The sequence below is a fragment of the Agrobacterium leguminum genome, from assembly GCF_005144435.2.
Classification (GTDB): Bacteria; Pseudomonadota; Alphaproteobacteria; order Rhizobiales; family Rhizobiaceae; genus Agrobacterium; species Agrobacterium leguminum.
This window is the reverse complement of sequence record NZ_CP120216.1, coordinates 170,442-228,112: the sequence shown is the minus strand read 5'-3', so window position 1 is coordinate 228,112 and position 57,671 is coordinate 170,442. Positions and strand designations below refer to the sequence as shown.

Here is a 57,671-nt window from a genome sequence, read left to right as displayed (position 1 = left end):
GTTGCGCATAGAGTTGTCGAAGAGTTTTTTTGTTCCGCCTCTAATGTACTGTGACAGATGAACGTGAATTCGAGGTGCGCCCCACATGTGGCTCGGTGAAATGTGAGGTTTTTGGCCCGCATAGCACCAGGTAGCGCTAGTTGAGGCGATGACCTTCAAGCTGAAGAACATGAATTTGGAGGAACACATGAAAATCCTTGTCCCCGTCAAACGAGTCGTCGACTACAACGTGAAAATCCGCGTAAAATCGGATGGTTCGGGCGTTGAGCTTGCCAATGTGAAGATGTCGATGAACCCGTTCGACGAAATCTCGGTGGAAGAGGCACTTCGCCTGAAGGAAGCCGGCAAGGCTGAAGAAGTCGTCGTCGTCTCCATTGGACCTGCCAAGGCGGAAGAAACGCTGCGCACCGCGCTTGCGATGGGTGCCGATCGCGCCATCCTGATCGAGACCGATGAAACGGTCGAGCCGCTCGCCGTCGCCAAGCTCCTGAAGGGCGTGGCCGAGGCTGAGCAGCCCGGTCTCGTCATTGTCGGCAAGCAGGCGATCGATGACGATTCGAACCAGACCGGCCAGATGCTGGCAGCCCTTCTCGGCTGGGGTCAGGGCACCTTTGCCTCCAAGGTCGTACCGTCCGACGGCAAGGTCGCAGTCACCCGTGAAGTCGATGGCGGTTTGCAGACCGTTGAGCTGAAGCTTCCCGCCGTCGTCACCACCGATCTGCGTCTCAATGAGCCGCGTTATGCGTCGCTGCCGAACATCATGAAGGCGAAGAAGAAGCCGCTCGACAAAAAGGCGCCGGCCGATTTCGGCGTCGATGTTTCACCGCGCCTGAAGGTGCTGAAGACCGAAGAGCCGGCAGGCCGCAAGGCCGGCATCAAGGTCGGCTCGGTTGCCGAGCTGGTCGAAAAGCTCAAAGCTGACGGCGTCCTCTAAGGTTTCGGAAAAGGAAGATATTCTCATGGCCATTCTTCTTCTGGCAGAACACGACAACGCAACCCTTTCCGACCTGACGGGCAAGACGCTGACGGCGGCAACGCAAATCGGCGGCGACATCCATGTTCTGGTCGCTGGCACCAATGCAAAGGGCGCAGCTGATGCGGCAGCGAAACTCTCCGGCGTATCCAAGGTGCTGCTCGCCGACGACGCCTCCTATGCCAATGCGCTGGCAGAACCGCTGGCGGCGCTGATCGTTTCGCTCGCGCCTTCCTATGACGTCATCATCGCCCCGGCCACCGCCTCGGCCAAGAACGTGACGCCGCGCGTTGCGGCGCTTCTCGATGTGGCCCAGGTCTCGGAAATCATCGAGGTCGTCAGCCCTGACACCTTCAAGCGGCCGATCTATGCCGGCAACGCCGTCCAGACGGTGCAGGCGACCGATGCGAAGAAGGTCATCACCGTGCGTCCGACCGCCTTTGCGGCAGCAGCCGAAGGCGGTTCGGCAGCAGTCGAAACCATCGGCGCTGCTGAAAACCCCGGCCTCTCCAGCTTCGTCTCCGATGCTCTGGCGTCGTCCGACCGTCCGGAACTGACATCGGCCAAGATCATCATCTCGGGTGGCCGTGCGCTCGGTTCGTCGGAAAAGTTCAGGCAAGTCATCCTTCCCGTCGCCGACAAGCTGGGTGCCGCGGTTGGCGCCAGCCGTGCGGCTGTCGATGCCGGTTATGCGCCGAACGACTGGCAGGTTGGCCAGACCGGCAAGGTGGTTGCACCGCAGCTTTATATCGCTGCGGGCATCTCGGGCGCCATCCAGCACCTGGCCGGCATGAAGGATTCGAAGGTCATCGTCGCCATCAACAAGGACGAGGAAGCGCCGATCTTCCAGGTGGCCGACTACGGCCTCGTCGCAGACCTCTTCGAGGCGTTGCCGGAACTCAAAAAAGCACTTTAAGCGTTTGGCGTAGGACACCCTGAAATGACTGAAGTTTTCATCTGCGATTACATTCGCACCCCGATCGGCCGCTTCGGCGGCGCACTCTCTTCCGTGCGCGCGGACGACCTCGGCGCCATCCCGCTCAGGGCGGTCGTCGAACGCAACAACGCGGTCGACTGGGAAGCCGTCGATGACGTGATCTTCGGCTGCGCCAACCAGGCCGGAGAAGACAATCGTAACGTGGCGCGCATGTCGCTGCTGCTCGCTGGCTTACCCGTCTCGGTAGCGGGCACCACCATCAACCGCCTGTGTGGCTCCGGCATGGATGCCGTCATCACGGCCGCCCGCGCCATTAAGGCCGGGGAAGCCGAGCTGATGATCGCCGGTGGCGTCGAAAGCATGAGCCGCGCGCCCTTCGTCATGCCGAAGGCCGACAGCGCCTTCTCCCGCAAAGCGGAAATCTACGACACCACTATCGGCTGGCGCTTCGTCAACCCGGCGATGAAGGCGCTTTACGGCGTCGATTCGATGCCGGAAACCGGCGACAACGTCGCGATCGACCACAAGGTCGCCCGCGACGATCAGGATGCCTTTGCCGTGCGCAGCCAGGAAAAGGCCTCGGCGGCCCAGGCCAACGGCCGTCTTGAACGGGAAATCGTGCCCGTCACCATTCCCCAGAAGAAGGGCGATCCGCTGGTCGTGGCAAAAGACGAACATCCGCGTGCCACCAGCTTGGAAGCGCTTGCCAAGCTGAAGCCAGTCAATCGCATGGATGGCGCTACGGTAACCGCCGGCAACGCATCGGGCGTCAATGACGGTGCAGCCGCCCTCATCATCGCCTCGGCTGCGGCGGTGAAGAAATACGGTCTCACCCCGATTGCCCGTATCGTTGGCGGTGCCACGACTGGCGTTCCCCCGCGCGTCATGGGCATCGGCCCGGCGCCGGCGTCGCAGAAGCTGCTTGCACGCATCGGCTGGACCGCCGCAGATCTCGATGTCATTGAACTCAACGAAGCCTTTGCCTCCCAAGGCCTTGCGACGCTCCGCCTGCTCGGGATCGCCGATGACGATCCGCGCGCGAACCCGAACGGCGGGGCGATCGCACTTGGACACCCGCTTGGAATGTCCGGTGCCCGCATTGCCGGCACGGCGGCCCTCGAACTGTCGCTGACAGGCAAGAAGAAGGCGCTGGCCACCATGTGCATCGGCGTCGGCCAGGGCATCGCCATCGCGCTTGAGAGCGTCTGAAATGGATGTGAAAAATACCCCGCAACTCCCCGAACGCGAAGCGATGGAATTCGACGTTGTGATCGTTGGCGCGGGTCCTGCGGGCCTTGCCGCCGCGATCCGTCTGAAGCAGGTGGAGCCGGAGCTTTCGGTCGTCGTTCTCGAAAAGGGTGCGGAAGTCGGCGCGCATATTCTCTCCGGTGCCGTGGTTGATCCGATCGGCATCGATCGGCTGCTGCCGGGCTGGCGCGAGGAGGAGGGGCATCCCTTCAAGACCGAGGTCAAGGACGACCAGTTTATGTTCTTAGGCCCGGCCGGCTCCATTCGCCTGCCGAATTTCATGATGCCGCCGCTGATGAACAATCATGGCAATTACATCGTCTCGCTTGGGCTGGTCTGTCGCTGGCTGGCGGAAAAGGCGGAAGGGCTCGGCGTCGAGATCTATCCGGGCTTTGCTGCAACCGAAGTGCTCTATAATGACGAGGGCGCTGTCATCGGTGTCGCCACCGGCGATATGGGCATCGAGAAGAATGGCGAGCCGGGCCCGAACTTCACCCGCGGTATGGAGCTGCACGGCAAATATGTGCTGATCGGCGAGGGCGTGCGCGGCTCGCTCGCCAAGCAGCTGATTTCCAAATTCGATCTGTCCCGGGATCGCGAGCCGCAGAAATTCGGCATCGGCATCAAGGAGCTGTGGCAGGTCAAGCCGGAACATCACAAACAGGGCCTCGTGCAGCATTCCTTCGGCTGGCCGCTCGGTTTCAAGACCGGCGGCGGGTCGTTCCTCTATCATCTGGAAGATAACCTCGTCGCGGTCGGCTTCGTGGTGCATCTCAACTACAAGAACCCCTATCTTTACCCCTTCGAGGAATTCCAGCGCTTCAAGACGCATCCGGCCATCCGCGAGACCTTCGAGGGCGGCAAGCGCATCTCCTATGGTGCACGCGCCATCACCGAAGGCGGCTACCAGTCGGTGCCGAAGCTCACTTTCCCCGGCGGCGCGCTGATCGGCTGTTCCGCCGGTTTCGTCAACGTGCCGCGCATCAAGGGCAGCCATAATGCGGTGCTGTCGGGCATGCTGGCGGCGGAGAAGATCGCCGCGGCGATTTCCGCCGGCCGCGCCCATGACGAGGTGGCGGAGATCGAGGCCGAATGGCGCGACGGCGATATCGGCAAGGATCTGAAGCGGGTCAGGAACGTCAAGCCGCTGTGGTCGAAGTTCGGCACGCTCATCGGCGTCGGTCTCGGCGGTCTCGACATGTGGACGAACCAGCTCTTCGGCTTCTCCTTCTTCGGCACGCTGAAGCATGGCAAGACGGATGCCGAGAGCCTTGAGCCGGCCGCAAAGCACAAGCCGATCGCCTATCCGAAACCGGATGGTGTGTTGACCTTCGACCGGCTGTCGTCGGTGTTTTTGTCCTCCACCAACCATGAGGAAGACCAGCCGGTGCATCTTCAGGTCAACGACATGGCGCTGCAAAAACTGTCCGAGCACGACGTCTTTGCCGGCCCTTCGACGCGTTATTGTCCGGCCGGCGTTTACGAATGGGTGGAGAAGGACGGCGAAGAAGTCTACGTCATCAACGCCCAGAACTGCGTGCACTGCAAGACCTGCGACATCAAGGACCCCAACCAGAACATCAACTGGGTGCCGCCGCAGGGTGGCGAGGGGCCGGTTTACGCAAATATGTAGGATATGCCACCATAAGTGTGCTGCAGACCGGGTTTTCTCCCTGAAACTCGCGGCCGGCGATGACCATGGAAAAGATGGCTTCAAATACTCTGTTCGGCTGCCGTCACGTAAAATCCATCCCAGGAACCCGTCAATGCTGACGGGTTGCATCAAAACCTTTGCCTAACGGCTCGTGAGCGAAAAAATCAGGAGCCGCGTCGGATGGTTGATCTGCAACCTGCGACAGCAGGTCCGCTACCACAACGCCGGCCAGAAAAATGGCAATCCCGTCCATCAGGTGATCCATGCTCTTAGGAACAGGGTCATCGGGGGCGAAAGGATCGGAAGAAGAATGTGCAGAAGACACGCTCGCCAAACTTTCTCAGTAGCTTATCTCGTTCGATGAGTTCATCGAATTCGCCGCTGCTGTCGGGCATGACCACGTCCCCACCCCTTTACTAGCGGGACGTCATGTAAGGGTACGCAAAAAATTAGACAACGGCAAAAGCAGCGGTGGCCAAAATCTCTTCACTATTTCCAAGGCCCAACGGATCGGGTCGACTGCATCGGCTGACAATGTCAACATGGCTTCGGTTCTTATAGGAGCTTTCCAGTGCCTCCAAAACCTCAAGGACGTGGTAAGCAAGTGCCGAATTCGCCCGATGGGGGCGATTTTCACGCATTGCGATCGCCATATCGATTAAACCCACGGCCCGATAATCTGCCACCTCCTGGCCCAGGATTGTCGTGCGGTTCGGCTGACCGAATGCGAAGTCTGATATTGGGATCGGCTCCCAGTCTCCACCGCGAAGCGCAACTTCCGGTGTACCACCAAAATGGTTTGGATCAGGGTTCTGTAGGCTACCTTCCGTACCGTAGATCTCAAAACGCGGACGTTTGCTGGCCCATATATCCCAGGACATCGTCAGGGATACATTGGCACCTGACGCAAACAAAAGGTTCCCGTTAAGCGTCGTGGGCACCCTGACATCAAAGACCACACCATTGAGCTTTTCACTTGTGATTGTCCGCTGCTCGAACGCACGGCTGGTAATTGCCGAAACTGTGGCGACAGGACCGAGCAGATTGACAAGTTGTGTAATGTAATAAGGGCCGACGTCGGCGTGAGGGCCGCCTCCCGGTTGATAGAAGAAGCGCGGATCGGGATGCCAATGCTCCATGCCGCGTGATGCGATCACCACGCTACCCCCTACGATCCGGCCAATTCGACCTTCATCAACAATCTGGCGGCATACCTGATGAGAAGCGCCAAAAAAAGTGTCGGGCGCGCACCCTACGCGCAAGTTTCTTCTGTCCGCCTCTCTGAGAACTGTGTCGGATTCGTATAGGGAAGCTGACAAGGGCTTTTCCGAGTAGACATGTTTCCCGGCGGCAAGAATATCGAGATCGACCGGTGCATGAGCTGTTGGGATGGTAAGGTTGACAACAATCTCGATCTCCGTGTCAGCAAGCAGTTCGGCGATTGTGACGGCCTGGCATCCGAACTCGGCCGCACGTTGCTGTGCCGCTTCGGGGAGAAGGTCCGCTATGGATTTAACTTTTGCAAATCGAGAATGAGCGACACCTTTCAGGTATGCGCCGCTGATGACGCCTGCCCCAATAATGCCAACGACAACAGGTTTCATTGTTGTACCTCCATTAAGCTGAAATATTGTATCTTCACGCAGATATTGCATGCTCGCTGGCCTCTGTTGAACACGGAAAGCCGGCGGCCGACGTCAATGGCGTGCATCATGCAGGGAAGGAATATCTGGCCGGTGCCGCCGATAGATAGAATTTTCAGCTCCACTGCTTTCCTTGATGATTTTCGCAGCATCTCATTTCAGTAACTTCCGCAGATCTGAGGAATCGCCGGCAAAGATCGTGGTCTTCCCTCAATTGGGGGAGTCCATAGGGCAGCGGCCCTATGCCTTCCATCTGGGACAATATGGCGCGCCACATCAGTCGACTGCTGCGCTCGAAGCGTGGCACACACTCACGAGTTTCATGCTGGGTAGCAACCCGAATGATAGCCGGCCGTGCGGATGGCCCGCTGGGGATCGTCACTTCCAGGCGCATATCCGCACCAATGACATGGGCTTCGAAGTGAGTGACATCGCTGCCTAGATCTGCCGACAGAATATTGCTGCCGTTTTGTAACGTGTATCCGCCCGAGGTGTATGTAATGCTGCTGTGGCCGTGAAATACTGCGCCCATTGCCCGCAACATCGCCACCTGCTCAAGGAGAGCTTGCAACACCTCCGGGCTCTCCATACGCACATGGCTTTCGCATATAAACGGTGCTTGGATAGGTCCCTGACCAGCATTCATCAACTTCGGCAGAAAAGAAAAAATAGGGCAAATAGGCAATCCGAGAGCGCCAAGATCGTCAAGCTCTTCAGGCGTCGCCTTCCAGGGTGTCGCCAGCACAATCAAACGAACATCCGACCTCGCCACCGTCGGGAAATCAACCTGACCGCCTGCAGTCAGTGCAATGTCGCCGTGAAGATCATCCGACCAGGCAAGGCTCAACGGGAGACTTGCCACCACAGAGCTTTGGACAATTCGAGCACTACCGCCTGTCATATCAACGATCTTTGCCTGCGTCATGATCGCTTTTCCATGAGGGTCTGAGAGATTTCAACGAGATCAAGTGCAAACGAAAGATCATCAAGCACAGTGTCGTTGGTAATGGGTTGCGGCATACCACCATCCACCACATCATGGATCTTACGCCAGAGAACCTCATAACCATTTTCTTCGAAATGGTATGCCCTTTCAAAATTCCTGCCGATCAGGCGAACACGAGAGGAACCACCGAGCACGTAAGACGGCGTAAATGACACCTTGAACTCATGATTTCTTCCAATTGCTGCCAAGCGCCAATGTGCGGGCCACTGGCCCGGCATGAACGCCGTCATAGTCATGCGCGTGCCTTTATGCGAAGCATGCAAGGCATAACCGTAAGGAAGAACGCCGTGGACATCATGCAAAGCACCTACCTGTGAATAGAAGTCGCGAATGAGTGGGATGTCGTGGACGGCAAGGCCAAGTAGCGCGGATTTGAGCATGCGCCGCCTGTATTCCGGCGTGTCCGTCGCTGGCTCCCGCCCGAGGGATGGCATGAATACCTCGGTAGATTGATCGATGAAGAGTGAATTGGCCGGAAGGCAGATGGAGGAACTGACAAGGCTAGCGGTTTCGCCCAGTTCGAACCATTCCTTAAGGCCCGCTCGACAGGCGGGATCGTAGGCGTGCATCGTCCCTACGAACAAAGCCACGCCATACTTCCGCAGAGCTTCTTCAATAGCTCTTTTTTCCTCGCGGTTCCAAGCGAGAGGCTTTTCACACAAGATCGCTTTCTTGCCTGCAGCACAGGTAGCTAAGATCTGCTCCGCGTGCAGTGTGCTTGGACTACATATCACAACTATGGCGACATCGGGATCGTCCAGGACCGGCGCGATATCGGTGGCGGCTTTGGCATCCACAAGGCCCGCAACCACTCCGGCCACGGCAGAGTCCACATCCATGACCCACCGGATCTCGAACCGGTCTCGAATCGAGGCAAGTACCGGCAAATGAATGGCTTGGGTAGCCTGCCCGGCACCCAAGAACCCGATCCCCAGGCGACAGGTCATGAGTGACGCCGTTCGTTCAGCTTGCGACGCATCCATTGGCCAGCGACCCGTGCGCTTTCCTCTACTGTTGGTTGATCAGCAATGTCGACTTCGACGACGAACCAGCCGTCAAACCCTGAAAATGCTGCCATCGCCCCGTCTAGATCGATTGACCCACGGCCCGGCTCTGTCCATATTCCTGCGGCACTGGCATCGAAGTAACTTTTTCCCGTTGCCCTGATTTCCTCTGCAACCGGCCAGCGGTAGTCTTTGATATGAACGGCGCCGATACGACCGGCATGACGCCTGAGGAAGGGCAAAAGATCAAAGCCGGCCCAACTCATATGGCCCGTGTCAGGCCCGATCAAAAGAATATCGCGACCAACATGATTCAAGATGAATTCAGTCTCCACCTCGGTTTCTATTCGCGTTCCCACATGGGGATGAAGACACGGAATCACCCCTTCTTCCACCATCGCCGCCGCAACCTTGCTTATGCCCTCGGCGATGTCGGCCAAAACCTTTTCGTCGCTTTTGACACCTTGAGCTGGGGTCTCGTTTCGTGCTGGCAATATACCTCTGGATTCGGCCAGGAATATCCGGCTAAGGCCGATATGGGCGTGATCGGCACTCAGTCTGCGTGCCGCCTCAGTCGTCTTTGAAAGTGTGTCTCTGTCAGTAAAATTCGCCGCGAAGTACCCCGGTGCCGGCACAAGTCCATATTCGGAAAGGAGATTCGAGTAAGCGGTTGGACTAAAGTTCGCAGGAATATCCGCATGGATGCCATCATATCCTGACCGCTGCACAACCTCCAGTATGTCACGAAGAGACGGAGCGAGTTCCGGCCTGAACCCTTCGCGGGTAAGAATATAGGGAAGTGGGTTGTAAGCCATTTGGCTGCGCATTGTTTTTCCTGTCCGTGGTGCCTTTGTCTGATTAACCCATACGGTTTCCCGTTTCGGCGTCGAACAGATGTGCTCGATTTAGGAAGGGTTTGAGATGAAGAGTCTCACCCGGCGCCACCAGAAGTCGTTCATGAAAAATGCCGACTAGTTCGCGACCCTTGATGCGGAACGTGACCTGGGTTTCTGAACCAGTAGGCTCGGTGACGGCGACCTCCGCGGAAAAGGAGCCGGGCGTTTCAGGCGCTACGATTTCAAGATGTTCTGGCCGAATACCGAGAACAATCTTGCGATCGTGTGTGTGGGATAGGTGAGGAACCTCGATCCTGGCACCTTCTTCGGTGGAAAATGTGCCCTCTTCGGTCATCGCTCCCTTGATGAGGTTCATGCCCGGTGATCCAATGAAGCTTGCGACAAAAAGGTTCCGGGGTTGGTCATAGAGTTCCAGCGGTGGACCCACCTGTTCAACATTCCCGCGATTCATCACCACAATTCTGTCGGCCATTGTCATCGCTTCCACCTGGTCGTGGGTCACATAGATGATGGTTGTGCCGAGCCTTTGGTGCAGTTCCTTGATCTCGCTGCGCATCTGCACGCGCAGTTTGGCGTCCAGGTTTGACAATGGCTCATCGAACAGGAATACGGCGGGATTTCGGACGATAGCCCGGCCCATGGCAACGCGCTGGCGTTGGCCTCCTGACAACTCTTTCGGGGTTCGGTCTAAAAGTTCTGTCAGGGCAAGGATATCGGCGGCCTTGGATACCGCCGCATCGATTTCGGATTTCGGTCTGCGCTTCAACTTAAGAGAAAATGCCATGTTCTCGGCAACCGTCATGTGCGGGTAAAGCGCGTAGGACTGGAAGACCATGGCGATGTCCCGACTCTTCGGGGGAAGATTGTTGACCAGTTTCGATCCGATTTTCATGGTTCCGGCCGTGATGGATTCCAGTCCGGCAATCATCCTAAGAAGTGTGGATTTACCGCATCCCGATGGTCCGACGAGGATAACGAATTCACCGTCCCTGACGTCAATGTCGACGCCATGCAGAACTTGTAGCGCACCGTAGCTTTTTTTGACTGAGTGCATGGAAAGAGATGCCATGTGACTAACCTTTCACGCCGCCGGCGACAGCGCCGTGCGCGATGAATTTCTGGACGAACATGAAGAGAACCAGGGTGGGCAGCATCATCAGGGTTGCCGCCGCCATAAGGCTTCCCCAGTCGGTGGAAAACTGATCCATGAACATTCTTATGCCGACCGGCAGGGTCATCGCATTAGATGTTCTTAGGAAAACATTGGCAACGAAGAACTCGTTATAGGAGAACAGAAAAGCAAAGATTGATGTTGCAGCGATCCCTGGCCCAGAGAGGGGAAGAACGATCCGTACGAAAGCCTCGATTGGCCCGCAACCATCAATCAATGCTGCCTCTTCCAACTCGCGAGGTATGGTGTCGAAGTAACTCCGTGCCATCCAGGTGATAAAAGGTAGATTCACCATGGCATAGACGATCATGACAGACAGCGGTCTGTTGATAAGGCCAAGTGGTTGGAAAATAAGGAAAAGCGGAATGAGCGCCAGAATGATCGGGAACATCTGGACCGCAAACAGTGCGGTGGAGTATCCCTGCAACAGTCCGTTGCGATAACGCGACAGGGCATAGCCACCCAGTACCGCCGCTGTCACGCTCACAACGGTTGATCCAAGGGAGACAATCATCGAATTCCGGAAATATTGGAAAAATGGAGTCTGCGTCAGTCCTCGGTAGTTGTCGAGCGAGAATACTGCGGGGATTACCTTGCGCGATAATAACATCTGCTCAGTCGTTTGAAATGAATTGAGCACCATCAGAATGATTGGCATATTCAAAAAAATGACGATGACGAGCATAACGGCAGATAGAGACCAGCGTTGCAGGGTCGTGGTTTCGTTCATAACTAACTCAACTCCTGCGCTGGAGACGGAGCAGGAAGAAAACCAGCACCATCAGGATGAACAAGGTGATAAAGGACGTAGCTGAACCCATGCCAACGTCGTTTCGTGCGAATGTGTAACGGTAAGCCAGCACGATGAGATTCTCAGTCGCGTTCGCAGGGCCGCCCTGAGTCAGTAGCCAAGGAGTGTCGAAATCGTTTACCGACCAGATGGTCATCAAGAGGCATAAAACGATGGATATATTTTTGATCTGTGGCAGGGTCACGTTCCAGAAAGATTGCCATGCCGTCGCGCCGTCGATAGCCGCCGCCTCATAGAGGCTGCGATCGATACTTTGCAGCGCGGCAAGCAATGACAGCATCATGAAGGGAAAACTTCGCCAGATCTTGATGACGATGACCAGCGTGATCGCCCAATTGCTGTCCGACAGGAAATAGATCGGACTTCCCCCGAATAGTGTCATGATTTGGTTGAACAAAGCCTTATCGTCGGCGACCATCCATCGCCACGCGACGATTGAGACCAGTGAGGGGACGATCCAAGGTAGCAGCAGCAAAACGCGAAACAGGGCTCTTCCCGGCATGTCTTTCTGCATGAGCAAGGCGAGTCCAAGGCCCAACACATAACATCCGAGAATATTGAAGAACGCGAAGATCAGGCTAAACTGCAAAGAGTGATAAAACGCAGGAGATGATAAAAGTTTGATATAATTGTCGATACCGACGAAGTGCCCTGCCTTCATCAATGATCCATTGGTGAAGCTGAAATACAGGCCTTGAGCCATCGGATAGGCGATGACCAGTACCAGGAGCAGCACGGATGGTGTCAACAGAATGGCGGGAGTCACGAATTCGGGTGCGACCATCTGCCTGGCGCGCATGCGCCAGGCTCCGGTTTCAACTTGATCAATAGCCACATTATTTCCCCAAGACTTCTTCGAGGTGTGATTGCGCTGTGCCAAGAGGGCCGTCCAATGGTTGTCCCTGCCAGATCGCCTGCACAAGGCTCCATAGAAAACCGTCACCATCAATCGTATTGAGTAATGGGAATGTGCCGCCCTTTGCCTGCGATAAGGTCTTCGCACCCTGAAGGTAATTGTCCTGCACGAACTTGATATCGGCATCGCCGGTAAAATGTGAATTGCTGGCGATCGATTGCCGGGCGGGCAGGTTGTTCACGTGACCGTCAGACCACAAAATCAAAGCGTTGTCCGACCACCACTTCATAAACGCCATTGTTTCGTCTGGATGCTGCGTCTGCTTGTACGCCATGATGTTGTTGACGAAATACAAACCTTGCACATCGCCATGAGGACCTTTGAGCGGCGGCAGGATGCCAATCTTCGATCTAGCGTCACCCGCTTGGCTTGCGGCCGTAGCACCAGCCAAAACAAACGTTGCTTCGCCGCGAAAGAATGCGCCCAGTGCGTCGTTGTTGGTGTACCCTGCGCTTGCGGGGTTGACCGAGCCGTCTTTGACCAGATCGGTAAGAAATTGAAGAGCTTCCTTACTGCGTTCACTGGTCAGACCGGCGGAACCATCTTTGTTGAAAAGACCTCCGCCATTTGCAATTGCAATATGAGATATCCAATGTGCACCGGAAGCGTCACCTGCAGCTACAATCCCAAATTTCCCGTTGCCGGTTGTTTTCTTGGCAGCGTCCCGAAACTCTTCGAAGGTGGCTGGCGGCTTGATATTCGCTGCCTCAAGTATGTCCTTTCGGTAAAGGATGACCTTCACGTTCAGGGCCCAGGGTAAGCCGACATAGTGATTGTCGTATTTCATTGCATCGAGAGCCGATGCCTTAAACTCGGAACTGCCGATTTTCTTCACAAGGTCATCGACTGGCAGAATGGCGCCTTGATCATAAAACTGAACCGCCTGGAAGCCTCCTCCCGTCGATATGTCGGGGGCACTGCCGGAGGCAATGGCAGTCACATATGTCTCGTACCAGTTAGACCACGGTACAGACCGATACACGACTTTGACGTTCGGATTTTCCTTGTTGTAGCGCTCCACCAAGGCCTGTGCGACAGCCGGGTAGGCCTTGTCGCCCCATATCATGTCCCAAAAATTCAGAGTAATCTGCTGCGCCGCGACCGGTGCGATGCTTGTTACAAACAATCCTGTGGCAAGAACGAGCGTCAACGCAGCCCGCCTCGACAGGCGGGCAGAGAATGTAGTCAACTCCATTTAGTAATCCTCCCAGAAACACGAAACAGAACACGACGGAGCCTTGCGGCTGTCGCAAGGTTGCGAAAACCCCCGTCCATGGAGTTGCCGGCACAAGTTCTGAATAGCTTGCTCCCCAAGCTGTTTTAGAGCGCCCTTTCTCCTCGCCATGTTCTTATGGTTACGTCACCACATTATGCTGTTCTTGGCAAGCCATTTCCGCTATAGGAATTCTGCTCAGCAGAAGATCGAGATACGGAAGCCTTTCGCAGAACGATATCCGTTGGAGAGGAGGGCGTGACCTCGATGGCATTTCAGTTGCAGGTCCTGACTAGCTTAGACAGGAAAAACAGACAAAAGATTTGGGATCATGACAAAAGCTAGGATTTCAGATGTCGCCAAGTTGGCAGGAGTATCGGCGAGTACTGCGACACGTGTCATACACGATAACGGGTACGTATCGACTGAAAACAGACGGAAAGTCCTCACGGCAATAGAGACTCTTGGATATCTGCCCAATCTCCAGGCCAGATCCTTGCGTAATCGGAGAAGCTACACGATTGGTCTTCTACTTTCCTCCGAACTGGCGAATCCCTATTTTACCAACGTTGCTGATGCAGTTCGTACCGCGGCACAAAAAAAGGGTTACTCTGTTCTGTCCATGAACCACGGTTATTCCGCAGAAGTGGAAGAAAGCACAATTCGCCAGTTTTTGGAGTACGACGTAGAGGCGGTGATTGTTTGTCACCCACTTGATGTCACCAATTTTGCGCCACTCAAACGAGCAAACATTCCTATCGTTCAGATAGAACGAAATCGTATCGAGAATACACATCAAATCGATATTGATCTTAGACCGGGCTTCAGTGAATGTATCGAGGACTTGGTGGCGCAAGGTCACAAGAAAATTGCCTTTATCGGCTGGAGACCGCTGCAGGACTATCGGGATCCGGATGTTGCTGTGACAGAACTAAAGCGGTCTAAGGGGTTTCAAACTGCGATTTCTCAGCACGGCCTTCGCTTAGAGGACTGCCCGGTCCTTCTTGGAAATTTTGATATAAAAAAAAGTCCTTCCGAGGTAGGAAAAGATCTTGCCGAAACGCTGCTCGGGGACAGATCTTCAGCCGTTACGGCGATCATGACCGGCTCAGACGTCTTGGCGGCGGGGGTATTGCAGGCCCTTTATGCACATCGGATACGTGTACCCAATGATATCTCCGTGATTGGCTACGACGACAGTATCGCATCTTGTTTATCTCCGTCGCTTACAACCATTGCTCAGCCATATATGGAAATTGCAAACGCGGCTTTCGATATCCTGGATCGGGATGACTCGGCGTCGGTCCAGAACGAACCGGTGAAAGTGACCATTGCGAATAAATTGATCAAAAGGAAATCCACGGGTCCAGTAAGACGACCCATCGCCAAACGCCTGTAGGACATTCAACCCTAAACTCGGATCAAGGAGAATAAGCACATCAAAAATAGGTCGATGGTAGATAAACCGTCCACGGCTAGCAATCTGCGACATTGGCTGTTTCTCAGTGCAAGCTTGTCGGACTGCGCGAAACATATCTCATTACTTCAAACCCGACATGACACCGTCTGCCGGCTTGTACCACCCCCTCGTTAAAATGGAGATCAGCTTGAATAGTGACGTTCCGTCCATATCCGAATTGCTGGAGCAACAAGAACGCTTGCAGATATCAAAATTCGACTATGCGTTTGCATGGGAACTCGGCAGTCGAATCTATCATTTGGGCCGAGCGGAAAAGCTTCCGATTGCAATTCAGATTAGGCATGGAACCGATATTGTTTTCTCCGCACTTGCTCCAGGAGCAACGATTGACAATTTTGACTGGGTCCGACGCAAGTGCGCTGTCGTGCATCGGTTCCATCAGAGTTCGCTTTATGTGCGATTACAGGCTGAGGAAAAAGGCTACGACTTCAACACGAGGTTCCGGCTTGCTGCCGCCGACTACGGCGCGAGCGGCGGTGCAGTTCCGATCCTCCTGAAGGGAGGCACGTTTATTGGTTCGGCCGGCGTGAGCGGATTGCCTGACGTACAAGATCATCTGCTCGTAACGGATTGCCTGTCGGAATTGATCAAAGCACAGTAAATTCTATAAATATCCCTCTATATTCTTGGAATTATCGCTCCTTTATCCTTGATAAAAAAGCCTACTAACCAACTCATTAAATATTGATGGAAGATGGAATGGTAAACTCTTCGGAACGTGGGATAGCTGAATTTCGCATTTCTCCCTATGGCAGGCAGCTATCGCCCACACAACGCTCAGTACTTTGTACTTTCGATATCATTACGGGAGAAAGACACGAACTCTTTGTGACGAATAGTCTTTTGGAGGCACCCAATTGGACACCTGACGGGAAGTTTTTGATCTTCAATGCAGGGGGACAGCTATGGCGGTTTCCGATTGCTGGATCTATTCCACAACTGATTGATACTGGCACGCTCTCAAACCTTAACAACGATCACCTTATATCTCCTGACGGAGAATGGTTTTACGTCAGCGCGAATGATGGGCATCTCTACAAACTGGATAGTGCTGGAGGCAATCCCGTCCGAGTGTCAAATACACATTCTGAGCCCTTTCGCTATTTTCTTCACGGTGTTTCACCTGACGGCACGGAACTCGCTTTCGTTGCAATTGAAGGCTCTGAACCTGCGGCCCGCAGAAATATATTCACAATTCCAGCCGATGGCGGAGAGGACAAACGACTTTCCGATACTGAAAAAGCCAATGACGGGCCTGAATATTCGCCAGACGGGAAATGGATTTATTTTAATTCCGAGTTAACGTCGAAAACACTTGGACATGCTCAGATTTTTCGCATGAAACGTGATGGATCAGGGATACAACAAATGACATATGATAATCGTGTCAACTGGTTCCCCCATATTTCCCCGGATGGAGAACACGTCGTGTTTCTTAGCTATCCGCCGGGAACGCGGGGCCATCCGGCAGACAAAGACGTTATTATACGCCTCATGAAGGCAGAGGGTGGTGAAATTCGGGACCTAGTGAGTTTTTTTGGCGGACAGGGAACCATAAATGTAAACAGTTGGGCTCCAGACAGCCGCACCTTTGCCTATGTGGAATACCCTGAGGCATCCGCGATCTAACTCAACTAGACTCGAGATTCTCGGGAAAGAACATCGTCCGATGGCGCGACGAGCAGAAGCTCAAGATTTCGCCTCTCTGGTCTAGCCCTGGGGTTCGCTCCATATCACCAAGGAATATTTCAACTTATGACATCTACTGAAAGCCGAAGAGCTGTATTCTGTGAGCAGGAAATCATGCGCACCGGACGACCTCACAAGTGGCGGAGCCAAACGTCACTACCCTGCGGTGGCCGGATCGATATAACGCAAGCCCCAGCATCCTAACGATCAGCTAGCGCTTGCCGGCAGGGGTTGGGGTTTTCGGCGGTTGATATCCTGCGGCGTCAGATCGGCGGTGATCTTCTTTAGAGGTTATTCTTATCGTGAGCACCTCATCGCTACGGGTCCTATTTTCAGTTGAGAATCTGGCGGGAAAAACAACAAACAAAACGACCCAGTTCTTAGAGCTCAGAGCGCGTGTCCGTGGGTGTAGCCTAATTCCGGCCCTGTGAAAGGCCAGCGAATGGGTCGACAGGCGACTGTCCACGAAAATCGATTTCTCGTGTCAACGCGCGGACTACCGCATTTTGTACATCATCAACGGCGGAATAGGCGTTGACCAATGTGGGGCATTCGGGAGCGTCGTAGAGATGATATGGACTTCCAAAGGATACCATCACAGCAGGAATGTCCTGCCACAACCGATAAAGGCTACTTGGGAAGGGCCCATGTAAGGCACCCCAATCTGGTTGCAGTCGGTGTAATTTACCTGAAAGTCCTTCTTCAGCGACCAGATAAAGAGCTATGTCGTATTGTTTGAAATCGATATCTGCACCAGACTTGTGAATGGTCACCTCGTAACCCCGCTTGCGAAATAGTTCTGCGACCTGCAATGGAGGCAAAACGCCGGAGGGGCTTAAGCGGTTTTCCACTTCCAGGATGAGTATGCGCGGATATTTCTCCAACGTCATGGGCAATAACTGCTGTTCGTCGCGCACCAACGTCACTGACTGATCGGCGATCTCTTTAGCCCACGACTGGTGCTCCAATAAGCTAACAGTGCTGAAATCCGTCAATTGTGTAGAAGAGTGAAGTCCGAGTGATGCTTTGAGAGCAAGAATACGCAAGACGGCCTCGTCCAACCGACTAATTGTAAGGATTCCCCGATCCAGGCCCTTCATCACAGAGTGAAAATCGTCTTCCAATCGGTCGGGAAAAAGCAGGATGTCGCAGCCGGCTTGTATGCACGCCGGCATCAAATCAGCGCGTTTGCCTTGTGAAAGAAAACCGACCATAGGTGCGGCATCTGACACAATGAGGCCTCGAAAGCCAATTTCCTGCCGAAGCAGCTTCAAAAGATCTGGATCCAGGCTCGCGGCCCTTCCGGGGGAGCTCTGAAAAGCAGGAAGAGCAATGTGACCGGCCATAATTGTTTTGACGCCGGCATCAACGACCTGACGGTAAACTTTCCCAAACGTGGCGCGCCATTCATCCGCATGAAGACTATTCACCGTCGTGACGTAATGCTGGTCGCGCTCGTCTAAACCATCTCCGGGCCAATGCTTGGCGCAGGCTGCCATGCCATGTCGTTGAATCGAATGGATATAACGCTCGGCGGCACTGGCAACAGCAGGAGGTGTCGAACCGAACGAACGCGTATTGACGACGGAACTGCGAAAGTTGAAGTCGATATCGACGACTGGCGTGAAGGTCCAATTGAATCCGCACCATCGTCCTTCTATCGCAGCAATTTCTGCCATGCGCTCGATCGCTTTCATATCTCCCGTCGCAGCTACGCCCATCTGATTGGTTAACCGCGTACCATCGACAAAGCTTCCCTTTTCGGAAAACTCAAGGTCTGCTGAAAAAAGCAATGGCACGCTGCTTTTTCCATTGAGATACTCTGCGTTCGCGCGAAGAATATCGCGCGGTCGAGACGGCATTCGATGAATACCCCCCACTTGCATGCGAAGCAATTGTTCCATAGCTTCGGTAGACAAATCGCGAACGAGCGGCAAAAACGTTTGCCCGACCTTTTCCTCGGTTGTCATCTGGGAAATTGTCTTAAAGACCCAGTTTATCCCTTCGCTGTCAAGATCGAAAGGCTTTCCAGCTAGTATCGTACGCCAGTTTTCAAAGTTCATGGACATGATGATCCGGTTTTTCATAAGAAAATGGTAAAGGTGGAAGAAAATCAAGGCCTTTTAGCCGGAATATCGAGAACTAGTATCTCGTAATATTGTCGCTCCAAATGGAACTGGTCTATATTTTTTGTTGGCCTGTTGTTGCTAATTGTCGTTCGGCTGTGGACCATCGTAGCCCTCGACTACGACGACATCCGCCTGCGAGATGTTTTCCCGCAGCGCCTTAGCCTTTGCATATTCCGGGGAGTTGCGCGCAACCAGCGCTGTCTCGTAGTCGGCGAACTCGACAACGACGATCCGGGATCTTGCTTTCCCCTCGACCGTGGTCGCGGTTCCGCCCCGCACGACGAACCGGGCACCGTATTTCTTGTATGTGTTCGCGGTCTCCGCGACATAGGCCTTGTAGGCTTCAGGGTCGTCGACGTCGACCATTCCGATCCAATATCCCTTTGCCATTGATATTCCTCCTTCGATTTTGAAGGTGAAGCTTCGCCGCTATGGCCGTTCTCCACCTGATTTTCATGGGACGAGGACGAAGCAACCCGCCGCGCGACCCTCGAGTTCACGGTGCGCCTGGGCGGCGTCCTGTAGGGCAAACTCCTTGATCGGCGGGTTCCGGATCGCTCCGTCCTTCAAGAGCGCATAGAACTCTTTGATCATCGCGTCCCGCTTTGCCGGCGTCGAAGCATAGTGAGGCATCATAGGGCGCGTTGCAAACAGCGAGCCGCGCTTGGCCAGTTCGAGCATACTGAAACTCTCGACCGGGCCTGAAGCGTTACCGTAGCTGACGAACATGCCGAGCGGCTTCAGGCTGTCGAGGGAGCCGGTCGCCGTCGTCTTGCCGACACCGTCATAAACGACGTCGCAAAGCTCGCCCCGGGTAATTTCCCTGACACGATCCGCGAAGTTCTCGCGCGAATAGTCGATCACTTCGGCGCAGCCGTTGTCACGGGCGACCTGCATCTTCTCCTCGGATCCTACTGTCCCGATAACGGTCGCGCCGATATATGCGCCCCATTGCGACAGGATAGTACCGACGCCGCCAGCGGCAGCATGGACCAACATGACCGTGCCGGGTCCGGCCTTGTAGGTCTGGCGAAGGAGCATCTGGGCGGTGAGTCCCTTCATCGTCAGCGCAGCAGCCGCCTGATCGCTCACCCATTCCGGCACCCTGATGGCCATGTCCCTCGAGATGAGACGTTCGGATGCGTAACCTCCGCCTTCCATCGTCGAATAAGTGATCCTGTCGCCGACGGCGAAGCCGGACACGTTTGAACCGAGCTCCACGATTTCTCCGACCGCCTCCTGTCCGATGATGAAGGGCAGGGGCCTTGGATAAAGACCCGACCGAAAGTAGGTATCGATGAAATTCACGCCGCACTGCGACTGCCTAATCCGTAGTTCGTCCGGACCCGGCGCTCCCACCTCAACATCTTCGTAAGATAGAGCCTCCGGACCGCCAACGCGGTGAATGGTAACGACTTTGGCCACGAATGTTTCCTCCCTGGGATTTGCGCGCAGTGATAGCGCGGAGTGATTAACTTGTTGTGGGGTCGTTCGACCGTGAGCAGCAGCGTTACGGCTGTTCTCCCATACTCCGAACGGCGCCGGCGAGACGCCGAACGCCTTCCACGAGCTTCTCGGGCGAGTTCAGTGTGAAGTTCAGGCGGATGGCGTGACGATTCTTGCCCCAAGGATCGAAGACGCTGCTTGGACCGACGAGGACACCCGCCTCCATACCTTTCGCAACAAGATGGTCGGTGTCGATTGAGGTGTCGCGTGCTGTCGCCCAGACGAACATGCCACCGACCGGCACCTCCCATTCGAACCACTCGGCCAAGTGTTCGGTCATGGCCGCGCAGAGAGCGTCACGACGCTCTCGGTAGAGCTGGACGATACCCGGTCGCATCCGCTCCACCAGACCGTCCTGCATCGCCGCAAGTCCAACGCGCTGATTGAGGCCGCTCGAGCAGAGGTCCGTCCCCTGTTTGGCAGTGGCGAGCGCACGGATCACCTCCGGCGCGGCAATGATCCAGGCGATACGCAGGCCGGGAGCCAGCTCCTTCGAAAAGCTTCCCATGTAGATGACGCGGCCGTCGTAAACTTCGCCTCGCGACGACCGCGCCGAAAGCTCGATCAGGGTCGGCAGTGGCTTTCCGTCATAAAGCAGGACTCCATAGGGATCGTCCTCGACTAGCCACACGCCCGTCCGATGTGCTGCGTCGACGATGGCCTCGCGCGCGGAAAGATCGACCAGCTTGCCGGTCGGGTTCGAGAAATTGGGCACGGTATAGGCGAACTGCGCGCCCGCAAAGGACGCGCCAAGATCGGCTTCGCTATTTCCGAACACCACATCGCGGTAGTGCGGCTCCCGGGGCCGCCAGGCATCCATTGCGCCGACATAACTTGGGAACTGAGCGGCAATGATTCCGCCAGGTTCGATCAGCGTCTTGCCGATGATGTCGAGGCTCTGGGTCCCGCTCGCGGTAATCAGGACATTCTCGCGGCGCAGATGCAAATCCTCTGAGTTGAACCGGGCAGCGATCGCGTCTCGCAGTTCGGGCAGACCATCGGTCGGGCCGTAGCCGAGACATTCGTGAGGATGGTCGAGGATCACCCTGCGAGAGAGATCCGCGAGTTCAGCGCTCGGGAAGGTCTCCAGCGCTGGCAGGCCGCCGGCGATATTGATCAATCCGGGGATGCGCCCCGCTGCAACGAAACGGCTAGTTAGGTCGTTCGTCTTCATCAGCCAAGGGCAAAAGGACGGCGGTGAAATGATGCCGTGGGTGGATTTCAGGGCCAATCTGGTCATGGCAATACTCTCCCGGAGCCGCTTGGTCAGGCCGATATTACTTCGATGTTTTGGTTGCCGTTGTTCGACCTGATTGGCGGTTCGTGGAACTTCGCCAGAAGATCCGGCCAATCCTTGTTGAACTTCTCGAAACCCTGCTCCTTCACCGGGCCGAAGCCGCGCACGGCGCTCGGCGCAGTCGCAAGCGCCACCGCCTGTGCATGGTTCTCCTTCTTGAGGCCAACTGCGATCAGGTCGAGCGCTGCCTCGTAGCAGGCAATGAGCTCGCGCTCATGCTTCCGTTCGGCAGAGTAGCCAAACACGTCGAGCGGGGTCCCCCTGAGCGACTTGGCTTTCGCCAGCACTCGGAACAGGGATAGCGCCCAGGGCCCGAACGCGATCTTTCGCGGCCGTCCCGTGTTCCTATCCTTGCGGGCGAGCAGCGGCGGCGAGAGGTGGAATTTGAGCGTCGGCTTGCCGTCGAATGTCTGTTCAAGCTCGCGGCGGAATTCAGGGGCCGTGTAAAGCCGCGCAACCTCATACTCGTCCTTGTAGGCAAGGACGTTGGCGTAGTGGATCGCCACTGCCTTCGTGAGGCGGTCGGAGTCGGAGACAGCGCGCTCCGCGGCACGGATCCGCTCGACCCGCTCGCGATATTTCGCGGCGAGCTTCGCATCCTGGTAGCCTGTCAGGTGCCACGTGCGATGATCCAGGATCTCGTCGAGGCTCAATTCGGCGGCAGGCTTCTTGCGACCCTCGGCGAGCATTTCCGCGACGCGGTCAGGATAGGCGGCTGCAAAGCGGCCCCATTCGAAGGCGGCAAGATTGAAGTCGACCTGCACACCGTTCAGCGTGATCGCGTCGCGGATCGAAATCTCGGTGATCGGCAATGCTCCTTTCTGCCAGGCATAGCCGACCATCATCATGTTCACCGCGATCGCATTCCCCAGCGTCTTCATGGCGAGTTGCTGGAAATCCACGAAATCGGGTGCGTGCAGCCGCTCGCTCAGGCGCTTCACCATCAGGTGCTGCCGGAAATCGAAATCCCGGTTGGCGATGAAGCCAGCAACCGGCGTGACATGGGAATTCACCACGCCATAGGCCCGTTTCTCGTCGAAAAGCTCAACCGATGTCGGGGCGGTCGCCACGACAATGTCGGGGGCGAGCAGAAGATCCGCCTCACCGGTCACGACACGTGGTGAGCGGACTGCCTCGACCTCCGATGAGATTCGCACGTGGTTGGTGACGGCGCCGCCCTTTTGCGCCAGACCAGCCATGTCGAGAACCATGGACGCAGAACCGTCCATGTGCGCGGCCATGCCGAGAATGTGGCCGACGGTCAGAACACCGGTGCCCCCAACGCCCGTCACCACGATGTTGAACGGCTCGGGCGTTACGGCTCGCACCATCGGCTCCGGTAGAGCTGTATCAGGCCCTTTCGTGCTGCCCGGCGTCTTCGGACGCGCTCCGGCGACCGTCACAAAGGAGGGGCAGAATCCCTTGAGGCAGGACAGATCGACATTGCAGACCGACTGATTGATCTCGCGCTTGCGGCCCATCTCCGTCTCGAGCGGCTCGATGGCGACGCAATTGCTCTGTACCGAACAGTCACCGCATCCCTCACAGACGGCGGAATTGATGAAGGCGAACTCGGTCGGTTTCGGCAGCGTGCCGCGAGCCCGCTTGCGGCGCACTTCCGTCGCGCAGCCTTGGTCATAGATGATGACGGTGCATCCCGGCACGTCACGAAGGTGCTTTTGCACGGCATCCAACTCGTCGCGGTGCTTGACGACGGTTCCGGACGCAAGGGTGTTCTTGTCGAACGCCTCCGGGGTGGCGGATACGAGGTAGATCTCTTTTACACCTTCAGCAGCCACTTGGTGGGAGAGCGTCGGCACGTTCAAGGTCCCATCGAAGGCCTGCCCGCCGGTCATGGCGACGGCATCGTTGAACAGGATCTTGTAGGTGATGTTCGCATTCGCCGAGACCGCCTGTCGGATCGCCAGAATGCCGCTATGGAAATATGTCCCGTCGCCGAGATTGACGAAGATGTGCTTCTCGTCGGTGAAGGGAGAGGCGCCCACCCAAGTCACGCCTTCCGAACCCATATGGGTGAAGGTTTCGGTACTCCGGCCCATCCACTGGACCATCCAGTGACAGCCAATGCCCGCGAGGCCGCGGCTTCCTTCTGGCACCTTCGTCGAGGTATTGTGCGGACAGCCGGCGCAGAAATATGGCAGGCGTGACACCGGCGCCTCATATTGCTCGATATCCTTGCGGCGGCCGGAAAGAGCGTCGGCGCGAGAGCGGATGCGGCTGATGATATCATCGGGCATTCCCATCAATTCCAGCCGCGCGGCCACCGTTCTGGCGATCAGTTCGACCGAGAGATCGCCGTATCGGGGCAGGAGCAGTTCACCCTTCTCGTCAGTCTTGCCGACGACGCGCGGCCAGGTGTCGCGCCGCTGGTTGAAGAGTTGTTGCTTGATCTGGTGTTCGATAATCTCGCGGCGCTCCTCAACAACGAGGATTTCTTCGGCCTCCGGCACAAAGCGCTCGACCGTCACCGGATCGAGCGGCCACGCCATACCGATCTTCAGAACGGAAATGCCGATCAGGGCGGCGATCTCCCGATCGATGCCAAGCAAAGTCAGCGCCTCAAGCGCCTCCTCATGCGCCTTGCCCGACGCGACGATACCGAGCCGTGTGCGGGGTGATTGAAGCGTCACCCGGTCCACCCCATTGGCCCGGCCGAAGGCCGTTGCGGCGTCCAGCTTGTAGAGATGCAGCCTGCGGTCCTGGCTGACACGATCGTCGGGCCAGCGAAGGTTCAGGCCGTCGGCCGGCATCTCGAAATCGGTCGGCAGGATGAGTTCTCGGCGTTCCCCAGCAAGGTCGACAACGGCATTCGCCTCGACTGTGTCGGCGATCACCTTCATACCCACCCAAGCGCCCGAATAGCGCGACATTCCGATGCCGAGCAGGCCCATGGTGACGATTTCGTCAGGGCCTGAGGGAATGAGTACCGGCATCATGGCCGCCATGAGGGCCTGGTCGCTCTGATGCGGCAGAGGCGAGGACTTGCCGCCATGGTCGTCACCGGCCAGACAGAGAATGCCCCCATGCTTTGACGTACCGGCCGCATTACCGTGTTTGAAGACGTCGGCGCAGCGGTCGACACCTGGACCCTTCCCGTACCAGATGCCGAACACACCATCCTTCTTGGCACCAGGCGACAGGTGCAGTTGTTGGGAACCCCAGATGGCGGTCGCCCCTAGCTCCTCGTTGACTGCGGGTCGGACGACGATCTCATAAGGGTCGAGATATTTCTTCGCCTTCATCAGCGTGGCGTCGTAGGACCCGAGTGGCGAACCGCGATAGCCGGAGATGAACCCGGCGGTGTTGAGGCCGCGCGCGCGATCGTTCTGGATCTGGACGATGGGCAATCGGACTAGGGCTTGGACTCCGCCGAGAAAAATACGCCCGTCCGTGCGGGTGTAAGCATCGTCGAGCGCTGCCTTGGTCTTCGTCTGCGTAGCATTCTCCCGGAGAGCAACAGGCCCTTGTGTCATGACTTCCCTCTTTTTGTTGTATTCGGTACTGTCGAAATGTCAAAGTGCAGGCCGTTCGCCGCTCTCCCCAGATGCGTGCTTGCCGGACGGATTTCAGGCCGGCGGAATGCTCACGGTGTATCGAAGGGATGCAGCCAAACCTGATCAGAACAGCCGGTCAAGCCAGCTATATGGGTCGGGGGCTCGCCCGAACTGGATATCGGTCAGGGCCGCTTTGAGGCGTTGGGTGATCGGGCCAGGATTGCCGTCTGCGATTGTGAAGTCGTGGTTGCGACCCTTCACCTTGCCGATCGGCGTCACCACAGCGGCCGTCCCGCAAGCGAAGGCCTCCGCCACCCGACCGCTTCGAGCATCATGCTGCCACTGGTCAATCGTATAGGCCTCTTCCCGCACCGTCAGACCCATGCCGCGGGCGAGGGTAATAAGGGAGTCGCGGGTGATGCCCGGAAGGATCGTGCCGCTGAGCGGTGGTGTCTGCAGCGAGCCGTCGTCAAATACGAAAAAGATGTTCATGCCACCAAGCTCTTCCACCCAGCGCCGCTCGACGGCGTCGAGGAAGACGACCTGTGCGCAACCCTCCCGCTGCCCTTCGGCTTGAGCGGCAAGGCTTGCTGCGTAGTTGCCGCCACACTTGGCCGCACCCGTCCCGCCGGGAGCCGCGCGCGTGTAGTTCTCCGAAACCCAAAGCGTGACCGCCGGCGCGCCGCCCTTGAAATACGATGCGACAGGTGAGGCGATGACGCAAAACAGATACTCGGCGGCTGGCTTTGTCTCCAAGGCAACTTCCGTTCCGAGCATGAACGGCCGGAGATAAAGCGAAGCTCCCTCCGAGGACGGTATCCAGTCGCGGTCGAACCGCACCAGCGCGCGACAAGACTCCACGAATAATTCTTCAGGCAATACCGTCATCGCGAGGCGGTCGGCGGAATTGCGGAAACGGCGCGCATTGGCGTCCGGGCGAAACAGTGTCGCCCCGCCATCTGGCAGGCGGTAGGCCTTTAGGCCTTCAAAGATCTCGGGAGCATACTGAAGTGCAATGGTTGCAGGATCAAGCGCGAGCGCCTTGCGTGGCTCGATCTTCCAATTGTGCCATCCCTTGCGCGATGAGTATTTGATCGTCACCATATGATCGGTGAAGACCTTGCCGAAGCCCGGATTCTGCAACAAAGTATCACGTTCCGCAGGTGATACTGCATAAGGATGTTTTTCTACATCGAAAGTCAGTACCCCGTTTTTTTTCATTAATGTTCCCTCATCAGCGGCTTGTGAATGCGCTCAAGAGATTCATACAGGAGAACGCTTGGCATTTGGTGGCTATTATGCTCGAAATAATTTCATTATTGGCATTGGACGACGAGAATTCAGAAATCCTGGCAATTCAATGCCTCATTGAGAGAGGGGTAATCCATTGAGTAAGTTGGACGATGTCGATCGGCGGATACTGCGAGAGCTGCAGAAAGATGGCCGCATCCAAAACACGGAGCTCGCCGAACTGATCGGGCTCTCGCCGTCTCCCTGCCTGCGGCGCGTGAAGCAGCTCGAGGAAGCGGGCATCATCGAGCGTTATGTCGCTCTTCTCAACGCTTCGAAGATCGGCATGGGCCTCACTGTCTTTGCACGGATCTGGCTGACCAGCCAAGACGTGGACACGGTCGATCATTTCACCGAAGAGGTGAAGCGCTTACCACAGATCGTGGAATGCCATCTGATGGCCGGGGATTGCGACTTTATCCTGCGCGTCGTTGCATCCGATCTTGAAGACTATCGTCGATTCCAGATCAATCACCTCACGCGCATCAAGGGTGTGCAAAGCGTCAAGACGGAAATTCCGATGCAGAGGATCAAGCTGACATCAGAGTTACCGATATGAACTGTCGGGCGGGAGACAGCGTAGTTTGTACCGCTCAAATGTCGGAGCCCGTCGCCAATCTCGCCCGAGTCGATCGCAACATCCTCGCTCTGCTGCAATTGAACGGCCACATTCACTATATGGAGGCAGTCATACTATCACCCCGGTAGCAGGTGGCGCAGGACGCCGGCGCTGGCGACGCCAATCAGCACCGTGGGCAGCAACGGCAAGCGACTAGCGGCAAAAGACGTGAGTGCCAGCGAGGCAAGGTCCGCCGAATGGCCGGTTGCGAAGTGCGGCGCAATTACCGAAATCAGGACGCAACCTGGCGCAATATCCATCACGCGACGAAGACGCGGAGAGAGCGTCCGGTTTCCAAGAACGAGATAACCGCCGACACGAGTGAGCCAGGTCGCGATGGCCATCATCAAGATTGCTGCGAGTGTTAGGGGCGCGATGGTCATGAACGAGCTCCGAACCATGCGACCGCGACGCCGGAAATTACACCCGCCGGAACGTACCATGCGCCCGCGAAGGCGAGATCGACCGCAACGGCGACGATAAGGCTGACTAGCCAGGGGAGGGCAGCGCGGGTTCCTTTCCACATCCCTGCCAGAAGGACAAAGAAGACTGCAGGAAAGGCCATGTCGAATCCATAGGCGGTGATATCGCCGAGGACGGGACCAAGCTGCGCGCCCGCGGCCGTAAACACAACCCAAGTGCCGTATAGGCCAACAGACACGCCCATGAAGTAACCGAGGCTGAAAGCGGCCCTCTTCTCGCACTGACGCTCGCGCTTCTTTACATCCGCAAGGCTCATGGCCCAGCTTTCGTCGCACATGAAGAACAGGACAGTCAGCGCTTTGCGACGGGAGAGATGGCGAAGATAGGGAGCGAGTGCTGCCCCCATCAGCAGGTGTCGGCTGTTGACCAGAAGCGTTACGCCAACGATCAGCAACAGATGCGGCGGCGAGGTCCAGAGTGCGATGGCAGCGAACTCCGAGCCGCCACCAAAATTGAGACCTGTCAACAGCGGTACTTCAAGGCCGCTAAGGCCCCTTGCTGTCGCTTGCGCGCCAAGAACGAGGGCGAAGGGCACAAAGCCGATCATAACCGGCAGCGAATCCCGCAGTCCCCGATGAAATTGTGAAGGAAGAGAGCCCGCGATGGCTTCCATCTCGGTCGAGATACTCATTTTTAAGTCCAGACATGACAGAGTTGTTTTGTGGGGTTTTTACGCCACGTTCTGCGGCATTTGGTTGCGAAGTTAACCAAATATTGAGGTCCAGGCGGCATTGAAAGTGCCAAACAACGCCAGTGTTGGAATCTTATGCCCCTTTTGTACTGGTAAGGGCGATACGGCCAAGCGAAGCAACAATCCGCTTGTTGCTTGGGAGGCCTCGAATATTTCGAATCTTTGTCAGCCCTTCGGCTTTGGCTCGGGTTGACCGCAGACGTTAGGGGCGGACCGCCCTCGAACTGGAAACTCTCTGCATTGGCGGTGGGCGAGCGCGCCATCACATTGTTTTTCATCATTGCTGGCGGCTCTACGCATTTCTCAACATGGGACGCACTGACCACTGTCACAACTGCGTGAGGCCGGCGATAAAAATGGACATTGTGAAGCCAATGCCAGCAAGCATGCTCGCGCGGACGAGCTGACGCCAAGAGCATTCCGCTGGCTTGACCGCGATGACGACGCTGGCATTAGCGAGAGCGACAGCACGAGATCGTTCGACCAGGCCCCGGCATGGCACAGCAGACGGTCTATCGGCGGCTCCAAGCGATCGTGGGTTATGTCGGAGCGCGCAAGGCTGGCGTCGAGGATCCGTGTCGTAACACGTCGCCGCCATGGGCGTCAGACAGCACGATCAAATTGACCCGAGCTGGAGCGCGGTGAGGTCAGCAGGCGGGGGGCGGGATGAACAGGGGCACCAAGACATCGGGGAGCGGGTCATCAGCTTGACATGCGCGTCCCAAAATTCCTCAGTGGTCCTGGTGCGTTCCACTAGCTCGGCGGCGCGCAGTGCCAAGTCACTACCTGTCAGCGGTCGGTGGCGAAAGACGTAGCGCAACCGCTCGCTGAGCTCATCGCGGGCCTCGGCGATGTGCTTATTGGCTGCCCGGCAATAGGGACAGGCATAGCTCCCCTACTCGGCAAGCGTGATCTGTGCACTGTCGAGATCAAAATATGATCGACCACATCAGCAATCAAGCGATCCAGTCGATTGGCACTCCGCCTGCGACATTTCAGCGATCCTTTTCTCGTTCGACCGATACCGTTGCGGGCCCGCAATCGGCGCCAAGGAAGGAAGCCGATGTGAAACTGTCCTCATTACGACCATCGATTCCCTCGGGACTCCTCAGGTATTGCGTTGTCCCGAGAGAAACAGACGATAAGCGGGATTCTCTGTTTCCTCCCAGTATGGATAGCGAAGCGCATCGAGCGCACTGACGAAGCGGGCCCGCTCGCCGGGGTCCACTTCCACGCCTGCCAAGATACGCCCATAGTCGGCGCCGTGGTTGCGATAGTGGAACAAGGAGATATTCCACTCCGGGGCAAGGCTTTCGAGAAACTTCATCAGCGCACCCGGACGCTCCGGAAACTCAAACCGGTACAGCAACTCATTCTGGAGATTTGGCGCACGACCGCCGACCATGTAGCGGACGTGTGTCTTGGCCATTTCGTTATCGCTTAGGTCAAGGATCGGATAGCCTTCATCTTCGAGAAAGGCGATGACCTCCTTTTTCTCGGTCTCTCCGCGCGAGAGTGCAATTCCGACAAAAAGCTGCGCCGGCATAGAACCGTTTGCATAGCGATAGTTGAACTCGGTCACGGCCCGAGACCCAAGAATCCTAATAAAACGCCGGTAGCTGCCGGGCTTTTCTGGAACCGTCACTGCGAGAAGAGCCTCGCGGTGCTCACCGACCTCTGCCCGATCGGCGATCGTACGAAGCCGATCGAAATTCAGGTTTGCGCCGCTGTTCACAGCAATGAGACCACCGCTCCCAATCCCTCCCCGTTCGACATAGGCTTTGAGGCCGGCAAGAGCCAACGCACCGGACGGTTCTGCTATCGACCGCGTGTCATCGAAGATATCCTTAATCGCCGCGCACATCGCATCGATGTCGACCGTAATGATCTCGTCGAGCAGGTCATTACAGAGACGGAAGGTCTCGGTGCCGACCCTTCGAACCGCCACGCCGTCCGCGAAGAGGCCTACCTGGTCTAGGAGCACCGTTTCGCCAGCCGAGACAGCCGCAGCCATCGACGCCGCGTCGGATGGCTCCACGCCGATGACTTTGATCGACGGACGCAGGAACTTGATAAAAGCAGTGACGCCGGCAGCAAGCCCGCCGCCACCGATCGGAACGAATACCGCCTCGATCGCATCCGGATGCTGCCGCAGGATTTCCAGCCCGATCGTTCCCTGGCCGGCTATAACGTCGGGGTCGTCGAAAGGATGAACGAAGGTTTGGCCTCGTTCAACTTCCAACTCTCGCGCCCGAGCCTGCGCATCATCGAACGTATCGCCATGCAACACTACGTCGCCGCCGAGGCGCTTGACGGCCTCGACCTTAATGGTAGGTGTTGTGCGAGGCATCACGATCGTCGCCGGAATTCCGAGCTTGCCAGCAGCGAGGGCAACGCCTTGCGCATGATTGCCAGCCGATGCGCAGATCACGCCGCGTTCTCTCGCGCGCGGATCGAGCTTGACGATCTTGTTGTATGCGCCGCGAAGCTTGAACGAGAAGACGGGCTGTAGGTCCTCACGCTTCAGAAGGACAGGCCTCCCAAGACGTTCCGAAAGGCGCGTCATCGGCTCAAGTGGGGATTCGATCGCGACGTCGTACACGCGGGCGGTGAGGATGCTCTGCGCGTAATCGTTCAATGTTGGTCCACTGTTACTCATCTGTTCTCGCTTTCTACTTGTCATAACGCCGAACGGCGCTGCGTGATCGGAGACTGGGCCAATCCCTATCTGACCATGACTTTCACGGTCGAAGCGCAGATCGTCCGCGAGCTCCATCGGTTCCTGGTGAATGGGCCTTCCACATCGGCTCCAAGCCAGTCCTCTGGTCGAGCGCACAGCGCCGGCCGAAGCAGAGGTCGAGTACCACGAGCACACATCGTATGCGGTGTTCGTGACGTTCCCCGTCGTCAAACCGTCGACGGGATCTGGTCGGGTTGCGGACCGTCATAGCCTTCGGCAACCACGATATCAGCCTTTGAAACGTGGACGCGGAGTGCCTTGGCATCCGCATACTCGGGCGAGTGGTAGCAGTCGAGCGCGCTTTGATAGTCAGGGAATTCGATAACCACCGTCCGGGATCGAACCGTTCCTTCAACATTGGTCGCAGCGCCGCCTCGCACCATGAAGCGAGCGCCGTATTTCCTGAGCGGGACCGCATTCGCCGTCACATAAGCCTTATATGCCTCGATATCGTCGATATCGACCAATGCGATCCAATAGCCTTTTGCCATTCGAATTCCTCCCTTAGATTGGCGCTAATTGCAGGGCTCCCGTCAGACTGAGGCCATGGCTGGCCGAGGCGTACCGCAGTTATCTCATCGATAGAATCGGGACCTGCACGACTGAGAGGTAGCTCAACTGCCGTTCCGCTTGGGGACCCCTTCCGGCGGCAGATCGACACTGCCGAGATCCCTCTGAAGCTGGTTGATATAGTGGACAAACGCCACGCGATCGTCGAACGAGAAGTGGGACGTCGCCTGGTCGTAAAATTGATAGATTCGTTGAAGCGTCTCTTTCCAGTAGTCCTGGCCACGCGGAGTGAGCTGGACGAGACGCGCGCGCTTGTCCCCGTTGCCGGTGACTCGCTGCACAAGGCCATCCCGCTCGAGGCGCTTGATAACGCCATCGAGATTCTGCCGCGTCACGACGAGGTAGTCACCGAGCTGCCCGAAGGGGATGCCGTCCGCAAACCTCTCCTGAGAGAGGGCGCCGAGGACGGCCCACTGCACCGTGGTGATACCGAGCTGCTGGACGGACTTCCGTTGCAATTCGTTGGCAAGCTGAAAGAGCCGGAAGAACATGCGGTTATTGAGTTGGTCATTGCCGGCGTTGCGTGTCGGCGTCCGCTGCGGAGCGACATGATCATCGGGTTCAAAGGCATCATCCGACTGTCGCCGACGATGAGCCGGAGAAGATGTGTGGTGCGGTCCAGCCATTTCGTTTTCCGATACTCCGTCGAAATCATACCGTTGGAGCGCTGGCGCCCTTCTGGTCTTCAAATTTCTATTAGTCACAATGTCCGCCTTCCACTATATCCGTCGTCTGAAGCTGCAGAAACCTGCCCGTATATTCTTACAAATCTTACCGAGCGCCGTATCCTGTATCATCCTCCACACCGTGCAGGAACTCAGCCACTGCATCGAGTGTGACCTGTTCGGCGTCAATATGAGGATTGTGGCCGCTCTCCGGGAGCTCCAGAATCGACGGTAGCCGTCCGGCACATCTGGCGATCAGGCGCGCATGCTCCATCGTGCCAAACGGATCACTTGAGCCTTGAATCACAAGCAATGGTAAGCTCAGTTTGTCAAGTTCACCGACAATCGTCCAGTCGCGGAATTGCGGAAGTGACCATGGTTGTGACCATCCTTGGAATGCGCCGACGGCGTCGCGGTGATAACGAGCGAGTTTCCGGAGTAGGAAGGGATCTGTTTCGAACCGCTCAGTCAGGGCCCTTACTCCATCAAGGGTGATCTGTTCGGCGAAGACGTGCGGCGCCTCGACGACGGCCGAGCGCACCCGATCAGGAAATGCTGATGCGAAGAGGAGCGCAATCGTTGCACCATCGCTATGGCCATAGAGATGGCATTGCTCGACACTAAGCGCGTCGAGTAGGCGCGGCAGGAATTGTCGTGCCTCCTCGTGAAGGTAGTTCTCGTCGTGGACCTTCGGAGGTGGGGACGAGCCGCCGCATCCCTGGCGGGAATAAGCCAATGCAGGATGGCCCGTGATGTGCGCCACCTTCTGCGGAAAGCCCTTCCAGTCCGCAACGCAACCAAAACCGTGATGTAGGAAAACGATCGGCGCCTTTCGCGACCGATCGCTCTCCTCGGTTTCAGAGCTGAACCAGGCATGCTCGATCGACGATCCTTCAATCTCGATTGTTCGCATGGTGGGTATCCGTTCTGTGTCGTGCTGGTTGGGCTGGATAGCTGGCCCCCGTCAGCGGAACTTGGGTGCGCGCTTCTCAAGAAAGGCCCTAACGCCTTCCTTCGATTCCTCGGTCTGGTAGAATAGGCTGAGCGCCTGCATGCCGATCCCGGAAATTCCACGGATCGACTCGGAGTCCAGATTGAAGGACTTCTTGGCGATGGCGATCGCCGTCGGGCTCAGCGCGGCGATTTCCGCGCACCAGCGATCCACCTCGGCGTCCAATTCCTCGGGCGCCACAACGGCATTGATGAGGCCCATCTGAAGGGCCTGTTCGGCAGGATACCGCCGGCACAGCATCCAGATTTCGCGCGCCTTCTTTTCACCGACGACGCGCGCGAGCAACGCGGTTCCAAAGCCCGGGTCGACCGAGCCGACTTTTGGCCCGACCTGGCCGAAGACGGCGGTGGACGAGGCGATGGCGAGATCGCAGCAGGTCACAAGCACGTTCCCACCGCCAATGGCGAAACCGTTGACTCGAGCGATCACTGGCTTCGGAACATCCCGGATCAGGCTCTGCAATTCCTCGACCGGAAGGCCGATGATGCCACGACCGTCATAGGCACCGTCATGGGCGGATTGGTCACCTCCTGTGCAGAATGCTTTCGGCCCAGCGCCGGTGAGGACGATCGCCGCGATCGCCTTGTCCCATCCAGCCTTGTTGATGGCATGGATCAACTCCTCGCAGGTCTGGCCGCGGAAGGCATTGTACTTCTCCGGCCGGTTGATAGTGATCCAGGCGGCTGCTTCGCGAACCTCGTAGATGATGTCCTGATAGTCCATATCTTGCTCCTTAGCCGTGCATCGTTAGTCCGCCGGACACGCTGATCACCTGGCCTGTGATGAAATCCGCGTCGCTGCTCGCGAAGAACGCGATCATGCCGGGAATGTCGTCCGGCTGGCCGAGACGCTTCAGCGGGATGGCCTTCTGCAGTTTGTCATAAATCTTCTGGCCGTATTCTCCTTCGCCGACGAAGGAGCGGAGCAGAGCGGTATCAGTGGGGCCGGGGCACACCACATTGACGCGGATATTGTCGCGGGCGCATTCGCGCGCCACAGTCTTCGAAAAGGCGATCAGGCCACCCTTGCACGCCGAATAGACGGACTCGCCAGATGAGCCGACCCGGCCGGCATCCGACGCGATGTTGATGACCTTGCCCCCGCCGGCCGCAATCAGGTGAGGAAGCACCGCCTTGTGCAGATTGAGCGGCCCGCGCAGGTTAATCGCGATGATCTTGTCCCACAGTTCCGGCTCGGTGTCGAGAAAGGGCTTGGCGATGTCCCAGCCGGCATTGTTGACGAGAACATCGATCTTTCCGAAATGGACAACCGCCTTGCCAGTCGCCGCGACGACATCCTCATAGCTGGTGATGTCGAACGCCAGCGGCAGGACATCGCCGCCGCGGCCACGAAGCTCGCGGGCGAACTCGCAAAGTGACGCCTCGTTGACGTCGGCGGCTACGAGCTTGACGCCCTCATCGACGAACCGATTGCATATCGCCCGGCCGATGCCCCCAGCGGCGCCGGTGACAAGCACGACGCGGTCCTTCAAACCTTTCATTGTCTACTCCATGTTCGAGCGTCAGGCGCTCTTTTCGGTTTCTTGAACGAGATGGCGAAGTCTGAACTTCTGCACCTTCCCGGTGGCCGTTCTTTCGATCGGTCCGAAGATCACGCGGTCCGGAACCTTGTATTTGGCGAGACGGGCGCGACAAAAATCGAGCAGCTCCTTTTCCGTGATCTGGTTTGAGGCACCCGGTTTGAGTTCCACGAAGGCGCAGGGGCGCTCGCCCCAGCGGTCGCTGTGCATGGCAACGACGGCAGCGTATGAAACGGCCGGGTGCTTGAAGAGGACGTCCTCGATCTCGATCGACGAGATGTTCTCGCCGCCGGAGATGATGATGTCCTTGGTGCGGTCCTTGATCTCGATGTAGCCGTCTTCATGGACCACGGCGAGGTCACCGGTATGATACCAGCCGCCCTTGAAAGCCTCTTCCGTCGCTTCCGGGTTCTTGAGATAACCCTTCATGCCGAAGCTACCGCGGAACAGGACCTCGCCGATCGCCAGTCCATTGTGGGGAACCGGCTCGAGCGTGATCGGGTCTGCGACCATCATTGCGTCGGTAACAGCGGTGCGCACGCCCTGACGCGCCATCTTCTTCGACCGCGCTTCGGGATCCAGTGTGTCCCATTCCCGATGCCAGTCGCAAAGCGTCGTGACGCTGTGCAATTCGGTCGAGCCATAGACGTGGCGGACAATAAAACCGAGGGCCTCGGTCTCTTTCAAAACCGCAGCAGGCGGAGCTGCTCCGGCGGTCATGACCGAGACGGGACGATAGAGCTTCCGTCCGGCGGCCTTGCCACTGTCGATCAGCATGCCGAGAACTGTCGGCGCGCCGCACAGATGCGTGACGTTATGCGTTTCGATCGCTGCAAAAATGTCTTCGGGCACGACCTTGCGCAGGCAAACATGGGTGCCCCCGACTGCCGCTATCGCCCAGGAAAAGCACCAGCCGTTGCAATGGAACATCGGCAGGGTCCAGAGATAGACCGAGTCGGCATCCATCTTGTGATGCAGGAGCTGCCCGAGCGAAATCAGGTAGGCGCCGCGGTGATGGTAGAGCACGCCCTTGGGGTTTCCGGTTGTGCCAGAAGTGTAGTTCAGTGCGAGCGCCTCGAATTCGTCCTCCGGCCAGTAGACCGGATCCTCGGCATGACCGCGCTTCAGGAACTCCTCGTAGGTGTAGTAGCCGATGCGCTCGCCGCCTTCAGCAAGCGAGTCTTCGATATCGACCACGACCGGCTTGCTCTGCATCAGCGCCAGCGCATCCTGCGCCACCCCGCTGAACTGTTTGTCGACGAGGAAGACCTTGGCCTCGCAGTGTTCGAGGATGAAGGCGATGGCCGCAGCATCGAGACGGATGTTCAGCGTATTGAGAAGGCCGCCCGACATCGGCACACCGAAATGCGCTTCCAGCATCGCCGGCGTGTTGGGAGACAGGATCGCAACCGTGTCGCCCTTGCGAATGCCGGTCCGCATCAGCGCCGATGCGAGCTGCTTGCAGCGTTGTGAATACTGCCGCCAGGTGTGGCGTTCTTCTCCATGAATGATCGCCACGCGGTCGGGAAACACATCCGCCGCGCGAAGCAGGAAGCTTAACGGCGTGAGTGGCCTGAAGTTCGCCGGCCTTCTTTGTAGAAAATCTGCGTCGAGATTGAGTGTCACGTATTCCTCCTGACCGCTTCACTTTGTTGCTTGATGGGCGCGTCGCCTCTTGGGGCCGACAGCCGACAGTTGCGAGCCTCCAACCGCCCGCTCAGATATTGTTGCCGATCACCGCGCCCTCGTAGATCGCGCGCTTGGCGTCGAGTTCGCCCGCGAGTTTCGCCCCGCCGATGATGTGAACCGATTGGCCGCGCGCCTCGAGCTCGTCGGCAAGACCGCGTACCGATTCCTGGCCCGCGCAAACGACGATCGTGTCGGCAGGCAAGACTTCGATCTGGCCTGACACCTCGATATGCAGGCCCTCTGCATCGATCTTCAAATATCGGGCCTCGCCGATCTGGCGCACGCCAAGGTCTTTCAACTCCTTCCTGAGAATCCAACCGGTGCTCTTTCCGAGCGTGCGGCCGAAGGAACCCGGCGAGCGCTTGACCATCGTGACGCTGCGTTTGGATGGGTGCGGCTGCGGTCTGCCGTGGACGCCCCAGCGCTCTTCGAACTCTCTGATCGATTGAGGCTCGTGATCGTCGCCAAGCGCCGCAAACAGCGCGACGTCATGCCCGATACCTCCCGCGCCGATGACGACGACCCGCTCACCGGCCTTCACCGAACCGTCAAGAATGCTGGTGTAGCCGACGACGCGCGGATCGTCGGCGCCCGGGATATCGAGCAGCCGCGGCGTGACGCCGGTCGAGACGACGACATCATCGAAATTCTCGCGACCAAGCGTGTCGATGCCGACACGCTGGCCCGTGCGAACATGCACCCCGGCATCATCGAGCTGGCGCCTGAAACCTTCGATGGCGCGGCCATAATCCTCCTTGCCGGGAACACGGGCGGCAAGCGTGAATTGTCCACCGATCTCAGGTCCGGCTTCGTAGAGCGTAACGTCGTGACCGCGCCGACCAGCCTCCAGCGCCGCCGAAATGCCGGCGACGCCGCCGCCGACGACGGCGATCCGCTTGGAGCGATCCGCCGGCAGGTCGGAAAATTCTCCTTCGCGCGCGGCGCGCGGATTGACCAAGCAACTGATAACCTGATCAGTGAAGTAGTGATCGAGGCAAGCCTGGTTGCAGGCAATACAGATGTTGATCTGTTCGGGGTGACCCCGCCTGATCTTGCTGACGAAAGCGGCATCGGCAAGAAACGGGCGCGCCATCGAAATCAGATCGGCCGAGCCGTCGGCGATGAGACGCTCGGCATCCTCGGGAAGGTTGATCCGGTTGCTCGCAGTGACCGGTATCGACACCGCCGCCTTGATCCGCCGCGTGGCCTCTGCGAAAGCGGCATGGGGAACGGTCCCCGCGATCGTCGGCACGGTGGATTCGTGCCAGCCGATACCTGTCGACAGACAGTCAGCCCCAGCCTGTTCGACCTGCCGTGCGAGCCAGACCGTCTCTTCGTCGGTGAGACCGCCTTCGATCAGCTCAAGCGCGGAAATGCGATAGGATAGGATAGCGTTGTCGCCGAGCGCGTCCCGAACAGCGCGAACGACCGCGAGGGGAAAGCGGGCCCGATTTTCCAGCGATCCGCCCCATTCGTCTTCACGCTGGTTCGTCCTGGACGCCAGAAACTGACTGATCAGATAGCCCTCCGAGCCCATGACCTCGACGCCGTCGTAGCCGGCCTCGATTGCCAGCCGTGCGGTGTTCGCGTAGGCAGTAATCGTCTCTTCGATTTCGGAGGCAGGGAGCTCGCGCGGACTGTCACGGTTGATCGGCGACTTGATCGCCGAGGGGGCAACGATCGCCGGATGATAGCCATAGCGGCCGGCGTGAAGAATCTGCAAGAGAATCCGCCCGCCCGCAGCGTGAACGGCATCAGCGACCTTGCGATGGGCTGCCACCTGGTCGGGGGACTCGAAGGTTCCCGGCTCATCTTTCATGCGACCCGCGAATGTCGGGGCGAACCCACCGGTGATAATAAGCCCAACGCCGCCTTTGGCTCTCTCGGCATAGAAGCGGCCAAGCTGCTCAAATCGCTCCGGATGGCATTCAATGCCCGTATGCATCGATCCCATTACCACGCGGTTGGCCAAAGTGACCTCGCCTACGCGAACAGGGCTCAACAGAGCGGAATATTCCTCGCTCATCGATATTGCTCCTCCCAAACCAACGTCCCCCTCCTATCAGGAAGCCATCTTGTATAAAAACCTAAATCGGCGCGAAAAGTATGTCAATATCTTTGCTTAACTTTAGAAAGCCATGCCGCACTTTGCTTGACGGAACCCGATAGGGAATATGGCAATATTACCGAAAAACAAACATTTTATGCGGCGCAATTTGTGCGGCGCACAATGGAAATTTCCTTAACCTGAAAAATATAGATCAATATATTGACATTGATCCGGCTATTTCGCTACCTTGTCGATGGCGTCCCATATGGCCGCATTCTCAGGGAGGAGATGGAAATGAAACTGAAGGGACTACTAGTCGCCTGCGCGCTCGTGTCGTTTCACGGGCCCGCTTGGGCTGAAACTGCGGTCAAGCTAGGGGTCTTGACCGATCTCAGCGGGCCCTATGCCGACCTGTCGGGAAGGGGTTCCGTTATCGCGACGCAGATGGCCGCGGAAGAATTCCAGAAGTCGCATCCCGATTTCAAGGTCGAGGTCATTTCCGCTGACCACCAGAATAAGCCCGACGTGGGTTCCGCCGTCGTTCGCAAATGGTTCGATCAAGATGGCGTCGACGCGGTCGTCGACGTGGCAAGTTCCGCTGTTGCCCTCGCGGTCAGCAAGCTGGCAACAGACAGCAACAAGGTATTCCTGGCATCGGGTCCGGCGAGTTCCGACATCACCAACAAGGCATGCTCAGCGAACACAGTGCAGTGGACATATGACACCTATGCGTTGAGCAAGGGTACTGGCGACGCTCTTGCACGATCGGGCGGCGACAAATGGTTTTTCGTAACGGCCGACTATGCGTTCGGCCACGCGATGGAGCGCGACACGTCCCGCTTCGTCGAGGCCGCAGGCGGCAAGGTGCTCGGGAACGTCCGTCATCCGATCAACACGCCGGATTTCTCATCCTATCTCTTGCAGGCTCAGTCTTCCGGCGCCAACGTCGTGGGGCTGGCGAATGCTGGCGCGGACACGATCAACGCGGTGAAGCAGGCTGCCGAGTTCGGTCTGACCAGCAGCGGCATCCGGTTGGCCGGTCTTCTCGTCTTTATTACGGATGTTCACAGCCTCGGGATTCAGGCGGCTCAGGGTCTTGTTGTGACAGAAGCCTTTTACTGGGACCTCAACGACGACACCCGCTCCTTCTCCAAGCGTTTCGCTGAACGTGCCGGAGACAAGATGCCAAGCCAGGTTCATGCTGGCGCATATTCCGCCACACTCCACTATCTGAAGGCGCTCGCGGCCGGTGCATCCAAGGACGATGGAAAGGCTGTCGTCGCCAAGATGGAAGAGCTCCCGACCGAAGACGAGGCTTTTGGCAAGGGTTCGGTCCGAAAGGACGGCCGCAAACTGCACGACATGTTCCTTTTCGAGGTGAAGAAGCCTGCAGACTCTTCAGGTCCCTGGGACCTTTACAAGCAACTCGCGACCATTCCGGCAGATCAGGCCTTCCGGCCTCTCTCTGAGAGCGAATGCGCGCTCCTTCGCTGATAGCCAGCGTCTGAAACACTGTCCGCGCGCGATGCGCGGGCAGTAAGCCCGCCTCCAAAAATTGAGATGGATCCCTACGTTATGAAGTTGTTTGCGCATTTTGAGCAGTCGCGTTCATGGTCCGAAGAAGAAGCCATGATTATCGAGCAGGTGTCCCGGATTGCGGTGGAGGTGATCGCTCCGAATGCCGATGGATTCGATGAGCGCAAGGAATTTCCCTGGACCAATTTCAAAGCTTTCAAAGAAATGGGCTTGAACGGCGTCTTCGTTCCCGAGGAATATGGTGGGGCGCCCATAAGCTATCGCTGTTTCCTCGAGATCGTCCGCATCATCTCCGAAGCATGCGCATCGACCGGTATTATCTTTGGAACCACCGGCGCGGTGGTCAAACCGATCCTCGCGTTCGGCACTGAGGAGCAGAAACAGCGGCTTCTGCCGATAATCGCGGAAGGCGGTCTCGGCGCAATGGCGATCACCGAGCCGCAAGCGGGTTCGGACGGCTCGAACATTCGAACCAAGTTTACACCTGATGGCGACGACATCGTCATCAACGGTGGCAAGATCTTCATTACCACCGGTGATGTAGCAGACGTGCTGTTGCTGTTCGGGAAGTGGAGCGAGCTCGAGGATTCATCGAAGGGTGTCTCCGCTGTCATCGTGGAAAAGGGTACTGCCGGTTTCGAGGTTGTTCGGCTCGAGTCGAAAATGGGTGCCAACGCATCGTCCACGGCCGAGCTCTTATTCAACAATTGCCGCATCCCGCGTGCCAATCTTCTCGGCAATCCGGGGGATGGTATGAAAATCATGCTGAACGTCCTCAACAAGTCCCGGCCGAGCGTTGCGGCACAGGCATTGGGGATCGCTTCGGCCGCGTTTAACGACGCAGTCTCTTACGCAAACGAGCGCCAGCAAGGCGGCAAGAAGATTATCGGTCACCAGGCGATCGCATTCATGCTGGCCGATCTCGCCATCGAGCTTCTTGCCACCCGGGCTCTCCTTGATCATGTCGGACGCCTCGTGGATGAAGGTGTAGAGGACATCAGTGTCGAGGCCTCGACCATCAAAGTGAAGGCGTCGGACCTTGCCATGCGGATGACGACGGATGCCGTCCAGGTGTTTGGAGGACATGGCTATGTGCGCGGCAATCGCGTCGAACGGCTGATGCGCGAAGCGAAGGTCACCCAGATATGGGAAGGCACAAACCAAATTCAGAGACAAGTCATCAGCCGCGATCTCATTGCGCGCTAGGTGAAATCGATCGTCATTGTGCGAACGTCTGAAGACCGCAGATTGAAGTATAGCATAGCGAGGATCCCATGGCTGTTGAATTGACACAGCAGGAAGAGTTTGCGCCAGGCTTTGGCGGCACACAGCGCCTGCCGGGCGAAGGCGAGGGCGCTTGAGATGATCATGACCGGCCGGACCGTTCGTACGGAAGAAGCGCTGGCGATCGGTTTCGTCCACCGCACTGTCACCGAAGTGAACAAGATCGCGTTCCCCTTTGCCCGTCAGTTTTCCGAATTCAGCCTGGTTGCCCTCGGCTACGCGCAGGACGCTGTCCGGCGTGCTCTGTCGACCACACTGCAGGACAGGTTGAAGATCGAAGCCGAAATCTCGACCATCGCCTTCCAGCCAAAGGACGCACAGGAAGGCATTACTGCTTTCAGCAAAAACGAACGCCAGACTTTGTCGATACGTGAACAGCGACCGTGGATGAGGGCCTGCCCATGCCTCCGCTAAAAGACCTCCTCATAGTCGATTTTTCGACGCTCCTCCCAGGGCCACTTGCGAGCCTAATTTTGGCCGAGGCTGGCGCGAGGGTCATCAAGATCGAGCGCCCGAATGTTGGCGACGCGATGCGTTTCTACGAACCGGTGGTCGACGGTGAAAGCGTGCAATTCGCTATGCTCAATCGTGGCAAACAATCGATAGTGGTCGATTTGAAATCCCCGGACAGCGTGGAGGAACTGTGGCCGTTGATTGAAAAGGCGGACGTGCTGATCGAACAGTTCCGGCCGGGGGTCATGGAGCGTCTCGGACTTGGATACGAGACATTGGCAAAGCGTAATCCACGGCTGATCTATTGTTCGATCACCGGCTGGGGCCAAACAGGCCCGAAAGCAAACAAAGCGGGCCATGATTTGAATTTTCAAGCCGAAGCGGGACTGCTCGGCTTGTCGCGTGACAACAATGGCGCGCCGGTTCTACCGGCTTTCCTTGCTGGCGATATCGCTGGTGGGACACTTCCAGCGGTCATCAACATCCTGCTCGCGCTGCGTCAGCGCGGAACAACTGGCTGCGGATCGCACATCGACGTTGCAATGTCGGACAACCTGTTCGGTTATGTGTCCTGGGGGCTAAGTTCCGGTTTCTCCGGGCGTGGGTGGCCTCTTCCTGGCGACGACCTGACGACCGGTGGCTCGCCGCGCTATCAGATATTTCGAACGGCCGATGACAGGTTTTTGGCCATCGCACCCATTGAGGATAAATTCTGGGCAGAATTTGTCGAGGTTATCGGTCTGCCGGCGGAGTTCCGCGGCCCCGATGCGCCGGTTCGCCTGACGATCGAAGCGATCGCAGAGTGCATCGGCAAGAAGACAGCCGCGGAATGGTCATCGGCCTTTGACGGACGGGATGTTTGCTGCTCGATTGTTTCCACACTCGAAGAGGCCGTCGCCGATCGTCATGTGGCGGCACGCGGGCTTTTCTGCGAAAAACTTGAAACTGGTGCAGTCGAGCTACCCGCGTTGCCTGTAGTTGTCGCTCCAATCTTCCGATCGAAGCCTGAACGGACATCAGCACCGCGTCTAGGAGCGATTGGTGAAAGGAGTAGCCATGGGTAGCTACCATGTCCGGGACCTCGGGTCTCTCTACGCTACGACGATCGACGAGCTTCCCAATCTTGTATCGGTCGACAACGACTTCATAGTCGATGGCGACACCGCAGGCGTGGACATTGGTAACGTGCTCGTCGCTGGACGAGGCCAAAATATTCCGTCGGCAACGTTGACCGTTGGGATGAAGCTTGTCGCTTGCGGAGGCGCAATCACCTTGGAGCATCCTTTTGACATATCCGGCACGAAGCCGATCACTGCTGCACAACACCTGCTTGAAGAGACGGGCAGGCGCCACGCGCTCCCTACGAGGGGCGCCGGCGCCGGGCAGTGGATTGCGACGATCATCAAGCAGGTGTGATGACACCAACTCTCGGGGGAGGACCATGGAGAGAAACGATGCCGGTGTAAGGCCGGGAGCAAATGATTATATTCTGGAGACACGCGGGCTGACGATGGAGTTCCGCGGCTTCGTTGCGGTGCGTGACGTCGATCTGAACGTGAGGCGCCACACCATACATGCGCTGATCGGGCCAAACGGGGCCGGCAAAACGACATGCTTCAACCTACTGACCAAATTCTTGACGCCAACGGCGGGCTCGATCGTTTTCAATGGGCAAGATGTCACCCGGACAGGTCCCGCGGCAATGGCGCGGCTGGGCATGGTCAGATCTTTCCAGATCTCCTCAATCTTTTCCCACCTGACGGTGATCGAGAATGTCCGCGTCGCGCTTCAGCGGAAGCTCGGAACGTCGTTTCATTTCTGGAAAGCGAAGCGTTCACTCTATCCTCTTCACGCGCGAGCAGACGAGCTTATCGAATGGGTCGGGCTGGAGGCTTACCGAGATGTCCCGGCGGGCGATCTTTCCTATGGGCGCAAGCGGGTGCTGGAACTGGCCACGACCCTTGCGCTGGATCCGGAGTTGCTGCTCCTCGATGAGCCGATGGCGGGCCTTGGCCACGAGGACATCGACCGCGTCGCTGAACTCATCCGCCGCGTCTCCGACGGACGTAGCGTGCTGATGGTCGAGCATAACCTGGACGTCGTTTCTGATCTGTCGGACACCATCACCGTCCTGACACGAGGCAGTATTCTGGCTGAGGGCGACTATGATTCCGTTTCTCGGAACCCTGCCGTCCGCGAAGCCTATATTGGAGGCGTCCATGCTTGATACGTATCGCGAAAAACGCCTTCGCGTCGAGGGGTTGAATGCCTTCTATAGTGACAGTCATGTGCTGCATGGCATCGATCTGAACGTTGAGCGCGGCGAACTCGTCACGCTCCTTGGACGCAATGGCGCGGGAAAGACCACGACTTTGCGGGCTATCATGGGACTGGTCGAACGACGAGGCGACATCCGCTTCGATGGTGCCGATCTGTCCCGGCTTGCTCCTCACAGGATCGCCCGTCTCGGGATCGGTTACGTGCCGGAAGAGCGGGGCATTTTCTCCAGCCTCAACGTTACAGAAAACCTGCTTCTACCCCCGCCAATCAAGTCAGGCGGCATGACCGTGGAGGAAATCTACACACTTTTTCCCAATCTGCGGGAACGTGCTGGCAGCCAGGGCACGAAACTTTCCGGCGGGGAGCAGCAGATGCTCGCGATGGCGCGAATCCTGCGAACGGGCGCCGATTTCCTTCTCCTTGATGAAGTCACTGAGGGACTGGCCCCGGTTATCATTGAGCAGATCGGCATCGCAATCGGGCTTTTGAAGGAACGTGGCTTCACGATCCTCTTAGTCGAACAGAACTTTCCCTTCGCCAGCCGGATAGCCGACCGGCACTATGTCATTGAGAACGGCCGTGTGGTCGACATGGTGTCGAAGGAAGATCTCAACGATCCGGGCGTGGCGGAACGCCTGCACTCGTTCCTCGGCGTGTAGGAGGCCACGATGACGACTATTCTAGGTATTCCTTTGCAGGCACTCTTTGGTCAAGTCCTGATCGGGCTTATCAATGGCGCATTTTATGCGCTTTTGAGCCTTGGTCTGGCGATCATTTTCGGTCTGCTCAACATCATTAATTTTGCGCACGGGGCACTCTACATGCTCGGTGCTTTCGCCGCGTGGTTGCTGCTGAACTATTTGGGCGTGACCTATTGGGGGGCGCTCATTCTCGCTCCCTTTATCGTCGGCGTCATCGCCGTCGCTATGGAGCGCTTTATGCTTCGCCGTATCTACAACCTCGATCACATTTACGGCCTGCTCTTGACCTTCGGAACGGCCCTGCTGATCGAAGGTGTTTTCCGCAACCAGTTCGGTGTCTCAGGTCTGGCCTACCCTATTCCGACGCAACTCCAAGGCGTGCAGAACCTCGGCTTCATCTTTCTCCCGAACTATCGGGCCTGGGTGCTGATCTCATCTCTTGCGGTCTGCATCGCCACCTGGTTCCTGATCGAAAAGACCCGCCTCGGATCCTATTTGCGCGCAGCGACGGAAAACCCGAAACTCGTGCAGGCCTTCGGCATCAACGTGCCGCTGATGATCACGCTTACCTACGCGTTTGGCGTGGGACTAGCGGCGCTCGCCGGCGTAATGGCAGCACCAATCTATCAGGTTAGTCCAGTCATGGGTTCGAACGTTATCATCACAGTATTCGCTGTGGTCGTCATCGGGGGCATGGGATCGATCCTCGGCGCCATCGTTTCCGGCTTTGGCCTCGGCCTCATCGAGGGATTGACCAAGGTTCTTTATCCGGAAGCATCAAACACTGTCATCTTCGTTGTCATGGCCATCGTGCTACTCGTGAAACCCACTGGTCTGTTCGGGAGGGCCACATGAATACAGCAAAAACAGTCGTTCTTCCGCAGCAGCCAAACGGTGCTTTCCTGCGAAAGCTCGCGGTCTTCATCGTGGCCGCAATCATTCTCGTCGCAGCCCCCTACGTCGTCTATCCGGTCTTTCTGATGAAAGCCCTGTGCTTTGCGCTATTTGCCTGTGCTTTCAATCTGCTGATCGGCTATGGAGGCCTTCTGTCTTTCGGGCACGCAGCCTTTTTCGGGTCGGCCGCTTATGTCTGTGGCTATGCGGCGCGAGATCTGGGACTGACGCCGGAATTAAGCATTCTCGTCGGAACCGCCGGCGCTGCCCTTCTTGGTTTCGTGATCGGCGCAATCGCCATCCGTCGCCATGGAATCTACTTCGCTATGGTGACGCTGGCTCTGGCCCAGATGGTCTACTTCTTCGCCGTGCAGGCCCCGGTCACCGGCGGAGAAAACGGTATGCAGGGAATTCCACGAGGGTTTCTCTTCGGCGTCATCGATCTCAACAACACGCTGGCAATGTATGCCTTCGTGGTGGTTGTGTTCCTTATCGGGATTGCAATCCTTCATCGGGCGGTCCAGTCGCCGTTCGGCCAGACGCTGAAGGCCATTCGCGATAACGAGAACCGCGCAATCTCGCTCGGCTACGACGCCAATCGCTACAAGCATCTCGCTTTCGTACTTTCATCTGCCATTGCCGGCCTCGCAGGTGCGACAAAGGCACTCGTATTCCAGCTCGCATCGCTGACCGACGTCCACTGGACGATGTCCGGCGAGGTTGTCCTGATGACGCTGATTGGTGGGCTCGGCACTACCTTCGGCCCGGTTGTGGGGGCGTTTGTTCTTGTCGCCCTTCAGACCTATCTGGCCGAAAGCGGTTCATGGGTCATGGCTATTCAGGGGGCAACGTTCATCATTTGTGTTTTGATGTTCCGCGAAGGCATCGTGGGCGCGGTCAAGAAGATATTGCCGACGGATCCGGTTCCGGAGGCCCGTGGATGAGCCGAAAGGGATGATTTGAAAGTCTGGGCATCGAGGAAAGGACGCGAACTCCTAGTGCGGACTCAATTTTTGCTCTGCCAAAGGGAGCGCCTTCCCCAATCTGCAAGCGAACGACGCGCGTTCGTCATATCTGGAAGAGTTGTCCGCTCACACGCTTTAAGATTGGAATTTTCGTAGAAATTAATTGGAGATCAGGATGTATATCGTGATGCTTGGACCACCGGGTGCTGGCAAGGGAACACAGTCGTCCCGGCTGGCACTCTCCTTCGGAATTCCCCACCTCTCGACCGGTGATATCCTGCGCGCCGCGATACGCGATGCCACGCCTCTCGGTCTTCAGGCAAAGGCTGCCGTCGATAGCGGCGCTTTGGTCGACGATGCCACCATCAATGGCTGCGTCAAGGAGAGGGTCGCAAAGCCCGATGTCCAAGCCGGCTTTATCCTCGACGGTTTTCCCCGGACAATCGAGCAGGCTCAAGCACTCGACAGTATCCTCAAGGGAAGAGGTCTGAAAGTGGATGTCGCTTTGGAGCTCGTAGTCGATATCGAACACCTTCAGCAACGCATCGCGAAGAGGGCTAGCGATGCCGCTGCCGCAAGACACGAAATCCGTTCCGACGACAATGAAGATGTGCTGCGAAAGCGGGTCGACGCCTATCTGACGCACGCCGCGCCCTTGTCGGAGTTTTATCGCAGCCAAGGAAAATTAGTGGAGATTGATGGACTGGCGGATGTGGAGACTGTGACGTCGAAGCTCACGCTTGCGATCGAGTCCGTCGTTTCAGGTGGGCTTCCGTCAGCGTAGGGCGTCGGTGCCAGCATCACCGCCGTTGACGTAACGACTGACGAGGAAGCGATCGTGGGAGCCTCTTTGTTCAGCGGGACTGAAAATAGTAAAGGATTGGAGAACATCATGACAGAATTGGTCGTATTGAAAAACCACGGGCACTGGAGTCAGGTCACACTCAATCGGCCCGACCGCCTCAACGCCCTCAACGAACAAATGCTCAAACAATTGACCGGCACGCTTGAAGGGTTGGCTGCCGACCCGTCATGCCGCGCTGTCTTAATCACAGGGGCAGGGCGAGGTTTTTGTGCCGGCCAGGACCTCGCAGACTGCGCACCTGGGCCGAACGGATCGACGCTTGACCTCGCGGACATCATGGAGAAGCTCTACAATCCGCTGGTTGTGCTTCTTCGCTCGATGCCGAAGCCGGTCATTTGCGCCGTAAATGGCGTCGCGGCAGGGGGCGGGGCGAATGTCGCGCTCGCCGGCGACATCGTGCTGGCCGCGCAATCCGCGAAGTTTATCCAAGCCTTCGCCAAGATCGCGCTGATCCCAGATTGCGGGGGTACGTGGTTTCTCCCGCGTCTCATCGGCGATGCGCGCGCCCGCGCTCTTGCTTTACTTGCCACTCCGGTCGAGGCGCAACAAGCGGAGAGCTGGGGGATGATCTGGCGGTCCGTTCCAGATGCGGACCTCATGTCGGAAGCGGCCGCACTTGCGGAATATCTTGCAAAGCAGCCGACGGAAACGTTTGGTCTGCTAAAGCAGGCCCTTGCCGCATCGCCAACGAATAATCTAGCCGCGCAGTTGAACCTTGAGCGGGATCTGCAGCGCAAAGCAGCGCAGACAAGTGATTTCGCAGAGGGCTTGCACGCGTTTTTCGAAAAGCGCGAGCCCCATTTCTCGGGGTCCTCCGTCTAGCCCCAAGTCCGGCCAAGATCAAAATTAGTCATTGAATCGATCTCAAGATGGGGGCAGTGAAAAATTCATTCAGAGATCTGGAGTGGCACGGCTCCGGTCTAGGGACACGTGGAACAAGAGGCCCGCAGTGATTGTGCGGGCCGAGTTCCGACCGAACCAATCGATATGGGTTCGAAATTTTGTTACCTGCAAATGGAAGCCACGTAATGCTGCCGCAACGATTAGAAACGTACGTCGTTCTTCCAATTAAGGTGGAACGTTGTCAGGGGTAGTTGTCGCATGGACACGTTAGTCCGTTATGGCAAGCCATTTGGACTCAATGCCCCCAGCTTATCTTCAACCTGTGGACGCGTTGTTGCTGGGCCTTGGCCGATACCTGAATCTGGATGTCTCCGCATCCTCGTGTTTTGTGCATCCCGACGGCGTTCGGAACCGATGACTGCTTCGAGTTCCATAAGATAGATTACGCGATCTGTCTGTGTAGCCGCAAAGTTAAAGTGTCCTGTTTCTGCAAAGTTGGAATGTCACTCTCCCCGGGTTTGATGACCTGGGAGATTGCGGATGGGATTGATTGCGATGAGCGAGCGTGACCTGCAGCGGATCGAGGTTTTGTCGAAGGTGATGGCGGGACGCATGACGCTGGTGTCGGCGGCGCATGTGCTTGATCTGAGCACACGCCAGGTGCGTCGGCTGCTGGACCGGATCAGCACTGGCGGTGCGGCGTCGATCCGGCATAAGGCGATCGGCCGACCGTCGAACAATCGGATCAGCGATGGCGTTCGCGATTACGCGGTGACGCTGGTTCGCGAGCGCTATGTGGATTTCGGTCCGACGCTGGCGGCCGAGAAGCTTGCCGAGCGCGATGGATTGCGTGTGTCGCGCGAGACATTGCGAAGCTGGATGGTGGATGCTGGTCTTTGGCTGTCGCGCGAGCAGCGTCGGACGTTTCATCAGCCGCGATTGCGGCGTGAAGCCTATGGTGAGTTGGTGCAGATCGATGGGTCGGAGCATCGCTGGTTTGAGGATCGTGGTGACCCGTGCTCACTGCTGGTGTTCGTCGACGATGCGACGGGCAAATTGATGCAATTGCGCTTCGTGCGTTCGGAAAGCGCCTTCACCTACTTCGAGGCATTGGAGCTGTATCTCAAGCGTCATGGCGCACCGGTTGCCTTCTACTCGGACAAGCACTCCGTGTTCCGGGTGGCGAAGAAGGATGCCAAAGGCGGTCAGGGCATGACCCAGTTCGGGCGTGCGCTTTGCGAGCTAAACATCGAGATTCTCTGCGCAAATTCTAGCCAGGCCAAGGGCCGTGTCGAGCGGATGAACCGGACGCTGCAGGATCGGCTGGTCAAGGAATTACGGCTGGCGGGCATCCGCGATATGGAGACCGGCAATGCGTTTTTGCCGGGCTTCATGGAGCACTATAACCAACGCTTCGCAATCGTCCCTGCCCGGTCGGAAGACCTGCACCGGCCGATGAATCTGGCGCCGGACCGATTGCAAGAGATCCTGTGCAAGCGCGAGCAGCGCTATGTCGGATCGCAGCTGACGTTTTCGTATGAACGCAAGCGGATCATGCTGGAGGAGACCGAGGTGACGCGTAGTTTGGCCGGCCGTTACGTCGAGACCTACGCGTATGCGGATGGTCGTCTGGACGTGCGCTGGAAGGGGTGTTCCCTGCCCTACAGGGTGTTCGACAAGGACCAGCGGGTGACGCATGCGGCGATCACCGAGAACAAGCGATTGAGCGATGTCCTGGCCTATATCAAGGAGCGCCAGGATCAGCGGACGAAGCCGAAGGTGAAGACCAACAGCGAGAAGATTGGCTACAAATCGCGGGGTCGCAGGCCGGGTCCGCGCACGGATTTTGTGAATGATCCGGCGGTGATCGCTCGGCGAAAGAAGGCGCTGTCGCGGCAGCAGGCTGCGGAGTAGCGCATCGACCACATAGTCTCAAAGCTAAAGCCGAAGGGGTGTGTTCCACCCGCCCCGATCTGATCTTGCAAGCGGGATCAGCCGCTCAGATCGGGGCTGATCGTCGTGCCGCCTGGCGGCCAAGCGGACATTTCTACTTTGCCAGACGGAGGACATTCCAACTCATCCGCCACAAAAATTGTAGCCGGGTACATTCTATTTCCAAGTGCGACATGCCAATAATTTCAATGGCTTCACTTTGGAGATTTTCGCATGTCCGGATGCTATACGCAAATGACCCTCGCCGATCGCCGCCTCCTTCACCGGCTCGTTGATCAGAAAGTCACGATCAACGAAATGGCACGGCGGCTGGGACGCCACAGGTCGACCATCTATCGAGAAATCCGCCGCAACACCTTCCATGACAACGAGCTGCCCGAGTATACTGGGTATTTTGGTACGATCGCCGATGAACTGAGGCGCGAGCGGCGACGACGTTTGCGCAAGCTTCGGCGCTATACAGATCTTCGTGCCGAAGTCATTCGTCAGTTGGAGGCACGCTGGTCACCCGAACAGATCGCCGGGCGCCTGGTATCGGAGCGATTGAGCCTTGTCCGTGTCTGCGCCGAGACCATTTACCGGTTCATCTACAGCAAGGAAGATTATCAGCTCGGTCTCTATCTCTACCGGAAGCGCGCCGCAAACGCCGGCCACTGCGGTCAAGAAAGCCTCGCGACGGTGCATTCCCGGCCAGCCATCGCATATCGCAAAGGCCTGATTTCATTGGAAACAGATCGCGGTTTGGGCACTGGGAGGGTGACCTTATCATCTTCGAACGACCGTTTGGCCATGCCAATGTGACGTCCCTCATCGAACGCAAAAGCCGCTACACGGTGCTGATCAAAAACCCGAGCCGGCATTCGCGACCGATCATGGACAAGATCGTGCAAGCATTCTCCCGCCTGCCCGCCTTCGCTCGTCAGAGCTTCACGTTTGATCGCGGCACAGAGTTCGCGGCATTCCGGGCTTTGGAAGATGGTATCGGTGCACGAAGCTGGTTCTGTGATCCAAGCGCGCCCTAGCAGAAAGGTGCCGTCGAAAACGCCAACAAGCGCATCCGCCGCTTTTTACCGTCGAACACCGACCTCAGCCAGATGTCGCAAGCAACCTTGAACCAGGTCGCACGCATCCTCAACGACCAACCCAGAAAGTGCCTTGGATACCTGACACCAGCCGAAGCATTCATGGCCCATTTGCAGGAGGAGGCCTGATCCCCTACCCTCAAAAACCGGCATGTTGCACTTGGGGTAGGACGTCCAGACGTCCAACGAACGCTATGTGGATTTCCGGCCGACGTTGGCGACGGAGAAGCTGGCTGAACGCGATGGTTTGCGGGTGTCACGCGAGACGGTGCGCAACTGGATGGCGGATGCCCGCCTCTGGCTGTCGCGCAAGCAGGGCCGGACGTTTCATCAACCGAGATTACGTCGCGAGGCCTACGGCGAGCTGGTGCAGATCGACGGGTCGGAACATCGCTGGTTCGAGGATCGCGGACCGTCGTGTTCGTTGCTGGTTTTCGTTGACGATGCGACCGGCAGGTTGATGCAGCTGCGCTTCGTGCGCTCGGAAAGCGCTTTCACCTATTTTGAAGCACTGGCGCTATATCTCAAACACCACGGCGCACCGGTTGCCTTTTATTCCGACAAACATTCAGTGTTCCGGGTGGCGAAGAAGGATGCCAAGGGCGGTCAGGGCATGACGCAGTTCGGGCGGGCGCTTTGTGAGCTAAATATCGAGATTCTCTGCGCAAATTCGAGTCAGGCCAAAGGACGGGTCGAACGGATGAACCGAACGCTTCAGGACCGGCTGGTCAAGGAGCTCAGGCTTTCTGGCATCGACACCATGGAGGCTGGCAATGCGTTCTTGCCGGCTTCATGGAGGACTACAATGCGCGATTTGCGATCGCCCCTGCCCGCTCCAATGACTTACATCGGCCGATGAATCTGCCACCGGACCGGTTGGCCGAGATTCTGTGCAAGCGCGAGCAACGTTATGTCGGATCGTAGTTGACATTCTCGTTTGAACGCCAGCGGATCATGCTGGACGAAACCGACGTCACGCGCGGTCCGGTGGGTCGCTATGTCGAGACCTATGCTTATGCGGACGGTCGGCTGGAGGTGCGTTGGAAGGGTATTGCCTGCCCTACACCGTGTTCGACAAGGATCAGCGGGTGACGCATGCGGCGATCACCGAGAACAAGCGGCTCGGCGAAGTCCTGGCGTATATCAGGGAACGCCAGGGCGAGGAGAAAAAACCAGAGGTAAAAAGCAACAGTGCGAAAGGTGGTTATGTCAAACGGGCTCGTGGTCCCGGCCGGCCGACGGATTTCATGAACGATCCTGCGGTGATTGCGCGGCGTAAGGAGGCATTGTCGAGGCAACAAGCGGCGGAATGAATAATCTCAAAGCTAAAGCCTAAAGGGTGTGTCTCTCACCCGCCCCCGCCCTTCCCTTGCAACCGGAGAGCCGGTTCGGTCGGGGGCTGATCGGAAAGCAAGTGTCGCATTTCCCGGTGACCAGAAGGCGGAACTGGACATTTCTACTTTGCAAATCGGCGGACATTCCAACCCCCGCCGCATTGCGTGTAGCCAGCAGGCATTTTAGAGATGCGACAGTCGTCGCCTCTTGGGATGCTGGTCCAACGTCAGCAATGGGAAGCAAGATCAGCGACGTGCATCGTGGCCGAGCCCCATTTATCGATCTCCTCACCATCCGCATATTCGGCTACGCAGTCACGCAGCAAAATCCTGCTGAACCAGCTTCATGGAAATCTCATGGGCGGACATCGGCTTGCCGACGAGATAGCCCTGGAACTGATCACAGCCAGTGTCCCGCAAGATTGCGGCCTGCTGCGAGTTCTCGATGCCCTCGGCAGTAACGGGGATGTCCAGGGCCGTTGCCAGGGCCACCGTCGCCCGAAGAACATCAATCCCGTTGGCATTATTCTCAACGCCCGATACAAGCGATCGGTCGATCTTCATCCGGTCGAAGCCGAATTGGCGTAGTGCGCCGATGCTCGCATAACCGCAACCGAAATCGTCAAGCGCGAACTTGATGCCAACCCGACGAAGTTGGTCTATCGACCGACGCGCCTGCTCTGGATTGGACATCAGTACGCCCTCGGTTATCTCCAAAGTAAGCCGATTAGGGTTGAAATCAGCCTCCCGGAGCACCGTGATCACCTGCGCGGCGAAATCCGGATTGCACAACTGGATGGGTGAGACGTTGACCGACAAGGCCAGGTTAGGCCAACTCTTTGCGTGGCGGATCGAGGTTCGTAACATGTGAACACCGAGAGCATCGATGAGACCGGACTTTTCTGCGAGTGGAATGAAGACCTCAGGGCTGATGTTTCCGGCAGCACTTCGCCAACGCGCCAGCGCCTCAAGTCCGATGATCGCACCTGTCAATGCGGAAACGAGGGGCTGGAAAGCTGGCTCGATTCCTCCGTTGTTTATGGCTTCCCTCAATTCACCTTCCATATCAGCGACGCGTTGGCGTTCTCGATCAAGCTCCAGATCGTACGCGACAGCATGACCCTTGCCGTTCTCCTTGGCGCGGTAGAGCGCCATGTCGGCTCTACGCAGCAGCTCCAACGGCGCAACATTCCCAGTTCGAGGTGCAACCCCGATACTTGCCCCGACTTCAATTGTCCGTCCGTCAATCCTGAACGGCTCGGCAAAGATTGCGAGGATGCCTTCTTCTATCTTGCGGCGGTCGATCGATCCGACCTGCACCAGCGCGAACTCATCGCCACCGAGCCGCGCCGCCGCCAGCATTTTCGGATGACAGGACCGCAGCGCGTTAGCGACCATGCGGATCAACTCGTCCCCAACCGCGTGTCCCCAGGCGTCATTGACGGCCTTGAAGCCATCGAGATCGATCAGGTAAAGCGACACCTCTGCGTTCTTGTCCATACTCTCTAGCGTACTGAGCAGCCCATGCCGATTGAGCAGGCCGCTCAGTCCATCGTGGGTTGCTTCGAAACGAGTTGCTTCCACCAGTTGCCGCAGGCGTCTCGCCTCGGACACGCCCGCAAGAAGGACGGCCACCAGAAACAGGGCGAGGATGCCCGCCGCTGTAACCACGTCAGAATAAACTTTGTCAAAGATAGCGTTTCCGGGAAACCTGCTCGGCCAGACGATGTAGGCAATAGCGACACCGTCCATGTCCTTGACCGGGGCGTTTAGAAGACCCGGCTCTGGTGTCGATTGGAGGCGTAGACCGTCCAGTTCGTGCTCGTCGGACAGTGTATCGAGAACGTCCGGCGTAAGTTCTTTAAAAAAGCTCAAGACGCTAAGCTTTGGAAGTTCTGCGCTGGTTTCGAAGGGCTGGATTGCCTGCGATGCGACCAGTGCAACACCATTCCTTGTCTTAAAAAAATGGACCAACGGTCCCTGCGTTGGAACTGCTGCGGTCTCGACTTGTCGTCCGAAGGCATCTCCGAAATAGACATCCGGCTGGAATGGTTGCCCCTTCGCATAGGCGGATACCGTTCTTCCGTCAGGCCCGGTGACAATCGCGCCGTCATAGAGCGAATAATTCGCGCTTGTTTTTCCCCAATTTTCATAGGCAAACTCTGCCGCCACAGGCGTACCAATGGCAGCGTAGGCATCGTCCCATACAGCGTTGTCCGTTGTCGTCGCAGCTAGTCGCTCCGATACTTCTTCGACAACTGTTTGGGTCATATGGCTGGCCCGGGCATCGTCAATTTCGTTTGCCGAGCGGGTCATAGTGGTAACGACACGCGCCACAAAGCCGGTGAGCACGAGAGCAACGGCGACAAAGGCGACCGTCACCGCGATGACGGAATAGGTCTGGGCGCGAACACGCTTGGGAGGCTTGTTGAACGACATGAAGAATCCGAGAATGGAGAAATGAAGATCACGCGAGACTGGCCTATACGACTTGTACTGCGTTCGGACGTACAGGCTTTGCGACACATACCAAGTGGCTCTTGAGCACGGGTCTGGGCATCAAAATTCCTCCCATGAACTCTCAGCGATGGCAGCGTTGCCGTGCATCGGATAGGCCTTGGCGAGTTTACCGTGCAGTTCGCGCGCAGGAGAACTTTGCGGCCGTGATGACTGGCGTGCCGCTTGTTGCGGCGCATGCGCACGCTGCACCTTTCCGATATTGAACTCGCTCAGCATCTGGGCGATGCTACCGACCTCCCGCACAAGCGCATGGCTTGCGGCGGTAGATTCCTCCACCATAGCGGCATTCTTCTGTGTGCCCTGGTCCATCGCGTTGACGGCATTGTTGATCTCCTGAAGAGCCGTCGCCTGTTCGCGCGCCGCCTCGACGATCGAGCCGATATGTCGATCGATTTCCTTGACCTCACCAACGATAACCGTCAACGCCTCTCCTGTATCTCCGACCAGTGAGACCCCGGCCTTGACCTGCTCGCCAGAGGTGTTGATCAGTTCCTTGATCTCCTTTGCCGCCTTGGCGGAACGCTGGGCAAGCTCGCGAACCTCCTGCGCGACGACCGCAAAGCCCTTGCCAGCCTCACCGGCGCGGGCAGCCTCGACACCGGCATTCAAGGCCAGCAGGTTCGTCTGGAAAGCAATCTCATCGATAACACCAATGATATTGGAGATTTCGCGCGACGAACTGTCGATCGCTCCCATGGCCATGACCGCCCGTTGCACGATCTGGCCGGATTTTTCCGCGCCCGCCCGCGCCTTTGCCACCAGATGGCCAGCTTCTTCGGCGCGCCTACTGGAGTCCTTGACGGTCGTGGTGATTTGTTCAAGTGCGGCGGCTGTTTCTTCGATCGCGGCTGCCTGCTGTTCTGTGCGCTTGGACAGATCGTCGGCTGCGGAGCGAATCTCTTGCGATCCCGCATGAATCTGCGAGGCGGCCGTGTCGATCTGGCTTATCGTGCCTGTCAGTTGATCGAGCGCGTGATTGAAATCATCGCGCAGCCGGTGATAGGCGGCAGGCAGGTCGTCGGTGATACGGTAGCTGACATTCTTGTCGACAATAGCGGACATGGCTTTGCCGAAACAGCCACTCACCAGTTTCTGCTCGCTCACGACAGCGTCCGCCTGGGCTTTCTGCTTGGCAACTTCCGCTTCGTCGATATAAACAGAAATGGCTAAGTCCATGTCGAGCATTACGGCCTTGACCAAGCTCGCAAGCGCCTTGCCGAAGTCCGCTGGCTTCATCGTCTTTTTGGAAAACATCCCGCCCTTGGGAAACATCTCTTCGACGGCGCTGTTGATCAAATGATCGAGAATGATAGCGTAGCCGCCAATGTACCATTGCGGCTCCAAGCCAATCCGCGCGTGAACCGTTCCGATAGTGCGGACCTTGTCGACATAGTCGTCATTGAAATTACCATCGGAGATGTTGACCCAATGACCCTGTTGCGCGCCCTTCGCCCGGACGATGTGCTCGTCAGAGGAAAAGAACTGCTTGACCTCCGGGCTATTGCGAAGCTGGGCATAGAATTTGTCGAGACCGTGCGGCAGTTCGCGTTCTACCAGAGCCTTCAGCGAGCGGATGCTGGCTCTGCCCTGCGCGTCGAGCTGCATGAAGTCCAGGCGGCGCTCGATGTTCTGGCGTTTCGATGGGGCTCCTCCTGCGCCAGCGGTCGAACCGTGGTGAGCATGATGGCTGGTATGCGCATAAGAGTGATTCGACATGACATCCTCTAGGAGACTGGAGCAAGGGGTGTGGTGCGGGAATGCCGCCTCCGAAGCCTGCCGTCATGGCGGTAAATGGTGCAGACCGCGCCCCATCGGATAATCCCGGAATGGGGGTCGTATGATTGACAAAGTGTAAACCTTGTCAGCAGTGTCCGATTACTCTACGTTAATTGGATATTCTTTTCGTATTTCGCGCTTTCCAACGCAGTAACTGGAAACAATGTTGGATGCGCATAGGTTGGTGATCTCTGCCTGTTTGACGCTCGCGCCTCGTGCCAAAATATCAGCGTATGGGCTCTCAAATTCTATGTGTTGTTTCAAGTGGGATTCAGGTATTGGATCAAGGTCATTCGTTTATCGATCGTTGTCTGGTATCTGATGGGTTCTCGCCATAGGCTGCCCGGTACGCTGCTGAGAAGCGGCCCAAATGGAAGAAACCCCACTTCAGACAGATCGCTCTGACGGATTGCCGGTTCAATGGATCGAGCAAGTCGCTTCGGGCGGCTCGCAATCGAAGAGATCGCAGATAAGCGGCAGGGGTCGTTTCCTTGAAGGTGCGAAAGCCGATTTCGAGCGCCCGCACCGATACACCTACGGCCTCGGACACTGCCGACACCGTGATCGGCTTCGCAACGTTTGCTTGCATGAAATCGATCGCATCGCGCACATGCCACGGTGCGATCAGATGCGTTCGCCTCTCCAGACGGAGCGAGAAGCGATGCGGGATCGTTCGGACCACCATGTCGGCCAGCGTCTGACTCAGATACAACATAGCCAGCGGCGACTGCAGCAATGGTCCGTTGTTGTACATGCCAGAAATAATCGTCTGCACGAGATTTCCGAG

General features: G+C 57.3%; 50 protein-coding genes and 2 pseudogenes (1 of these 52 only partly in view). 22 read left to right on the top strand and 30 right to left on the bottom strand.

What is annotated here, in order from left to right; translation table 11 throughout:
* Window positions 1-187: 187 nt before the first annotated feature.
* Genes CFBP4996_RS27755 through CFBP4996_RS27740 form a run of 4 tightly spaced genes read left to right on the top strand, consistent with a single transcriptional unit; the run spans window position 188 to window position 4,791 of the window.
* Window positions 188-934 (top strand): electron transfer flavoprotein subunit beta/FixA family protein, encoded by a 747-nt coding sequence (locus CFBP4996_RS27755; protein ID WP_003520827.1) that lies wholly within the window; start codon window positions 188-190, stop codon window positions 932-934.
* Window positions 935-959: 25 nt separating this feature from the next.
* Window positions 960-1,889, top strand: coding sequence for an electron transfer flavoprotein subunit alpha/FixB family protein (locus CFBP4996_RS27750; protein WP_080855147.1), 930 nt, complete (start codon window positions 960-962; stop codon window positions 1,887-1,889).
* Window positions 1,890-1,913: 24 nt separating this feature from the next.
* Window positions 1,914-3,119 (top strand): 3-oxoadipyl-CoA thiolase, encoded by a 1,206-nt coding sequence (pcaF, locus tag CFBP4996_RS27745; RefSeq protein WP_080855146.1) that lies wholly within the window; start codon window positions 1,914-1,916, stop codon window positions 3,117-3,119.
* 1 nt (window position 3,120) lies between these two features.
* Entirely contained in the window at window positions 3,121-4,791 is a 1,671-nt protein-coding gene (locus tag CFBP4996_RS27740) for an electron transfer flavoprotein-ubiquinone oxidoreductase (RefSeq protein WP_080855145.1), read from the top strand.
* Between the two features lie 130 nt (window positions 4,792-4,921).
* Here the strand turns inward: CFBP4996_RS27740 and CFBP4996_RS27735 are convergent, their stop codons facing one another.
* From CFBP4996_RS27735 to CFBP4996_RS27695, 9 genes are all read right to left on the bottom strand, one after another.
* Complete coding sequence (locus CFBP4996_RS27735) at window positions 4,922-5,065, bottom strand: hypothetical protein (protein WP_162936151.1); 144 nt, start codon at window positions 5,063-5,065, stop codon at window positions 4,922-4,924.
* Window positions 5,066-5,261: 196 nt separating this feature from the next.
* Window positions 5,262-6,416 carry a Gfo/Idh/MocA family protein gene (locus tag CFBP4996_RS27730; RefSeq protein WP_080855144.1) on the bottom strand — a complete coding sequence of 385 codons (1,155 nt, stop codon included), beginning with the start codon at window positions 6,414-6,416 and terminating at the stop codon, window positions 5,262-5,264.
* 154 nt (window positions 6,417-6,570) lie between these two features.
* Entirely contained in the window at window positions 6,571-7,380 is an 810-nt protein-coding gene (locus CFBP4996_RS27725) for a hypothetical protein (protein ID WP_080855143.1), read from the bottom strand.
* A complete protein-coding gene (locus tag CFBP4996_RS27720; protein ID WP_162936150.1) occupies window positions 7,377-8,381 on the bottom strand; it encodes a Gfo/Idh/MocA family protein in 1,005 nt (334 codons plus the stop codon). The genes CFBP4996_RS27725 and CFBP4996_RS27720 overlap by 4 nt, the downstream gene beginning before the upstream one ends.
* A gap of 23 nt (window positions 8,382-8,404) precedes the next feature.
* Complete coding sequence (locus CFBP4996_RS27715; protein ID WP_080855141.1) at window positions 8,405-9,292, bottom strand: sugar phosphate isomerase/epimerase family protein; 888 nt, start codon at window positions 9,290-9,292, stop codon at window positions 8,405-8,407.
* A gap of 31 nt (window positions 9,293-9,323) precedes the next feature.
* The gene (locus tag CFBP4996_RS27710) at window positions 9,324-10,391 is read right to left on the bottom strand and encodes an ABC transporter ATP-binding protein (protein WP_080855140.1); all 1,068 of its coding nucleotides are present in this window, start codon (window positions 10,389-10,391) and stop codon (window positions 9,324-9,326) included.
* A 4-nt stretch (window positions 10,392-10,395) separates the two neighbouring features.
* On the bottom strand, window positions 10,396-11,223 hold the full coding sequence (locus CFBP4996_RS27705) for a carbohydrate ABC transporter permease (RefSeq protein WP_080855139.1): 828 nt from the start codon (window positions 11,221-11,223) through the stop codon (window positions 10,396-10,398).
* Between the two features lie 7 nt (window positions 11,224-11,230).
* On the bottom strand, window positions 11,231-12,139 hold the full coding sequence (locus CFBP4996_RS27700) for a carbohydrate ABC transporter permease (protein WP_233283470.1): 909 nt from the start codon (window positions 12,137-12,139) through the stop codon (window positions 11,231-11,233).
* Window position 12,140: 1 nt separating this feature from the next.
* On the bottom strand, window positions 12,141-13,415 hold the full coding sequence (locus tag CFBP4996_RS27695; RefSeq protein ID WP_080855138.1) for an ABC transporter substrate-binding protein: 1,275 nt from the start codon (window positions 13,413-13,415) through the stop codon (window positions 12,141-12,143).
* 349 nt (window positions 13,416-13,764) lie between these two features.
* Between CFBP4996_RS27695 and CFBP4996_RS27690 the strand changes: the two genes are divergently transcribed.
* The 3 genes from CFBP4996_RS27690 (at window position 13,765) to CFBP4996_RS27680 (ending at window position 16,542) form a co-directional block, all read left to right on the top strand.
* Window positions 13,765-14,832, top strand: a complete 1,068-nt coding sequence (locus CFBP4996_RS27690) for a LacI family DNA-binding transcriptional regulator (RefSeq protein ID WP_080855137.1) — start codon at window positions 13,765-13,767, stop codon at window positions 14,830-14,832.
* Window positions 14,833-15,040: 208 nt separating this feature from the next.
* Window positions 15,041-15,514, top strand: coding sequence for a heme-degrading domain-containing protein (locus CFBP4996_RS27685; protein WP_080855402.1), 474 nt, complete (start codon window positions 15,041-15,043; stop codon window positions 15,512-15,514).
* A gap of 98 nt (window positions 15,515-15,612) precedes the next feature.
* Window positions 15,613-16,542 (top strand): TolB family protein, encoded by a 930-nt coding sequence (locus tag CFBP4996_RS27680; protein ID WP_080855136.1) that lies wholly within the window; start codon window positions 15,613-15,615, stop codon window positions 16,540-16,542.
* Between the two features lie 473 nt (window positions 16,543-17,015).
* On the opposite strand, the gene CFBP4996_RS27675 is transcribed toward CFBP4996_RS27680, so the two are convergent.
* The 6 genes from CFBP4996_RS27675 to CFBP4996_RS27650 all read right to left on the bottom strand — a co-directional run bounded on the left by CFBP4996_RS27675 (window position 17,016) and on the right by CFBP4996_RS27650 (window position 26,270).
* Complete coding sequence (locus CFBP4996_RS27675) at window positions 17,016-18,719, bottom strand: glycoside hydrolase family 3 protein (protein WP_233283471.1); 1,704 nt, start codon at window positions 18,717-18,719, stop codon at window positions 17,016-17,018.
* A gap of 90 nt (window positions 18,720-18,809) precedes the next feature.
* The gene (locus tag CFBP4996_RS27670; protein WP_080855135.1) at window positions 18,810-19,121 is read right to left on the bottom strand and encodes a DUF1330 domain-containing protein; all 312 of its coding nucleotides are present in this window, start codon (window positions 19,119-19,121) and stop codon (window positions 18,810-18,812) included.
* 63 nt (window positions 19,122-19,184) lie between these two features.
* On the bottom strand, window positions 19,185-20,156 hold the full coding sequence (locus CFBP4996_RS27665) for a quinone oxidoreductase family protein (RefSeq protein ID WP_080855134.1): 972 nt from the start codon (window positions 20,154-20,156) through the stop codon (window positions 19,185-19,187).
* Window positions 20,157-20,241: 85 nt separating this feature from the next.
* Window positions 20,242-21,477: an aminotransferase-like domain-containing protein gene (locus CFBP4996_RS27660; RefSeq protein WP_080855133.1), complete on the bottom strand. Its 1,236-nt coding sequence runs from the start codon at window positions 21,475-21,477 to the stop codon at window positions 20,242-20,244.
* Window positions 21,478-21,503: 26 nt separating this feature from the next.
* Window positions 21,504-25,028, bottom strand: coding sequence for an indolepyruvate ferredoxin oxidoreductase family protein (locus CFBP4996_RS27655; protein ID WP_080855132.1), 3,525 nt, complete (start codon window positions 25,026-25,028; stop codon window positions 21,504-21,506).
* Window positions 25,029-25,172: 144 nt separating this feature from the next.
* Window positions 25,173-26,270: a branched-chain amino acid aminotransferase gene (locus tag CFBP4996_RS27650; RefSeq protein ID WP_080855131.1), complete on the bottom strand. Its 1,098-nt coding sequence runs from the start codon at window positions 26,268-26,270 to the stop codon at window positions 25,173-25,175.
* A 166-nt stretch (window positions 26,271-26,436) separates the two neighbouring features.
* On the opposite strand from CFBP4996_RS27650, the gene CFBP4996_RS27645 reads away from it, so the two are divergent.
* A complete protein-coding gene (locus tag CFBP4996_RS27645; RefSeq protein WP_080855130.1) occupies window positions 26,437-26,898 on the top strand; it encodes an Lrp/AsnC family transcriptional regulator in 462 nt (153 codons plus the stop codon).
* Window positions 26,899-27,035: 137 nt separating this feature from the next.
* Here CFBP4996_RS27645 and CFBP4996_RS27640 read toward each other — a convergent pair whose 3' ends face one another.
* The 12 genes from CFBP4996_RS27640 to CFBP4996_RS27580 all read right to left on the bottom strand — a co-directional run bounded on the left by CFBP4996_RS27640 (window position 27,036) and on the right by CFBP4996_RS27580 (window position 38,374).
* Window positions 27,036-27,341, bottom strand: a complete 306-nt coding sequence (locus tag CFBP4996_RS27640) for an AzlD family protein (RefSeq protein WP_080855129.1) — start codon at window positions 27,339-27,341, stop codon at window positions 27,036-27,038.
* Complete coding sequence (locus CFBP4996_RS27635; RefSeq protein WP_080855128.1) at window positions 27,338-28,072, bottom strand: AzlC family ABC transporter permease; 735 nt, start codon at window positions 28,070-28,072, stop codon at window positions 27,338-27,340. The genes CFBP4996_RS27640 and CFBP4996_RS27635 overlap by 4 nt, the downstream gene beginning before the upstream one ends.
* A 388-nt stretch (window positions 28,073-28,460) precedes the next feature.
* Entirely contained in the window at window positions 28,461-28,730 is a 270-nt protein-coding gene (locus tag CFBP4996_RS27630; protein ID WP_121490359.1) for a Na+/H+ antiporter NhaA, read from the bottom strand.
* Window positions 28,731-28,748: 18 nt separating this feature from the next.
* Entirely contained in the window at window positions 28,749-28,985 is a 237-nt protein-coding gene (locus tag CFBP4996_RS27625; protein ID WP_205529301.1) for a DsbA family protein, read from the bottom strand.
* Between the two features lie 255 nt (window positions 28,986-29,240).
* The gene (ilvA, locus tag CFBP4996_RS27620; RefSeq protein ID WP_080855127.1) at window positions 29,241-30,791 is read right to left on the bottom strand and encodes a threonine ammonia-lyase, biosynthetic; all 1,551 of its coding nucleotides are present in this window, start codon (window positions 30,789-30,791) and stop codon (window positions 29,241-29,243) included.
* Between the two features lie 248 nt (window positions 30,792-31,039).
* Window positions 31,040-31,363 carry a DUF1330 domain-containing protein gene (locus tag CFBP4996_RS27610; protein ID WP_080855126.1) on the bottom strand — a complete coding sequence of 108 codons (324 nt, stop codon included), beginning with the start codon at window positions 31,361-31,363 and terminating at the stop codon, window positions 31,040-31,042.
* A gap of 123 nt (window positions 31,364-31,486) precedes the next feature.
* Window positions 31,487-32,068, bottom strand: a complete 582-nt coding sequence (locus CFBP4996_RS27605; RefSeq protein ID WP_080855125.1) for a MarR family winged helix-turn-helix transcriptional regulator — start codon at window positions 32,066-32,068, stop codon at window positions 31,487-31,489.
* Between the two features lie 145 nt (window positions 32,069-32,213).
* Window positions 32,214-33,020 (bottom strand): alpha/beta fold hydrolase, encoded by an 807-nt coding sequence (locus tag CFBP4996_RS27600; protein WP_080855124.1) that lies wholly within the window; start codon window positions 33,018-33,020, stop codon window positions 32,214-32,216.
* Between the two features lie 51 nt (window positions 33,021-33,071).
* Entirely contained in the window at window positions 33,072-33,842 is a 771-nt protein-coding gene (locus CFBP4996_RS27595) for an enoyl-CoA hydratase-related protein (RefSeq protein WP_080855123.1), read from the bottom strand.
* Between the two features lie 10 nt (window positions 33,843-33,852).
* Window positions 33,853-34,620, bottom strand: a complete 768-nt coding sequence (locus tag CFBP4996_RS27590) for a glucose 1-dehydrogenase (protein ID WP_080855122.1) — start codon at window positions 34,618-34,620, stop codon at window positions 33,853-33,855.
* A 21-nt stretch (window positions 34,621-34,641) separates the two neighbouring features.
* Window positions 34,642-36,285: an AMP-binding protein gene (locus CFBP4996_RS27585; protein ID WP_080855121.1), complete on the bottom strand. Its 1,644-nt coding sequence runs from the start codon at window positions 36,283-36,285 to the stop codon at window positions 34,642-34,644.
* A 91-nt stretch (window positions 36,286-36,376) separates the two neighbouring features.
* Window positions 36,377-38,374, bottom strand: coding sequence for an NADPH-dependent 2,4-dienoyl-CoA reductase (locus tag CFBP4996_RS27580; protein ID WP_080855120.1), 1,998 nt, complete (start codon window positions 38,372-38,374; stop codon window positions 36,377-36,379).
* Window positions 38,375-38,692: 318 nt separating this feature from the next.
* Here CFBP4996_RS27580 and CFBP4996_RS27575 point away from each other — a divergent pair, with 318 nt between their 5' ends.
* The 14 genes and pseudogenes from CFBP4996_RS27575 to CFBP4996_RS27510 all read left to right on the top strand — a co-directional run.
* Entirely contained in the window at window positions 38,693-39,892 is a 1,200-nt protein-coding gene (locus CFBP4996_RS27575; protein WP_080855400.1) for an ABC transporter substrate-binding protein, read from the top strand.
* Between the two features lie 81 nt (window positions 39,893-39,973).
* The gene (locus tag CFBP4996_RS27570) at window positions 39,974-41,140 is read left to right on the top strand and encodes an acyl-CoA dehydrogenase family protein (RefSeq protein ID WP_080855399.1); all 1,167 of its coding nucleotides are present in this window, start codon (window positions 39,974-39,976) and stop codon (window positions 41,138-41,140) included.
* A gap of 162 nt (window positions 41,141-41,302) precedes the next feature.
* Window positions 41,303-41,632, top strand: coding sequence for an enoyl-CoA hydratase/isomerase family protein (locus tag CFBP4996_RS27565; protein WP_162936149.1), 330 nt, complete (start codon window positions 41,303-41,305; stop codon window positions 41,630-41,632).
* Complete coding sequence (locus tag CFBP4996_RS27560; RefSeq protein WP_080855118.1) at window positions 41,620-42,735, top strand: CaiB/BaiF CoA transferase family protein; 1,116 nt, start codon at window positions 41,620-41,622, stop codon at window positions 42,733-42,735. Before CFBP4996_RS27565 ends, CFBP4996_RS27560 begins: the two co-directional genes overlap by 13 nt.
* The gene (locus CFBP4996_RS27555; protein ID WP_080855117.1) at window positions 42,728-43,087 is read left to right on the top strand and encodes a hypothetical protein; all 360 of its coding nucleotides are present in this window, start codon (window positions 42,728-42,730) and stop codon (window positions 43,085-43,087) included. The genes CFBP4996_RS27560 and CFBP4996_RS27555 overlap by 8 nt, the downstream gene beginning before the upstream one ends.
* 25 nt (window positions 43,088-43,112) lie before the next feature.
* The gene (locus CFBP4996_RS27550) at window positions 43,113-43,898 is read left to right on the top strand and encodes an ABC transporter ATP-binding protein (RefSeq protein WP_080855116.1); all 786 of its coding nucleotides are present in this window, start codon (window positions 43,113-43,115) and stop codon (window positions 43,896-43,898) included.
* Complete coding sequence (locus tag CFBP4996_RS27545) at window positions 43,891-44,610, top strand: ABC transporter ATP-binding protein (RefSeq protein ID WP_080855115.1); 720 nt, start codon at window positions 43,891-43,893, stop codon at window positions 44,608-44,610. Before CFBP4996_RS27550 ends, CFBP4996_RS27545 begins: the two co-directional genes overlap by 8 nt.
* A gap of 9 nt (window positions 44,611-44,619) precedes the next feature.
* Window positions 44,620-45,507: a branched-chain amino acid ABC transporter permease gene (locus CFBP4996_RS27540; RefSeq protein ID WP_080855114.1), complete on the top strand. Its 888-nt coding sequence runs from the start codon at window positions 44,620-44,622 to the stop codon at window positions 45,505-45,507.
* Window positions 45,504-46,490 carry a branched-chain amino acid ABC transporter permease gene (locus tag CFBP4996_RS27535; protein WP_080855113.1) on the top strand — a complete coding sequence of 329 codons (987 nt, stop codon included), beginning with the start codon at window positions 45,504-45,506 and terminating at the stop codon, window positions 46,488-46,490. Before CFBP4996_RS27540 ends, CFBP4996_RS27535 begins: the two co-directional genes overlap by 4 nt.
* Window positions 46,491-46,686: 196 nt before the next feature.
* A complete protein-coding gene (locus CFBP4996_RS27530) occupies window positions 46,687-47,295 on the top strand; it encodes an adenylate kinase (protein WP_080855112.1) in 609 nt (202 codons plus the stop codon).
* Between the two features lie 108 nt (window positions 47,296-47,403).
* Window positions 47,404-48,198 carry a 2-(1,2-epoxy-1,2-dihydrophenyl)acetyl-CoA isomerase PaaG gene (gene paaG / locus CFBP4996_RS27525; RefSeq protein ID WP_080855111.1) on the top strand — a complete coding sequence of 265 codons (795 nt, stop codon included), beginning with the start codon at window positions 47,404-47,406 and terminating at the stop codon, window positions 48,196-48,198.
* 561 nt (window positions 48,199-48,759) lie between these two features.
* Window positions 48,760-50,133 (top strand): ISNCY family transposase, encoded by a 1,374-nt coding sequence (locus CFBP4996_RS27520; RefSeq protein ID WP_080855110.1) that lies wholly within the window; start codon window positions 48,760-48,762, stop codon window positions 50,131-50,133.
* Between the two features lie 252 nt (window positions 50,134-50,385).
* Window positions 50,386-51,383, top strand: a pseudogene (locus CFBP4996_RS27515) (IS30 family transposase).
* Between the two features lie 58 nt (window positions 51,384-51,441).
* A pseudogene (locus CFBP4996_RS27510) lies at window positions 51,442-52,567 on the top strand (ISNCY family transposase); the annotation flags it as partial.
* Between the two features lie 336 nt (window positions 52,568-52,903).
* Here CFBP4996_RS27510 and CFBP4996_RS27505 read toward each other — a convergent pair.
* The 3 genes from CFBP4996_RS27505 to CFBP4996_RS27495 form a co-directional block, all read right to left on the bottom strand.
* The gene (locus tag CFBP4996_RS27505; protein ID WP_080855398.1) at window positions 52,904-55,027 is read right to left on the bottom strand and encodes a bifunctional diguanylate cyclase/phosphodiesterase; all 2,124 of its coding nucleotides are present in this window, start codon (window positions 55,025-55,027) and stop codon (window positions 52,904-52,906) included.
* Window positions 55,028-55,147: 120 nt separating this feature from the next.
* On the bottom strand, window positions 55,148-56,824 hold the full coding sequence (locus CFBP4996_RS27500; RefSeq protein WP_080855109.1) for a globin-coupled sensor protein: 1,677 nt from the start codon (window positions 56,822-56,824) through the stop codon (window positions 55,148-55,150).
* 349 nt (window positions 56,825-57,173) lie between these two features.
* Window positions 57,174-57,671, bottom strand: partial view of a helix-turn-helix transcriptional regulator gene (locus CFBP4996_RS27495; protein WP_080855397.1) — the 3' portion only. It continues 495 nt past the right edge of the window; 498 of the gene's 993 nt are visible here — the last part of the coding sequence; its start codon lies off the right edge, out of view — the gene reads right to left on this strand; the stop codon is at window positions 57,174-57,176.

What these genes read in the sequence shown, in the direction of transcription:
- CFBP4996_RS27505 (WP_080855398.1), bottom strand. Translation starts at nt 55,027, where the DNA reads ATGTCGTTCAACAAGCCTCCCAAGCGTGTTCGCGCCCAGACCTATTCC.
- CFBP4996_RS27560 (WP_080855118.1), top strand. Translation starts at nt 41,620, where the DNA reads ATGCCTCCGCTAAAAGACCTCCTCATAGTCGATTTTTCGACGCTCCTC.
- CFBP4996_RS27750 (WP_080855147.1), top strand. Translation starts at nt 960, where the DNA reads ATGGCCATTCTTCTTCTGGCAGAACACGACAACGCAACCCTTTCCGAC.
- pcaF (WP_080855146.1), top strand. Translation starts at nt 1,914, where the DNA reads ATGACTGAAGTTTTCATCTGCGATTACATTCGCACCCCGATCGGCCGC.
- CFBP4996_RS27640 (WP_080855129.1), bottom strand. Translation starts at nt 27,341, where the DNA reads ATGACCATCGCGCCCCTAACACTCGCAGCAATCTTGATGATGGCCATC.
- CFBP4996_RS27680 (WP_080855136.1), top strand. Translation starts at nt 15,613, where the DNA reads ATGGTAAACTCTTCGGAACGTGGGATAGCTGAATTTCGCATTTCTCCC.
- CFBP4996_RS27635 (WP_080855128.1), bottom strand. Translation starts at nt 28,072, where the DNA reads ATGAGTATCTCGACCGAGATGGAAGCCATCGCGGGCTCTCTTCCTTCA.
- CFBP4996_RS27670 (WP_080855135.1), bottom strand. Translation starts at nt 19,121, where the DNA reads ATGGCAAAGGGATATTGGATCGGAATGGTCGACGTCGACGACCCTGAA.
- CFBP4996_RS27740 (WP_080855145.1), top strand. Translation starts at nt 3,121, where the DNA reads ATGGATGTGAAAAATACCCCGCAACTCCCCGAACGCGAAGCGATGGAA.
- CFBP4996_RS27570 (WP_080855399.1), top strand. Translation starts at nt 39,974, where the DNA reads ATGAAGTTGTTTGCGCATTTTGAGCAGTCGCGTTCATGGTCCGAAGAA.
- CFBP4996_RS27710 (WP_080855140.1), bottom strand. Translation starts at nt 10,391, where the DNA reads ATGGCATCTCTTTCCATGCACTCAGTCAAAAAAAGCTACGGTGCGCTA.
- CFBP4996_RS27605 (WP_080855125.1), bottom strand. Translation starts at nt 32,068, where the DNA reads ATGGCTGGACCGCACCACACATCTTCTCCGGCTCATCGTCGGCGACAG.
- CFBP4996_RS27630 (WP_121490359.1), bottom strand. Translation starts at nt 28,730, where the DNA reads ATGGCGGCGACGTGTTACGACACGGATCCTCGACGCCAGCCTTGCGCG.
- CFBP4996_RS27580 (WP_080855120.1), bottom strand. Translation starts at nt 38,374, where the DNA reads ATGAGCGAGGAATATTCCGCTCTGTTGAGCCCTGTTCGCGTAGGCGAG.
- paaG (WP_080855111.1), top strand. Translation starts at nt 47,404, where the DNA reads ATGACAGAATTGGTCGTATTGAAAAACCACGGGCACTGGAGTCAGGTC.
- CFBP4996_RS27545 (WP_080855115.1), top strand. Translation starts at nt 43,891, where the DNA reads ATGCTTGATACGTATCGCGAAAAACGCCTTCGCGTCGAGGGGTTGAAT.
- CFBP4996_RS27660 (WP_080855133.1), bottom strand. Translation starts at nt 21,477, where the DNA reads ATGACCAGATTGGCCCTGAAATCCACCCACGGCATCATTTCACCGCCG.
- CFBP4996_RS27575 (WP_080855400.1), top strand. Translation starts at nt 38,693, where the DNA reads ATGAAACTGAAGGGACTACTAGTCGCCTGCGCGCTCGTGTCGTTTCAC.
- CFBP4996_RS27695 (WP_080855138.1), bottom strand. Translation starts at nt 13,415, where the DNA reads ATGGAGTTGACTACATTCTCTGCCCGCCTGTCGAGGCGGGCTGCGTTG.
- CFBP4996_RS27715 (WP_080855141.1), bottom strand. Translation starts at nt 9,292, where the DNA reads ATGCGCAGCCAAATGGCTTACAACCCACTTCCCTATATTCTTACCCGC.
- CFBP4996_RS27595 (WP_080855123.1), bottom strand. Translation starts at nt 33,842, where the DNA reads ATGGACTATCAGGACATCATCTACGAGGTTCGCGAAGCAGCCGCCTGG.
- CFBP4996_RS27590 (WP_080855122.1), bottom strand. Translation starts at nt 34,620, where the DNA reads ATGAAAGGTTTGAAGGACCGCGTCGTGCTTGTCACCGGCGCCGCTGGG.
- CFBP4996_RS27650 (WP_080855131.1), bottom strand. Translation starts at nt 26,270, where the DNA reads ATGAAAAAAAACGGGGTACTGACTTTCGATGTAGAAAAACATCCTTAT.
- CFBP4996_RS27530 (WP_080855112.1), top strand. Translation starts at nt 46,687, where the DNA reads ATGTATATCGTGATGCTTGGACCACCGGGTGCTGGCAAGGGAACACAG.
- CFBP4996_RS27565 (WP_162936149.1), top strand. Translation starts at nt 41,303, where the DNA reads ATGACCGGCCGGACCGTTCGTACGGAAGAAGCGCTGGCGATCGGTTTC.
- CFBP4996_RS27705 (WP_080855139.1), bottom strand. Translation starts at nt 11,223, where the DNA reads ATGAACGAAACCACGACCCTGCAACGCTGGTCTCTATCTGCCGTTATG.
- CFBP4996_RS27725 (WP_080855143.1), bottom strand. Translation starts at nt 7,380, where the DNA reads ATGACGCAGGCAAAGATCGTTGATATGACAGGCGGTAGTGCTCGAATT.
- CFBP4996_RS27755 (WP_003520827.1), top strand. Translation starts at nt 188, where the DNA reads ATGAAAATCCTTGTCCCCGTCAAACGAGTCGTCGACTACAACGTGAAA.
- CFBP4996_RS27690 (WP_080855137.1), top strand. Translation starts at nt 13,765, where the DNA reads ATGACAAAAGCTAGGATTTCAGATGTCGCCAAGTTGGCAGGAGTATCG.
- CFBP4996_RS27520 (WP_080855110.1), top strand. Translation starts at nt 48,760, where the DNA reads ATGGGATTGATTGCGATGAGCGAGCGTGACCTGCAGCGGATCGAGGTT.
- ilvA (WP_080855127.1), bottom strand. Translation starts at nt 30,791, where the DNA reads ATGAGTAACAGTGGACCAACATTGAACGATTACGCGCAGAGCATCCTC.
- CFBP4996_RS27550 (WP_080855116.1), top strand. Translation starts at nt 43,113, where the DNA reads ATGGAGAGAAACGATGCCGGTGTAAGGCCGGGAGCAAATGATTATATT.
- CFBP4996_RS27535 (WP_080855113.1), top strand. Translation starts at nt 45,504, where the DNA reads ATGAATACAGCAAAAACAGTCGTTCTTCCGCAGCAGCCAAACGGTGCT.
- CFBP4996_RS27600 (WP_080855124.1), bottom strand. Translation starts at nt 33,020, where the DNA reads ATGCGAACAATCGAGATTGAAGGATCGTCGATCGAGCATGCCTGGTTC.
- CFBP4996_RS27540 (WP_080855114.1), top strand. Translation starts at nt 44,620, where the DNA reads ATGACGACTATTCTAGGTATTCCTTTGCAGGCACTCTTTGGTCAAGTC.
- CFBP4996_RS27610 (WP_080855126.1), bottom strand. Translation starts at nt 31,363, where the DNA reads ATGGCAAAAGGCTATTGGATCGCATTGGTCGATATCGACGATATCGAG.
- CFBP4996_RS27500 (WP_080855109.1), bottom strand. Translation starts at nt 56,824, where the DNA reads ATGTCGAATCACTCTTATGCGCATACCAGCCATCATGCTCACCACGGT.
- CFBP4996_RS27655 (WP_080855132.1), bottom strand. Translation starts at nt 25,028, where the DNA reads ATGACACAAGGGCCTGTTGCTCTCCGGGAGAATGCTACGCAGACGAAG.
- CFBP4996_RS27735 (WP_162936151.1), bottom strand. Translation starts at nt 5,065, where the DNA reads ATGGACGGGATTGCCATTTTTCTGGCCGGCGTTGTGGTAGCGGACCTG.
- CFBP4996_RS27730 (WP_080855144.1), bottom strand. Translation starts at nt 6,416, where the DNA reads ATGAAACCTGTTGTCGTTGGCATTATTGGGGCAGGCGTCATCAGCGGC.
- CFBP4996_RS27555 (WP_080855117.1), top strand. Translation starts at nt 42,728, where the DNA reads ATGGGTAGCTACCATGTCCGGGACCTCGGGTCTCTCTACGCTACGACG.